Source organism: Planotetraspora thailandica (genome assembly GCF_016863335.1).
Classification (GTDB): Bacteria; Actinomycetota; Actinomycetes; order Streptosporangiales; family Streptosporangiaceae; genus Planotetraspora; species Planotetraspora thailandica.
Genome location: NZ_BOOR01000085.1, coordinates 1 through 40,793 on the forward strand (window position 1 = coordinate 1; position 40,793 = coordinate 40,793).

The 40,793-nt window shown below is 67.1% G+C and carries 43 protein-coding genes and 2 pseudogenes; 16 read left to right on the forward strand and 29 right to left on the reverse strand.

The window, feature by feature from the left end:
- From Pth03_RS38540 to Pth03_RS38550, 3 genes are all read right to left on the reverse strand, one after another.
- Positions 1-228 (reverse strand): hypothetical protein (locus Pth03_RS38540; RefSeq protein WP_203949459.1); only part of this gene is annotated, 228 nt, incomplete at its 3' end.
- Positions 229-405: 177 nt separating this feature from the next.
- Complete coding sequence (locus Pth03_RS38545; RefSeq protein ID WP_203949460.1) at positions 406-633, reverse strand: hypothetical protein; 228 nt, start codon at positions 631-633, stop codon at positions 406-408.
- 59 nt (positions 634-692) lie between these two features.
- Complete coding sequence (locus tag Pth03_RS38550) at positions 693-2,189, reverse strand: pentapeptide repeat-containing protein (RefSeq protein ID WP_203949461.1); 1,497 nt, start codon at positions 2,187-2,189, stop codon at positions 693-695.
- Positions 2,190-3,357: 1,168 nt separating this feature from the next.
- Here Pth03_RS38550 and Pth03_RS38555 point away from each other — a divergent pair.
- The gene (locus Pth03_RS38555; RefSeq protein WP_203949462.1) at positions 3,358-4,212 is read left to right on the forward strand and encodes a hypothetical protein; all 855 of its coding nucleotides are present in this window, start codon (positions 3,358-3,360) and stop codon (positions 4,210-4,212) included.
- An 81-nt stretch (positions 4,213-4,293) separates the two neighbouring features.
- Here Pth03_RS38555 and Pth03_RS38560 read toward each other — a convergent pair whose 3' ends face one another.
- The 4 genes from Pth03_RS38560 to Pth03_RS38575 form a co-directional block, all read right to left on the reverse strand.
- Positions 4,294-5,178, reverse strand: a complete 885-nt coding sequence (locus Pth03_RS38560) for a hypothetical protein (RefSeq protein WP_203949463.1) — start codon at positions 5,176-5,178, stop codon at positions 4,294-4,296.
- Between the two features lie 641 nt (positions 5,179-5,819).
- Positions 5,820-6,476: a hypothetical protein gene (locus Pth03_RS38565; RefSeq protein ID WP_203949464.1), complete on the reverse strand. Its 657-nt coding sequence runs from the start codon at positions 6,474-6,476 to the stop codon at positions 5,820-5,822.
- A 148-nt stretch (positions 6,477-6,624) separates the two neighbouring features.
- Positions 6,625-6,828, reverse strand: a complete 204-nt coding sequence (locus tag Pth03_RS38570) for a hypothetical protein (RefSeq protein ID WP_203949465.1) — start codon at positions 6,826-6,828, stop codon at positions 6,625-6,627.
- 636 nt (positions 6,829-7,464) lie between these two features.
- A complete protein-coding gene (locus Pth03_RS38575; RefSeq protein ID WP_203949466.1) occupies positions 7,465-7,932 on the reverse strand; it encodes a hypothetical protein in 468 nt (155 codons plus the stop codon).
- A gap of 466 nt (positions 7,933-8,398) precedes the next feature.
- Here Pth03_RS38575 and Pth03_RS38580 point away from each other — a divergent pair, with 466 nt between their 5' ends.
- Both Pth03_RS38580 and Pth03_RS38585 read left to right on the forward strand, forming a co-directional pair.
- Positions 8,399-9,325: a ParA family protein gene (locus Pth03_RS38580; RefSeq protein ID WP_203949467.1), complete on the forward strand. Its 927-nt coding sequence runs from the start codon at positions 8,399-8,401 to the stop codon at positions 9,323-9,325.
- Positions 9,322-10,182 carry a hypothetical protein gene (locus tag Pth03_RS38585; protein WP_203949468.1) on the forward strand — a complete coding sequence of 287 codons (861 nt, stop codon included), beginning with the start codon at positions 9,322-9,324 and terminating at the stop codon, positions 10,180-10,182. The genes Pth03_RS38580 and Pth03_RS38585 overlap by 4 nt, the downstream gene beginning before the upstream one ends.
- Before the next feature lie 185 nt (positions 10,183-10,367).
- Here the strand turns inward: Pth03_RS38585 and Pth03_RS38590 are convergent, their stop codons facing one another.
- Positions 10,368-11,261 (reverse strand): NmrA family NAD(P)-binding protein, encoded by an 894-nt coding sequence (locus tag Pth03_RS38590; protein WP_203949469.1) that lies wholly within the window; start codon positions 11,259-11,261, stop codon positions 10,368-10,370.
- Between the two features lie 106 nt (positions 11,262-11,367).
- Positions 11,368-11,919, reverse strand: coding sequence for an OsmC family protein (locus Pth03_RS38595; protein ID WP_203949470.1), 552 nt, complete (start codon positions 11,917-11,919; stop codon positions 11,368-11,370).
- Between the two features lie 153 nt (positions 11,920-12,072).
- On the opposite strand from Pth03_RS38595, the gene Pth03_RS41895 reads away from it, so the two are divergent.
- On the forward strand, positions 12,073-12,708 hold the full coding sequence (locus Pth03_RS41895; RefSeq protein WP_239119705.1) for a TetR/AcrR family transcriptional regulator: 636 nt from the start codon (positions 12,073-12,075) through the stop codon (positions 12,706-12,708).
- Positions 12,709-12,828: 120 nt separating this feature from the next.
- On the opposite strand, the pseudogene Pth03_RS42720 reads toward Pth03_RS41895, so the two are convergent.
- The 4 genes and pseudogenes from Pth03_RS42720 to Pth03_RS38615 form a co-directional block, all read right to left on the reverse strand.
- Positions 12,829-13,065: pseudogene (locus Pth03_RS42720) on the reverse strand (DUF5131 family protein); the annotation flags it as partial.
- Positions 13,066-13,141: 76 nt separating this feature from the next.
- The gene (locus Pth03_RS38605) at positions 13,142-13,294 is read right to left on the reverse strand and encodes a hypothetical protein (protein WP_203949472.1); all 153 of its coding nucleotides are present in this window, start codon (positions 13,292-13,294) and stop codon (positions 13,142-13,144) included.
- 134 nt (positions 13,295-13,428) lie between these two features.
- Positions 13,429-13,581 carry a hypothetical protein gene (locus tag Pth03_RS38610; RefSeq protein ID WP_203949473.1) on the reverse strand — a complete coding sequence of 51 codons (153 nt, stop codon included), beginning with the start codon at positions 13,579-13,581 and terminating at the stop codon, positions 13,429-13,431.
- The gene (locus tag Pth03_RS38615; protein ID WP_203949474.1) at positions 13,578-13,736 is read right to left on the reverse strand and encodes a hypothetical protein; all 159 of its coding nucleotides are present in this window, start codon (positions 13,734-13,736) and stop codon (positions 13,578-13,580) included. Before Pth03_RS38615 ends, Pth03_RS38610 begins: the two co-directional genes overlap by 4 nt.
- A gap of 281 nt (positions 13,737-14,017) precedes the next feature.
- Between Pth03_RS38615 and Pth03_RS38620 the strand changes: the two genes are divergently transcribed.
- From Pth03_RS38620 to Pth03_RS38635, 4 genes are all read left to right on the forward strand, one after another.
- The gene (locus Pth03_RS38620; RefSeq protein WP_203949475.1) at positions 14,018-14,251 is read left to right on the forward strand and encodes a hypothetical protein; all 234 of its coding nucleotides are present in this window, start codon (positions 14,018-14,020) and stop codon (positions 14,249-14,251) included.
- Between the two features lie 81 nt (positions 14,252-14,332).
- Entirely contained in the window at positions 14,333-15,580 is a 1,248-nt protein-coding gene (locus Pth03_RS38625; protein WP_203949476.1) for a DUF2637 domain-containing protein, read from the forward strand.
- Positions 15,577-17,382: a type IV secretory system conjugative DNA transfer family protein gene (locus tag Pth03_RS38630; protein WP_203949477.1), complete on the forward strand. Its 1,806-nt coding sequence runs from the start codon at positions 15,577-15,579 to the stop codon at positions 17,380-17,382. The genes Pth03_RS38625 and Pth03_RS38630 overlap by 4 nt, the downstream gene beginning before the upstream one ends.
- Positions 17,382-17,963 carry a hypothetical protein gene (locus tag Pth03_RS38635; protein WP_203949478.1) on the forward strand — a complete coding sequence of 194 codons (582 nt, stop codon included), beginning with the start codon at positions 17,382-17,384 and terminating at the stop codon, positions 17,961-17,963. The genes Pth03_RS38630 and Pth03_RS38635 overlap by 1 nt, the downstream gene beginning before the upstream one ends.
- 62 nt (positions 17,964-18,025) lie before the next feature.
- Here Pth03_RS38635 and Pth03_RS38640 read toward each other — a convergent pair whose 3' ends face one another.
- The 5 genes from Pth03_RS38640 to Pth03_RS38660 form a co-directional block, all read right to left on the reverse strand.
- Positions 18,026-18,856, reverse strand: coding sequence for a hypothetical protein (locus Pth03_RS38640; RefSeq protein WP_203949479.1), 831 nt, complete (start codon positions 18,854-18,856; stop codon positions 18,026-18,028).
- Positions 18,857-18,957: 101 nt separating this feature from the next.
- The gene (mobF, locus tag Pth03_RS38645) at positions 18,958-23,613 is read right to left on the reverse strand and encodes a MobF family relaxase (protein WP_239119708.1); all 4,656 of its coding nucleotides are present in this window, start codon (positions 23,611-23,613) and stop codon (positions 18,958-18,960) included.
- A gap of 1,613 nt (positions 23,614-25,226) precedes the next feature.
- Positions 25,227-25,958, reverse strand: a complete 732-nt coding sequence (locus Pth03_RS38650) for a TetR/AcrR family transcriptional regulator (RefSeq protein WP_239119706.1) — start codon at positions 25,956-25,958, stop codon at positions 25,227-25,229.
- A complete protein-coding gene (locus Pth03_RS38655; protein ID WP_203949481.1) occupies positions 25,955-26,806 on the reverse strand; it encodes an RNA polymerase sigma factor in 852 nt (283 codons plus the stop codon). Before Pth03_RS38655 ends, Pth03_RS38650 begins: the two co-directional genes overlap by 4 nt.
- 510 nt (positions 26,807-27,316) lie before the next feature.
- Positions 27,317-27,592 (reverse strand): hypothetical protein, encoded by a 276-nt coding sequence (locus tag Pth03_RS38660; protein ID WP_203949482.1) that lies wholly within the window; start codon positions 27,590-27,592, stop codon positions 27,317-27,319.
- A gap of 222 nt (positions 27,593-27,814) precedes the next feature.
- Between Pth03_RS38660 and Pth03_RS38665 the strand changes: the two genes are divergently transcribed.
- Positions 27,815-29,197, forward strand: a complete 1,383-nt coding sequence (locus Pth03_RS38665) for a hypothetical protein (protein ID WP_203949483.1) — start codon at positions 27,815-27,817, stop codon at positions 29,195-29,197.
- Between the two features lie 3 nt (positions 29,198-29,200).
- Positions 29,201-29,386 (forward strand): hypothetical protein, encoded by a 186-nt coding sequence (locus tag Pth03_RS38670; protein WP_203949484.1) that lies wholly within the window; start codon positions 29,201-29,203, stop codon positions 29,384-29,386.
- A gap of 81 nt (positions 29,387-29,467) precedes the next feature.
- Here the strand turns inward: Pth03_RS38670 and Pth03_RS42285 are convergent, their stop codons facing one another.
- The 10 genes and pseudogenes from Pth03_RS42285 to Pth03_RS38710 all read right to left on the reverse strand — a co-directional run bounded on the left by Pth03_RS42285 (position 29,468) and on the right by Pth03_RS38710 (position 35,854).
- Positions 29,468-29,590, reverse strand: coding sequence for a hypothetical protein (locus Pth03_RS42285; protein WP_275413282.1), 123 nt, complete (start codon positions 29,588-29,590; stop codon positions 29,468-29,470).
- A gap of 336 nt (positions 29,591-29,926) precedes the next feature.
- A pseudogene (locus tag Pth03_RS42815) lies at positions 29,927-30,142 on the reverse strand (helix-turn-helix domain-containing protein); the annotation flags it as partial.
- Between the two features lie 41 nt (positions 30,143-30,183).
- The gene (locus Pth03_RS38675) at positions 30,184-30,390 is read right to left on the reverse strand and encodes a hypothetical protein (protein ID WP_203949485.1); all 207 of its coding nucleotides are present in this window, start codon (positions 30,388-30,390) and stop codon (positions 30,184-30,186) included.
- Positions 30,391-31,089: 699 nt separating this feature from the next.
- Complete coding sequence (locus Pth03_RS38680; RefSeq protein WP_203949486.1) at positions 31,090-31,254, reverse strand: hypothetical protein; 165 nt, start codon at positions 31,252-31,254, stop codon at positions 31,090-31,092.
- A gap of 216 nt (positions 31,255-31,470) precedes the next feature.
- Positions 31,471-32,562, reverse strand: coding sequence for a HEAT repeat domain-containing protein (locus Pth03_RS38685; RefSeq protein WP_203949487.1), 1,092 nt, complete (start codon positions 32,560-32,562; stop codon positions 31,471-31,473).
- A 143-nt stretch (positions 32,563-32,705) separates the two neighbouring features.
- Positions 32,706-33,785, reverse strand: a complete 1,080-nt coding sequence (locus tag Pth03_RS38690) for a hypothetical protein (RefSeq protein ID WP_203949488.1) — start codon at positions 33,783-33,785, stop codon at positions 32,706-32,708.
- A gap of 325 nt (positions 33,786-34,110) precedes the next feature.
- Positions 34,111-34,341 carry a hypothetical protein gene (locus Pth03_RS38695; protein WP_203949489.1) on the reverse strand — a complete coding sequence of 77 codons (231 nt, stop codon included), beginning with the start codon at positions 34,339-34,341 and terminating at the stop codon, positions 34,111-34,113.
- A 67-nt stretch (positions 34,342-34,408) separates the two neighbouring features.
- Positions 34,409-34,582, reverse strand: a complete 174-nt coding sequence (locus Pth03_RS38700; protein ID WP_203949490.1) for a hypothetical protein — start codon at positions 34,580-34,582, stop codon at positions 34,409-34,411.
- Positions 34,583-35,286: 704 nt separating this feature from the next.
- Positions 35,287-35,532, reverse strand: coding sequence for a hypothetical protein (locus Pth03_RS38705; RefSeq protein WP_203949491.1), 246 nt, complete (start codon positions 35,530-35,532; stop codon positions 35,287-35,289).
- 7 nt (positions 35,533-35,539) lie between these two features.
- Complete coding sequence (locus tag Pth03_RS38710; protein WP_203949492.1) at positions 35,540-35,854, reverse strand: DUF6247 family protein; 315 nt, start codon at positions 35,852-35,854, stop codon at positions 35,540-35,542.
- A gap of 256 nt (positions 35,855-36,110) precedes the next feature.
- On the opposite strand from Pth03_RS38710, the gene Pth03_RS38715 reads away from it, so the two are divergent.
- From Pth03_RS38715 to Pth03_RS38740, 6 genes are all read left to right on the forward strand, one after another.
- Positions 36,111-36,431: a hypothetical protein gene (locus Pth03_RS38715; RefSeq protein ID WP_203949493.1), complete on the forward strand. Its 321-nt coding sequence runs from the start codon at positions 36,111-36,113 to the stop codon at positions 36,429-36,431.
- Between the two features lie 31 nt (positions 36,432-36,462).
- Positions 36,463-36,807 (forward strand): hypothetical protein, encoded by a 345-nt coding sequence (locus Pth03_RS38720; protein ID WP_203949494.1) that lies wholly within the window; start codon positions 36,463-36,465, stop codon positions 36,805-36,807.
- Between the two features lie 268 nt (positions 36,808-37,075).
- A complete protein-coding gene (locus Pth03_RS38725; RefSeq protein ID WP_203949495.1) occupies positions 37,076-37,567 on the forward strand; it encodes a hypothetical protein in 492 nt (163 codons plus the stop codon).
- 384 nt (positions 37,568-37,951) lie between these two features.
- Positions 37,952-39,367, forward strand: coding sequence for a hypothetical protein (locus tag Pth03_RS38730; RefSeq protein ID WP_203949496.1), 1,416 nt, complete (start codon positions 37,952-37,954; stop codon positions 39,365-39,367).
- 176 nt (positions 39,368-39,543) lie between these two features.
- Entirely contained in the window at positions 39,544-40,236 is a 693-nt protein-coding gene (locus Pth03_RS38735; RefSeq protein WP_239119707.1) for a recombinase family protein, read from the forward strand.
- Between the two features lie 52 nt (positions 40,237-40,288).
- Positions 40,289-40,444 (forward strand): hypothetical protein, encoded by a 156-nt coding sequence (locus Pth03_RS38740; protein ID WP_203949498.1) that lies wholly within the window; start codon positions 40,289-40,291, stop codon positions 40,442-40,444.
- A gap of 30 nt (positions 40,445-40,474) precedes the next feature.
- Here the strand turns inward: Pth03_RS38740 and Pth03_RS38745 are convergent.
- Positions 40,475-40,793: hypothetical protein (locus tag Pth03_RS38745; protein WP_203949499.1), on the reverse strand; the 319-nt coding region annotated here is incomplete at its 5' end.

Below are 40,793 nucleotides of genomic sequence, written 5' to 3' on the forward strand. Positions count from 1 at the left end.
TCCCAGGCCGGCGCACAACGCGAATCCCACGATCAGCGCGGGCCGTAGCAGCTTCTCCCGGGAGACCCCGGCTCGGCGGGCTGGCCATGTTGTGCGGCCGCGCGGCGGTAGGTCGTCGGCGTGGTCGTTTCCGTCGACCTCGACCTGCTCGGGCTCGTAGGGCAGGCCTGGGCGTGCGGCTGGTGGCGGACCGTACGGGAATCGGCGAGAGCCGTCCTGCTCATCCATGCCCGCCCCTCCCGTCGTCTTCAGCGATCCGGCTATCACTTAGTGAGATCGGATCGTAACAATATGAAGTGACGCCGGGAAGCTGGCGGAGATGCGGGGGCTGACACGTAGAGCCCCGAGACTCTCGCCGTCTCGGGGCTCTACGTGGCGGAAAAGGAGGTCTACCCCTGCACCCTCCTACCGGCGATACCTATCTGTGTCGTCGAGCCGTCGAGAGAGCTCCTCCGGGGAGTGTCCCTCCTTCATGAGCTTCACGATCTCGCTGTGGCGCGCGTCGTCGACACGCTTGTGGTCCTCACTGAGCTTGCCGCGCCGGCCCTTGTTCAAGGCGTCGAGCAACTCCCTGTCGAAGTCGTTCTTGATCGCGGTGAGCTCATCCAGCCGCTTGAACTTGTCCTTAGCCATGTGGCCGTCCTTCCGACAACCCATCCACTAACTATCAACAGTATACCCGAAAAATGGTGCTATCCGCTGGGTTCGTCGGGAAGCTGCAGCCCTGGTGCCTGGTCAGGCAATCCTGTTGGAGGGGAGGACCACCACGCCCCGTGGAATGACACCGTGCCGCCGGAGAACGTCGCCCCGTCGAACGACACCGTGCCGTCGGAGAACGTCGTCCCGTCGAACGACACCGTGCCGCCGGAAAACTCCGCGCCGAACGACACCGTGCCATCGGAAAACTCCGCCATCAGGAACGACACCGTGCCGCCGGAAAACTTCGCCCCGCCGAACCATACGATGCCGCCGGAAAACGCCGCCCCGTAGAACGACACCGTGCCACCGGAGAACGTCGCCGCCTGGAACGACACCGCGCTGCCGGAAAACTTCGCCGCCTGGAACGACACCGTGCCGCCGGAGAACGCCGCCGCCTGGAACGACACCGCGCCGCCGGAAAACGCCGCCCTGCCGAACGACACCGCGCTGCCGGAAAACTCCGCCCCGTCGAACGACACCGCGCCGCCGGAAAACTCCGCCCCGTCGAACGACACCGCGCTGCCCGAGAACTTCGCCCCGTCGAACGACACCCTGCCGCCGGAAAACTTCGCCCTGTCAGACCGTCCTGACATGCCGAAAGCCGGCACGACGAACTCATGCACGAAGAACTCCGGCATGCCGAAACCCGGCGCGGCCCACGACGGAAACTCCGGTAGGCCGAATCCCACTCCACCGGACTCTGGCACGTCGAGCCCTGCCGCGCCGAACGACACCGTGCCGCCCGAGAACTTCGCCCCGTCGAACGACACCGTGCTGCCCGAGAACGTCGCCCCGTCGAACGACACCGTGCCGCCGGAAAACTCCGCCCCGTCGAACAACACCGTGCCGCCGGAGAAGACAGCGAAGGAGAAGTTGGCTCCGTCGTCGAAGACGACTCCGGTGAAATCCAGATCGCTGCCGCACCAGGACACGGGAGTGGTTACACGAAGGTGGGCGGCGATGAGGCGAATGACGGTAGCGCGTACTTCTCGCATTGCCTGCCAGGTGGCGTGTTTTGCCCCGTCGCTAGCGTCGGGTTCAGGTTCCGGAGGCATGCGCAGATAGGCGCACAGTACGTCGATGCACATCTGGCGGCCGCCATCCCAGTCATCGGCGAGCGCCGCCAGGGCGTGAACGCCCGCCAGACGAACCGCGGGTGCGTCGTTGCCGAGTTTGTCGGTGGCCTTGTCGAAGCGTTCGGCGTACAGCTTGGCGTCCTCACGGCGGGCCGTTTGCCGGGCGCGGTGGTTTTCCTCCTCAGCGAGACGCTGTTTGCGGTAGGCGACGACTAAGGCGACGGCACCACCGACGCCGGCGGCCACGGACAGAGAGATCTTGACGATCTCCAGCAGGTTGGTGGTATCGAGGGTGAGTGGGCTCTTCGGTAGTCCAAGCCAGACCAGCGCGGCGACCAGCAGTCCGCCGGCGATGAGAATGGCACCGGCCAGGGTGAGAGCCAAGGCGACACCGATGTGCAGCAGCCTGACCACCCCGGTGGTACCGGGACGTGAGACTCGGCGCCGCCAGGGCGGGAGCAGACGCTTCAGGCGGGGGAGGTGCGGCATATCTCCCACGATGCCGGGATGCTGCTGGGCGCGACGGCAGATCGGTAAGCGTGTTCGCGGATCGTGTCCCCGACCGACGCGAACTTCACCCGCGAGGACTTAACCACGAGCAGAAACCCTGGAGAAGGTGTATTCCCACAAGTTGCGTACTAGTGAGTACGGACTAGTAATCGGGGTGCGCACTTGCGCGGCGGCGATTCTCAGGCCCCCAGTATGAGGCGACACAAGCCTGGCCCTCAATCGTGTGACGCAAATCACAAAGTGGGCAGAACTTCGCCATTTTGATACGTGGTGGTACGTCCTGAGATCTGGTGTTGCGGTGTGTTGCGCTACCGACCGATCGCCCCGGGCCATATATCCACGGTTTGGGTGCGCGAAGTCATTCGGGGGCGATTACGCTTGGCATCAGCGTTGACGCATCGGCATTTCCGAGTCGGTCGGTTTCCCGCGGGATCGACCGGGACGGGCTCCACCGGACGGAATCCTCCAACCCGACCGGAGCCCACGGAAGGAAACGAAATGCCGAGACGGCGACGCAGCAGAAAACCACTCTCATCAGAGGAGCGCACACTCATCATCAGAGTGGGCCTCTTCGTGGGGGAGGTGCTGCTGCGGGTTTTCGGGCCCATCTAGGGAAGGCCACCCTAGTGAACCCGTAAACCCTCACATCAGACGGGGCCTCGATCTGGATTTGCGCTCTCGGTCGGGGCCTTCGTCGTGTCCGGCCTTGACTCTCAGGCAAGGTCCGTTGCTTCAGACTAACGCATAGACGTTAAATGAGTGCGCTCTCGTGCACACTCTTAGCGATACACCAGTATCACGAGCGAGCACACTGCCGTCGCTCTGCCAGCGGGCACCAGGACCAGGAAGAACAGACCGCTGGCGCACTCTCAGCGGACACCAGGATCACGAGCAAGCAGACCAACAGCTGGGCCTGGGCGGGGGTGAGGAGACGCCCCGTCGCACTGCCGGCAGTACACCAGGATCACAAGGGAGCAGGCCGCCGCGATCCTGGCGTCGGGCACCGCGCTGACCTCGTGGACCTGGCCGTCGTAGCGCTGAACTGTCGGCAGGGGCCGCTACGGTGCGGCTCGTGGATGACCTCGCCAAGCTCGCCGCATCGGTCACCGAGTTCGCGTCCGCGAGTTCTATGACGTTGGTGCCTGCTGTCCCTGAGGGTGGGTGCGGGGGAGAGGTTTTCCTCGGCCCTGGCAAGGTAGACCTGCCTGGGTTCCTTGCGATGGCGCACAAGCTCGGGGGAAACGCCCTCTATATGGAAGCGGCGCCGTTCGATCCTGCGGACGTTGAGGATCCGTCGGCGGATCTGGCTGAGCGCAAAGGTCAGGTTGGCCAGATCGAAGTCGCGTTTGCTGCCAACGGGATCGTGCATTTCTGGCAGCAGCGGGCTGCCTGGTATGCGGAATGGCAGCAAGGCGCACTCGATCAGACGTTATCCCGAGTCCACCTCGACAAGGAAACCGGTCTCACGGACGAGGACAGGGAGCGACCGGACGACAAGGAAAGGGCTCAGCTGTACGACGAGGAAAGGGAGCTGATCGGCAAGCAAGTCGAGATGCTCCTAGCCAACTCGGACTTTCGCGCTGCCAGAGGAAGCGCCCGGCGGCGGGCCAGTTGGCTTGCTCTGTCTGGGGATTCCAGCGAGAAGCCGTCATGGACGGCCATCGACACTGCCTGCGAGCAGGCCGAGGAAATGGCCAGGGTGCGGTATGCCGAGCTCGCCCGGCGGTTCGACGAGTTAGCCGCAGAACTGTTGGCCGATCCTGAGTATCAGCAGACCCGCGCGGCCTCAGCCCGTAAGCAGGTCGTTGAGCGTTTCCTTATCGCTCGGGCGGACGGCTTCAGCGCGCCGGTTTACGTGCGGGATGAGCTGCATGCGCGAGCTCAGCAGCTCGGCAAGAGCAGCGGAACAAAGGGGGGGCTGTTCTAACTTCGGCTGGCCTCGTTGCTTTCGTCGCGCGGCGGGCGCAGGTAGGCAGGCTTCGTCGCTCGCCAACGAGCTGCTGAGCCCTCAGCTCGAGGTCTTGATTTTCTGGGGTCGCCGGTGGGCCGGCTGATCAAGCTGGCCAGGGTGCAGGGTGTAGACGTTGCGCAGCCGTTCGATGTCGAAGTCGTCGGGGTTAATGGGCTTGCGACTAAAGGTCAACAGGCCGAGGTCGCGCAGGTCGTTGATGCCCTTGGTCCGGGTGTCGGGGCTTAGGTCGTAGCGTGCGGCGAAGGCTTTGGGGCTGATCCATACGTGGTGGAGCGGTTCGGTGAGTTCGGCGGCCCGGTACTGGTCGAGCAGGATCAGGTACATGGCCAGGCCAGCCCCGGTCATGAGCTGTATGTACCCGTTGGTCCAGAGGGTCGCGGAGAGCTGAGCGTACAGGTGGCGTAGGCCTTCGGGGGTGGCACGGTGGGCTTTGGCCGCGGCCCCGGGGGCGATGTAGGCGCTGTCGTCGCCGGTCTCGTTCAAGACGGTGACGACGTTGGCGTGCCCGGGGTTGGCCTTAACGGCGATGAAGTAGTGCCGCTCCAGCCAGGCTTGTGCCTCGTTGATGCGGCGGGCGCCAGTGGTAGCCGGCTGGTCGAGGTCGAGAAGTTGAGCCCAGGACTGTGCGTAATAGGAGAGAGGGGTCCCTCGGTCGCTGGTCTGCATCCAGAGGTAGCTGAGGAACAGCTTGAGCCGAACTTGGCCGCCGCGGCCGCCGCGCAGCATCCGGGCGAGCGGTGGCGCCTCGGCCTCGATGTCGGGGCGGGAAATGAATGACAGGCGGAGTTGGGCGCGTCGGCGGGCGCGATGAGAGGCCTTCTTGGCCCGGTCGAGCGCGGTCGCTGAGACCGTCTCCGGGAGCCGTTCCCCGCCCCCGCTGACAGGTCGTGTCGCTTGCGCCGGACGGGTCTCCGTAGCCATGAGTCATTCCTAAGTATGGAGAAGTATTTACTCGTTACATAGTATCGGCTAAGAAGGTGCTGGTGAAGCCGGTGCAAGCGTAGGGGCTAAGCTTGGTTTAAAGGTATCCAGCACGGCGTAAACGTAGGGGTGCATCCGCTCGATCCACTTCAAGGGCTGGTTGCGGACGGGGCGCGGATAGGTAAAGCTATCGTCAGCTTCCACACCGCGAGCACTAGTTCCCCCGGGGGTGCTCCCCGGGACGACGGCCGGCTCGAGGCAAGGGAGTCAGGGGTTACCTGGCCCGGCCATGGGAGCCATACCGTCGGTCGTCCTCGGGAGAAGAGGCTTCACGAAGGTACGGCGACGGGTTCGGGTTCTTCTACCGGTTGTGCCCCGGTACCCGCCCGCCAGGACGCCCCGGGCTGAAGGCCACCATCAACTTGATGGTGGCCTTCAGCATCTCCACGGTTAGGGAGAAACACCCTGACTGATGTGCGCGGCGAGTGCTCCCGCGTTCCTCCTCGTAGTCCGCGGGTCTCCCGTCTGCTTGGGCCATCTCAGCCGCGGTTCTCAAAGCGGAGGAAGGCTCGCCGTAGGCGACGGACGGATCCAGCTCGGCCTCTGGCACTGGGACAAGGGCGTACGGCCCGCGTTGCGCGTCAGCCCACGCTGCGGGTCCGGGGGAGCGGGGTTACCGACGAAAGCGCTTGGCGCGGCTCAGCGCACGCCTGTGGCATGCGGATCTGCCTCCAGGCGGTGCTCCATCGCTGGACGTCGTCGTCACTTCCGCCGCAGGCCGTGATGAAGGCGACCAGCAGGTCGAGCGGCGGCAGCTTGTCCTCCTTGAGGGTCTTGCTCAGCGTGCTGAGCGCGAAAGCGTTGTTCGCACGGCGGACCAGCTCCCGTAGCGTGAGATCACCAGCCCAGATCCGGTAGTGCCGCATCCGGTCGACTAGCTCGGCCGGCGTCCGCGCGATCAGGGGGTCTGGCTTCAGGCCGTACCCGTCCAGGTCCTCGATCTGCCGAGGGACCGACGCCCGGCGACGTCGCAGGGTCGGGGTCGCACGTGGGGACTCGACCGTCGCGAGAATGCGCTCGTTGTCCGCGGCCGTGCCCTCCTCGGAGGACGTCGGCACGGCCAGCATCCTCACCCTCATGGCCGCACTCCGAAGGTTCGCCATGAGCCGAGCGTCGGCTCCCGGCAGCTCCATGACATCGTCGATGGCGCCGGGCGCTATCGTCCCGCCACGCCGCGCCGTGGTGGCGAGGTACTTCAGGAGTTGGAGCGGTAGACCCTCGGGAGTGGAAAGAGACACATTCATGAGGATCGTGGCGGTCGCAAGCTCGTAGAGGTCCCGCCACGACGGGGGCATGTTTCGCGTGTAGTGCCGGATCTCACGAACTCGGCTAAGGATCAGCGGTCCCTGATGAGCCGCTTCCGGAGAAGAGTTTTCGGCCACCAGGTCACGCTCCCGAAGTGCGGGGCAGGAGCCGGGCAGCGATGGTGGTAGCGGCCGCACATCCCCCGCCGACCAGGAGCAGGACATCGTGCGGCGTGTAGCCGCGCTGGAGGAGCGCGTAGAGGAACACGAAGATGACGACGAGGACGAGGAGCGGGACAACAACACGGTTGTCCAGCGAGGGGGTGTTGATCTTGATGCAGAGCAAGAACGCTCAGCCCTTTCCGAACTTGACACGTGGAACCTGACATGTGGCCCAGACCGTCACCGACCCTCGCGGCAGCGGCAACTACCGGCATTGAGGGTGTGGCGGACGTGATCCACTGAAACCATGATGACCCGCTCCCGTGTCCGGATGGCGCCCTTTGCTCGGGGTCTCTTCGCCCGTCTGTGCGGAGCCGTTCGCAGGTGTTCACAGGTGTTCCGATCCGCACGTTGTCGTCCACGAAGGGACACCCGCGTTCAAATCTGGATCAGCCGTCTCCCGTGTCCGATTTGTTCCGGTCTAATGGAGAAGCGACGCTAAGTACCTGCACATCACGGGTATGTACTGAGGCGTCATGAGCTGGTGAGACTCCGTAACTGACACGTGGAACCGCACCAGAGCAGGCGAGGGGCTTGCCGCGGCAACGGCGGGCCCGAAGGGTTCACGGCCGTCTAGATGGGCGGGCGTGAGCCCTTTTCGCATCTGAGCACTACGTGCGGCCCACAGGGCCGCTAACAGGTTGTCCGTCCGGCGATGCACCGTCGGGCAGTTCGGTCGTTCTCCGCGCCCATGTCGGCGGACTCGTCATGCTCGGATATGGCGGGGAGGGCGGTCAGGTCCTGCGTGCGGGCCGTGCCCCTAGTCGTGCGTGCGGCGGCGGTCGACCTCGGGGGTGAGGGAGACTCCGCGGCCGGCGCGGGTGTTGAGTACCTCGATGACGTCGGCCAGGCGGTAGCGGCGACGCTGGCCATGCTGCTCGCTGGCGGCGGCCTGGTCGATGAGTGACCGGTATTGGGTGACGGTGCGGCCGTCGACTCCGAGACGGCGGGCAATCGCGCCGAGCGTGAGGTACTCGTCAGGGTCGCCCGGCACGGCCAGGCGCTCGGGAGCGGGCTTGTCTCTGGATACTTCCCACTGCGCGCGCCAGGCGTCGAGCTCGGCACGGGCGTAGATGGCGACGCCGGGACCTGGGCTTGCGCTCGGCCGGCGGCCGACAGGTTGCGGGAAGCCTGGCAGGGGTCGCCAATGGTTACGCACGCTGTCCTCGGTACGGCCCACCGTCTCGGCCCACTCTGCCAGGGTCACCGGGCCTCGATCGACACTCACGCGCAACAGTTTACCCGATGTAGCTGTTGCGGTTTCGCCGGTCTGAGCGTGGCCCGGTGCCCTGCGGCGAGTGCTCCGGCGCTCTTCCTCGTAGTCCGGGGCCTTGTGGGTCATCCCGTCTGCCTGGGCCGTCTCGACCACGGGGTTCGTGGAGCGGAGGAGGCTCGCCGTAGGCGACCGCGTAGCGGCTTGGCCTCCGCAGTGGAGCGGTTCCCGTGGTAGGCCCAGAGAAGGCAGGCGGGCTGACCCACAACCCCAGGCGGCACCACCTACGGTCAAGATCGCCTTTCGTGGGTCGGGGCCATCCCGGAGCCTGCCTCGCCGGCGAGGCGCGGGGGTTCGGGGGCGGAGCCCCTGAGGTTTCACCGTCCGAAGCGGATCTGTCGTGTGCGGTGAGCTTGCGCTGGGTGCCTGGGCGCTAGGACGCTGTACTCGCCTGGACAGAGAACGTGGAAAGGGAGTGGCCGTGGGCGCCCTCAGGTTGGCGGAGTACTCGGAGAAGGGGGGCGTCGGAAAGACGAGCGTCACCAACGGGCTCGCGGCGGTCGCGGGCGATCGCGGCATGCGGGTCCTGGTGATCGACCTCGACTCCCGAGCCACGGCGAGCAAAGAGCTCGGGGTGCCGATCCCGGAGATCGGCGACCCGGAGATCTTCACCCTGAATGACCTGCTGTACGTGAACCCGGGGGACGATGACCCGCTCGACCCCACGGACGCGATCGCCGACACGATCCACCCGGCCGGGGAGTCCTGGCCGTCGACCGTTCGTGTACTGCCGGGCGAGCGGAAGCTGGCGAACCGCGAGGCGGACAGCGGGCCGATTGAGATGCGGCTCCGGCAGGGCCTGCGCGCGGTTGCCGGCGAATTCGACGTGATCCTTTTCGATTTGCCTCCGCGGCCGAGTGGCAAGCTCGTGACGGCCGGGCTGGCGGCGGCTGAAGGCGAGGACGGCGGCGGGGGCGTGCTGATCCCGGCGACGCTGACCACGGACGGCCTTGACGGGGTCACGCAGGCGCTGCGCACGGTCAAGCAGATGCGGCAGGGCTACAGTCCGACTCTGTCGGTTGCGGGGATCGTGCGGAGCATCGTCCCCCGCGATCGGGAGCTGCGGGCAATCCACCGAGAGTTCGACCGGCAGCTCTTCGAGCGTGTCGATCCGAAGCTTGGGCCGTGGGGTGAGATGGTGCTCGGCGAGCCCCTCCCGGCGGTGGCCTCCTCCTCTGGGGAGGCTGACGCGGATGTGCGGTACCTGGTGCGGCAGTACGCGATCCGGGAAGAAGCGCGGTTCGCGCAGGTGCCGATCACGTCGGCGCCGGGCCGGGAGGCAAAGCGACTGGTCGCTACATACGGTGAGATCCTTGATCTCCTGTTGAAGCGGAAGGAGAACCGGTGAGCAGCCTCATCAAGCAGGGCCGGGGACGGTCCGGACTGTCCAAGGCACCGGAGGGTGATCCGGCTGCGCCTCCGCCGGAGATCGCGCTGCCAGAGCCGCGCCCGGGCGAGGCGAGCCCAGGGGCCGGCGGCGTCCTGGCCGCGCCCGGCGAGGCGGTCGAACGGCTCCGCGAGGCGGTGCCGCGGCCGTATGAGCCGGTGAGCGACGGCGACCTTCTCGGCGCGCAGGAACGGCGCGACCTGACGACGTGCGAGGCGGCGCTGGAACACCTCCGGCTGGCGTTCTGGGTCGCCGGCCGGGCCTTGCAGGTGATCCGCGACGCGCGGCTCTACCGGGAGGCGCACGCGACGTTTGAGGACTACTGCCTGGACCGGTGGAGCATGTCGCGGCCACAGGCGTACCGGCTCATCTCGGAGTGGTCGCTGGCCGAACGTCTGCTCGCCGTGTCTCCCATGGGAGACAAAGTCAGCGAGCGGCACGTGCGCGAGTTGCTGCCGGTGGCCACCGTGCACGGCGACGACGCGGCCGAACTCGTGTACGCGACGGTCGCGCAGGCGGACGGCGTCCGGGTGACGGCGGAGCTCCTGCGGGATGTCGTGGCCATCGTGCCGACGCAGTGGGACCCGGCGGCGGCCGTCCTCATCATCAGGGAGTTTCTCGACCGGGACGGCCAGGGCGACGGCGGGAGCGTCGGCCGGCGTAGCCCTTTCCAGACGCAGACGACGCGTGTGCGGACTGGCTTGGCCGACCTCGCGACCCGGCTCCGCAAGGGCAAGGGCGGCGATCCTGAGCAGGTGCGGGCGTTCGTCGCGGACGCCCGTCGGCTACTCGACCAGATCGAGCAGAGCATGAGCTGAGCCTGGCCGTAGACAGACCAAAGGGGCCCGCACACATGGCGTGTGCGGGCCCCTGGCGTTACCGGGCCTACAGAATGTCATGCAACACGACGGCGCTCTGGCTGCGGGACAGATGAGTGCCGCACGGACACGGCAGTGGTTGTCCGCCGCCTGGACGAGCATTGCCGAAACGCCATCAGGCTTCGTCAGCCGTTGGTGGTCTCTTGCGGCTGAGCGAAGGCCGCAACGTGGTCGTGCGCGAAGTCGGTGATGGTACGGGGCAGGTTACCGGTCAACTTCTGCACGGTGTCGGTGATGTCGGCGCCGTACGTTTGACGCAGGATGCCGTCGTAGATGGTGGCGATCTGCTCCGCGTATTCAGGGGTCTTGCCATCAGCCATGTAACGGCGCAGGAAGTCCTCCCGGGTGGCGTCAATGTGGCGGAGAGGCCGACCGACAACCTCCCCCACTCGGACAAGGGCCTGGTCGACAGTGAGTGCTTCCGGGCCTGTCAGCACCAGTTCGCGGTTTTCCGTGGAGTCGTTCGCGAGTTCAATCGCTGCGACGTCGGCGATATCACGGGAGTTGATCATCGCCATCACACCGTCGCCTATCGGCAGGGGGAGGCGTCCCGAAGAGTCGATCCAGGGAACGAACTGCAGCAGATTGTCCATGAAGAACGAAGGCCGCAATACCGTATACGAGAGGCCACTGGCCGCGAGTTCCTGCTCTGCCGCATGGTGGGCACGGACCACGGCAAGGGGCGCGTCAGGTGAGGGGCCGCCGACGCTGATCTTGACCAGGCGCCGCGCTCCCGCCGCAGACGCTGCCCGGATCACGAACTGTTCCTGGGCAAGCTGATCAGGCACCATGCCCGTCATTAGGAACACCGCATCGATGCCGTCCATCAACGCGGGAACGGCAGTCTCGTCCGCCAGATTGGCCGCCACCACCTCAACACCTGGCAGCTCCTGGCCGCGCAGGGCTGTGGCATTCTCCTGACGACGCACGACGCCCCTGACGGGCACTCCCTGCTCAGACAGCGTGCGCACCACCACGTTACCTACGGTGTGTGATGCCGCGGTTACGAGTACCTTCATGTTGTTCCTCCTCATAGTTGCTACAGCCAGAGCAGACCATGCTGTTCGCTGTGGCTGCCATGTGAAATGGATTCCTGGCCCTCGAAAGGCCTTCGAAAAATGCGGGTTAGGAGAGTTGCGTGGTAACGGTGACGCCGCGCACAAGCGTGTCGCGGATCGGGGAGCGCTGCTCGACAAGCTTCACCAGCTCTTCGAGCTCCTCCCGAGTCGCGCCCGGCGCCTCAACGTCAACGGTCACCCTGACCTCCTGGACGCCGGGAGAAACGCTTTGGTCGATGCCGAGAAAGCCGCTGAGGTCGAAATCCGCCTCGAGCCCGAGCCGGTACTTCTGGAGTTCGATTCCCTTGGCGGCGGCGTTCGCCACGAGCGTCACGGTGTAGCAGCCAGCGAGCGCCTGCAGCACGTACTCACCGGGGGAGACTGCGGTATCCCCACCGAGCAATGCCTCCGGTTCGTCGCTTTCCATGACGAACTTGCCAGCCCGGCTTTCGTCCTTCACGCCGCCCTGCGTTAGAGCACCGGTCGTCGACCGAACCGCCAGACCACCTTGCCACTCACCCTGTACGGCAAGGGTCACGTGCCCGAGCCGCCGTTCCTCGGTCACGGCATGGACCGTTTCCGCCAACGCAGCAACGTCGAACCCATTGATTGTGGTCATGGGCTGCACTCCTTGTTCATGGTGAGGGGTGATCCCGCGCTTTGGCGACTGGCCTAGACTCTGGCCTCGATCAGCCTTAGCATTACTTACACGCAAGTAAGTGTCAACGGTTTCCGCAGAGCGAGATCTGGCTCACAGAAGCGAGGTGCACAGGTGAAGAACGACAACGGCACGGCCGCACGGCTCGTGGGATTGGCGCGAGAGGTCATGCAGGTGAGTGGGTACGCGGGGCTGCACTACGGCAGCCTCGCCAAGACACTCGGTATCACGCGCGCTGCGGTGCACCACTACTACCCCAACAAAGTCGACTTGGCTCGCCGTGTGATCGCCGAATACTGCGAGTGGACCCGACAACAGCTCGCGGAGATCGATGTCATGGACGCGCCGGTTGACGACAAGATGCGTTCGTACTTCGCCCTCTACCGTTCGATCATCGAGGAAGGTGACGAAAGGCTCTGCCCAGGAGGCATGCTCGCTGCCGAGGTGATGACCCTGCCGCCCGAGCTCAGGGCAGACGTACGGAAGTTCTTCGATCTCCACGTCACATGGGTGGCCAAGGTTCTCCTCGGCGACGGCTCGAGGACCGAGCCAGCAGGTGAAGCCGCCAGAGTGGTCGCCGCCCTTCAGGGCGCCCTACTGGTTTCCCGGCTGTACGGGCGCCCGGACAGCTTCGACGCGATCGTGGACGGACTCATGATCATCGTGCCTACGACAGCGCCAATCCCGACCAAGAGGCCGGCCCGCAAGGCCTCTGTGCCGACCAAGACGAGAAAGAACGAGGGACGTTGAGTTGAACGAATCCTCAACAGCGCGATCGTCTGCTCGATCACCCAGCGATGTGCTCCGAGCCCGGAGCCGTGCGGAGTGCCCTGGCGCGATAACGGGTTTCACTCTCTTGGCCAAGACCATGCGGCCTCGCCGCCACCGGTACGGCTCGGCCAGGGCGGCGGGGTGGGCCGTAACGGCGAAGCCGGGCCCGCTGGTTCGCGTGTCACCGTCGTTGGCGTAGCGGGGCTGGCCCATGGCCTGAAGCCGCTTCGCCAGGCGGAGCGCATAGCAGTTGTCGCAGCCGGGAGAGATGCGGTCGCACCCGGTCACCGGGTTCCACGTCGTCTCCGTCCACTCGATGGTGCTGCTGGTTGACATCGGCGTGTCCTTCGGAGGAGGTAGACGGAGGCCCCGGACGGTGGTCGTCCGGGGCCCTGGTCTGGGATCTGGTGGGCTACTTCTTGCCGTCCTTGCCCTCCGTTTTCCGCTCCGACGTGCCCGTCTGGACTCGGTCGACGTTCGAGCCGTGCCGCCAGTCCTTGCTGGTGTTCTCGCTGCGGACCTTGCCCGGGGTGCCGCTGCCCCACGTGCTCTCTGATCGCGCCATGATGGTGTCTCCCTTTGTGGGAGCCCCGGGGTCCGGTCGTTGGTAGCGGAGGACCTCGGGGCCTTTGTCTGTCGGGGGCTGCTGCCCCGGACACACGCCCGGCCCGGTCGAGCGGCCGGGCGCGATCCGCGGCCTCAGCGCTTCGACTTCCCGGAGTCCCGGCGGGAGTTGATGGCCGTGACCGTGGCGGCCGGCCGAGAGCTGCTCTGTGTGGTGCCCTTGCGGGTCTGCACCTCAGAGGCTGCGATCAGGTTCTGGCTGTAGTCCTGCAGATCGCGGCGAGTCACTTGTCGCCGCCGCTCTTGCCCTGGGCCTTCAGCTGCGCGTCGTAGGCGTCGCGCACCGACTGCGGCTCCTTGCCGGGGCCCCAGTTCGAGTGCGGCTTGACGTGCGTGACGGTCGTGACCGTCTTACGACGCTCGGTCGGCTGACCCTTTGGCATGATGGACCTACCTCTCTCTTGAGGTGGCCTCGGCGCGGATCTGTCCAGGACGCGCGCCGGGGCCTTTTGTGTCTGCTCACCAGGTGGCGTACTCGGTACGAGTGCATCCGGTGTGGTGTGGTCCCAGCGTGGCAAGCTCCTGTTGACAAATCAACTTGCAAACTAAATTTCTTACCTGCGGGTTAGCTCGTAGACTTGTTGACAATAACGCGATAGTGTTGCGTTGACGGCAGCGCTGTACGCTCCGGATATTCGGGTGCGACAGCAAGGAGCGAATGCCGGTGAACGAACCGGATGGTCACAAGAGGTCCGGGCCTGCCGACGACGAAAGGGGGTCCCGGGAAATGTCGACTGCCACGCCGGAAGCGGTGGCCGAGCAGGTTGTTCAGTTCGGCGGCCGAATCCCGGCGTCCCTGCGGCGCCGCGCCAGAATCGCGGCGGCCGCTCAGGACAAAGACGTTGCGGAGGTACTGAAGGAAGCCCTTGAGGAGTACCTGAGCCGACGCAACTACTAACTCCATTACCCGGACGACGGTGCAGATCTTGGCGGAAACACACCGCCGCCCGGGCCCAACACCAGACAGGAGAACTCTCTGATGCGTGGCATCAGCCTAAAGGGCTCGCGGCCGGCCTCCGAGCCCGCGGGCCAGGTAAACGGGCACGTGCCCGAGCACGCGGAGCGGCCTCCGCTCGCGCCGTGGACGAACGAGCCCGGGGTACGCGAGATCCGGCAGTACAAGGTCTCGCCGAAGGGCCAGGGCGGCGGCGACAAGCTGCCCGGGCGGCTGCTTGGCTTCGCCGGCGCGGTCATCTTCGCGGCGCTCGTCGGCTCCGGCTTCGTGGCCTATGAGGCACAGCGTCTGTTCGCGCTCGCCCACAACCACACGGGCGCGGCGATCAACGACGCGGACCAGTGGCGCGCGGCGATCGTCGGTGCGCTCCCGGACGCGGGGTGGATCGCTATGGCGCTCGTCGCGCTCGTCGCGGCGCTGCGCGGCCAGTCGTCGCTCCGGGCCCGCGTTGGCGTGCTGATCTTCTTCGGGCTGTCCCTGGGCGCTCAGGTGCTCTACGCGCCGGGCACGGTGGAGGGCATCCTCGTTGCGGTGATCGCCCCGATCACCATGGCTTGGATGTTGGAGACCTTCATCGTCGAAGTGCGGCGGTGGGCCGGGCAGAGGCGCGGCCTTGAGATGGATGAGTCCCCGATCCTGTCGGGCGTCCTCGTGGCGATCGTCCGCACCCTGCGCGGCCTGATCCGCCTACTGATGTGGGTGATCCGGCTCGTGCTGGCCCCCAAGAGCACCGCGAGCGGGCTCCGGTCCTGGATTCTCGACACGGCCCCGATCGCGCCCGGGCGCTCGCTGGCGAGCATGCGCGCGGCGGAAGCGCTCGCCATCGCGGAGGGCGCGACCACGAGCGCGGAGCAGGTGCGCGAGCAGGCAGCCGACGAAATCCGCGAGATCACAGAGGCCGCTGCGGCGGAACGGACTGCATTGACCGCTCGTCTTACCGAGCGTGAATCCGAAATGACGGCCGAGCTCCGGAAGCTCCGCCGCGAGCTCGATGAGCGGATGCGCGCGGCCGAGCATGACCGAGAGCTCCTGATCGCCGAGCGCGATCTCGTGCTCGCCTCCGCGAGCGCGCGCGATCGCCTCATCGCTCGCTATGAGCGCCTTCGCCTTGTCGGCGATGGGCGTTACGGTGATCGTTCGGCGGTGCCCGCGATCGCTCGTGAGCTGTATGAGGAAGTCGGGCTCCAGCGTGACTCCACGGCACGGAACTACCTGCATGAGCACCTCGACACTCTCGGCGTTCCCCCCAAGGGCCAGGAGGCGGCGGAATGAACGTCTCGGCAGCAACTGCTGATCTCGCACTCCCCGGCATCTCGACCGGCTTCCTCGTGACCCTGGCCGTCGTACTGCTGGGCGGCATCGCCGTCCGAATGGCGTGGGAGTCGGCCCGCAGGGGCCACCAACGGCCCCGCGCGGGCCTGTGGCGGCGCGTCCGCATGCGCCGCCACCCGGGCGCCGGGTTCGCCGGCCGGTGGGAGCTCTGGCGGCGCTACGGCCTCCAGCGGGCCCGCAAGGTTGCCCGGCACGCCCGGCCCAGCCTCGAACGCCGCGACCTGTACGGGTACCGGGCCTGGCCGCAGTACGCGACGTTCCTCGGGTGGTCCCAGGGCTGGGTGCACCGCTGGCGCTGCTACGGCACCCTGCACGACATCCGGCTGACGATCGCGCCGCCGCAGAAGGGCAAGAGCTCGGCGGCGGCCGGTGCCATCATCGACGCGCCCGGCCCTGTCGTCGTGACCTCGATCCGCGGCGACCTCATCAAGAACACGGCTGGCCTGCGTCAGCGGGTCGGCACCCTGCACGTGTTCAACCCTGAGGGCGTCGGCGAGTACGGCTCGACGTTCCGGTGGAACCCCGTAGCCGGGTGCGAAGACCCGGAGACCGCCATTCGCCGCGCGGGCTACATGGTGGAGGCGGTCGAGACGCGCGGCCTGAGCGAGAGCAACTTCTGGTCCAACCAGGCCGTGCGCGTCCTGTCCGCGTACATGCACGCGGCGGGCCTGGTCGCGGGCTCCATGCGCCACGTCTACAAGTGGCTCACGGAGGAGGATTACACGCCGGTCGAGATCCTGAGCCGGCACACGATGGCGGCCCCGTTCGCGGCCGACGTCGTGCGCCGGTTCCTGAACCTGAACGACCGCACGCGGGACTCGATCCAGGCGACGTGCGATCAGGTCATGTCGTTCATGCTCTCGCCGGAGGTCGTCGAGACCCTGACGCCTCGCGGCGAGGGAGACGAGTTCGACATCCGATCGTTCCTGCGGAGCCGCGACACGCTGTATCTGGTCGCGTCGTCGGAGGCGGGAAGCCCGGTGCCGCCGCTGCTGTGCGCGCTCCTGGCGGAGCTCAAGCACGAGGCGGTCATAGCGGGCGCGGCGTCGCCGGCGGGCCGTCTCGATCCGCCGCTGTCGCTGGAGCTCGACGAAGTCGCGAACGTCACGCCCATCCCGGTGCACGTGTGGGCGTCCTACGCGGCAGGCTCGGGTATCCGGCTCGCCATGTACTCGCAGAGCTGGGCGCAGCTCGTGGCACGGTGGGGCGAGAAAGGCGCGGAGACGATCTGGCAGACCGCAGGCGCGAAGGTCATCATGGCGGGCGCGTCGGAGCCTGACCTGCTCACGCGGGTGAGTCAGCTCTGCGGGAAGGTCTACATCAAGGTGCGCGATCACCGGGAACGGGACGGCACGAAAACCCCGGTGCAGGACTACGTCGACGTGATGGCCCCCGGCGACGTGCGGCGCCTGCCTCCCGGGCGGGCGATCCTCATCCTCGACGCGGCGCTGCCGACCATCATCCGTACAGAGCAAGTCTGGAAGCGCGCCGACGTCAAGGCATGGGCCAAGAGCGGCGAGCCGATCCGGCTGCCCCGCGTGGTCGAGCGCGAGATCGCCATCCCGGAGCCAGGCCTGCTGCTCGGCCACCGGCACACCGACGAACTCGCCTCCAGGCGGCGGCCAATCGAGCCGGAGCAGGAGGCGGCCCCGCCTCTGCCGCGTCGGCCCGCGATCGGCGACCCATCCGCACCGCGCGCGCCCCGGCCCTGGGACGCTGTCCCCGACCCTGGTGAGAGCTGATGACGCTGGCAAGGAACGGCGGCGGGGGCCAGAGCGATGCTCTGGCCCTCCTGGCCGTGGAGCTGGGCAAGCTGCGCGAACGAGTCGAGCAGGTCGCCGGCAAGGTGGACGCGGCGGCCCCGGTCCTCAGTGCAGCCGCCGACCTCGGCGAGCAGGTCGCCGCACTCACGGAGACCGTTGCCCAGCTCACGGAGGACGAAGAGAGCGGCATCGGGCCCGTCCGCACCTGGTCATGGGTCCGCATGACGGAAGACGAGCGCGCACAGAGGCTCGGCGAGCTGGAGAGCTGGGTCTACGAGGTGCTGTATCCCACGTACGGCGACTACCTCCGAGACGAACGGATTGCCTCCTGCTGGAAGCAGCACGAGACGGCGATCATGGAGCTCGCGTGGCTGTATCACCTCTGGTACAACGCCTACCTGCCCGACAAGCGCACCCCGCGCGACGCGGGCGACTGGCACGACAGATGGCTCCCGAGCGTCCTCGGCCGCCTTGACGGCGTGTTCAAGACCTGCGGCCACCGTGCCCGCGAGGCCACCGCACCAACCAACACGCAAGTGATCCGCCGCACTCCCCGCTGACACAACGAACAAAGGGCCGGAGACCTGGTCTCCGGCCCTCTCGTCTGTCCGAGATGTGATGTCTACGGCGGCAGGCAATCATCGCCGACCGGCTCCTGCGTCTTGCTGCCCATAAGCCAGCCGATCGTGTGCAGGATGCCGTCCCCGTACCCGGCAGAGTGGCGGCGGCCCGGGCCCGGGTTCTGCCACCCGATGTCCTCGGCAGGCGCGAGCTCGCCCACGAGATCGTTCCTGCTAAAAGGTCGGCCGCCGGTACTGGTTGGCCGGCCGCTCGCGGGCCCGACTGCACGCAGACCCAATGCCCACTCGCAGGTAGCGACAACGCCGGAACACCAGTCGGTCTCCCACTCGATCCGCGCGTGAGCGGGTCCACGTCGAGCCCTTTCCAGCACCGCGCGGATCTGGTCGTCGCTTCGCAGGAGGTGCCCGCGACCTCCGACCAGGTGGCCCCATCCCGCCTCCGGGGTGGACCCAGGCACAGGGATGTCGTCGCTTTTCCCAATCAGCCACTCAAGCGTGCGAGCCGCGTCCTGACGTTCGGCGCTCTCCCCGCGACGGCGCGGGTTGTTCTCGGCATGCTTGATCTCCGCGCGCGCGTCAGCAAGCGTCGGAATAGCGCTGGTCTGACGCCCACTCGACGGCGCCGTGAAGCTCTTGCCGAGAGCCCACAGAAACGCCTGGCTGTAGCCAGAGGGGGCGGAGGCGGGATGGGAAGCTTCCCACTCCCGGATCGCGGCAAACACCGCGGCGACATGCTCCGGCGGCCTCCGTACGGCAGGGCGGCGCAGGTCGGCGGCCTCTTCCTCGCTGATCTGCCGCTCGAAAACCTGTCGGCCGACGTGGGGCGGGCGTGGCGGTTCGGGCTGCCGACCAGGCACGCGCACGCCTGACATGATCGCCTCCTGACTTTGTCTCCCATGGGAGACACCGCGGGCCCGTGCACCACGGGATGATCCGTCGCTGCTGCCACGGTACGTCCCTGGCCCGCTCATGGTCACCTCTCCAGCCCCGGCTCGTCACGGCTGAAGCTCGGTACCCGCTCATCCTCCAGGCGCCGCTGCGGCTCCTGCCGGACGGCGACCTGCTCGCGCGCCCGCTCGGCGTCGCGGCGCTCCAGCTCCTCACGGTCGGCGGCCGAACGCTCGGCCTCCTGCCGCTCCAGAGCCTTCCGTGTGACCTTGGCGGCCTCGGCTGCGGCCACGAGATCCGCGGCGACCTGGCGGCCGTCGACCACACCGATCCCGAGATCGAGCTCGCCCTGGTGCTCGTGCACCTCGGCGGCCCGCTCGTCGTCCTGGCGGACCGGGACGGCGTCCCGCTCGACCTCGACCGGCTCGGCCGTCCTGTCCTCGGCCCGCTCGTCGTCCCGCTCCACGCCGCGGTCGGCGTCCTGCTCGGCCGTGGGCTGGTCGTCCCGCTCCACCGCGATGTCGAGCGCGAGCTGCCCACGCATGGGCTCGTCCCGCTCGACCTCGACCGGCTCGGCCGTCCTGTCGTCGGCCCGCTCGTCGTCCTGGTGGATCGGCGGCAGGTCGGCCTCCGGGTGCCGGCGGCGCAGCTCCTGATCGGCCTGCGCGGCACGCTGCCGGGCCTGCTCGGTCTCCGCGTGCCACGCCTCTCGGGCCTCGTCGATGAACTCCAGCGCACGGCGGCGGTCCTCGAGAACGCCCGCGAGCGACTCATGCGCCCGGGCCCTGCCCTCCAGCAACTCCCGCCGGGCGGGGTCGAGCTCGGCCGCGGCCTCTTGAGCGGTCAGCACCGCATCGGCCCGGGCCCGGTCCGACGCGACCGTGGTGTCCCGCAGGTCGTCGGCCACGTACTGCGGCGCCCACTTCGCGGCCCGCGCATACGCGGCCCGCTCCAGCCACAGCTCCCCATCCGTGCGGCTGGCCACGTCCAGCTCAGCCTCCGGCCGTCCCAGAGCGACGTACGCGGCGTGCCAGCTCGCCCGGGCCTCCGGGCTGTCCGGCGCGTACCCGATCGCGTCATCAAGGCTCAGTCGGTCGTACTGCTCGCGGAACGCCTCGACCACACCGGCCCGCGCCGCCCAGTCCTGCCGGGCGATCGGGTCGGCGGGCACCGGCCCGAGATGCTCGATCGCCCACGCCGGGGCCTCCTGCGCGACCCGCTCGCCGATCTCGGCCGCCCGGGCGTCCATCACGGTGGCCAGCTCACGCGCGTAGTCAACCAGCTCCGCCGGGCCATGCGTCGGCGTCCGATCGGCCACCAACGCCACCGGAAGCGGCGCGGGCTCGTCGGTCCCGAGCGCGGTCCGCACGCGGTGGTGCAGCACCGACGCGATGCTCTCGGCCGGTGAGGCGGGATCGTCGATCTCCCGCGCATGCACCGCGCGCTCGACCAGCGCCGCCGCATCGTGCCCGGCGAGCTCGGCTGACCGGAGCAGCCGGTAGAGCGTGCCGCGCGGACCCCGGTCCTCGGTGCCGGCGAACCTGGCCCACTGGTCAGGCGTGAGCGCGGCCTCCAGCACCTCGGCGTACCGGGCCTCGCTGATGTCTCGCACGACCTCCGTGTGGATCGCGCCCAGGTGCCCCAGGTGGCCCGCACGCAGGTACTCATCACGCAGCGTCTCGGTAGCGGTCAGCTCGGCCTCGTCGGTCGTGATGGCCTCGGCCAGGACGGCGAACCGGTCGAGCCTCGGCGCGTCCGGACCGTCCGGGACGATCCGTCCGGCGGCGGCGCGGGCGGCCTCCGGCGTCGGTACCGGCCCGGCGTCACGCTCGGCCCGGCGGGCGGCCTCGGCGAGCTCGGGCGCGGCGTCCTGCCCGGCCTCCATCTGCGCTGTCCGCTCGTCGATCGACACGTACGCGTAGTTGCCCTCGCGACCACGCGTCATCATCACGTACAGCATGGACCGGCCGGTGCCCTCGCCCACGAGCGAGTGGCAGGTGTCGACCGTGCGGCCCTGAGCGGCGTGCACGGTGCTCGCATACGCCAGCTCGGCGTGCTCCTCCAAGTACCACTTGCCGACCGGATACGCCTCGCTCCACTGCTGCTCACCCGTCGCCGCATCGCGACCCAGCAAGCGCCGCACCTTCACGTCATCCTGGGCGAGTTCCTCGATCCGCAGAACGTCACGGTTGGTAATCCGGCGCCCGTCCTCATCAGTGACCTTGCTGTGGTTCTGACGGGCCATGATGAGATCGCCACGCCCGGCCGTCGCCTCTCGCAGCGTGATCCCGTCGTCCTGGACCAGGCCCAGGGCTCGCAGGTCGGCCTGCGCACGAGCGGCGAGCTCCGTCACCTGATCCTTGGTGGCCGACAGCAGGAGCGAGCTCTTGCCCTCCAGGTGGTCAGCGAGCCAGCGCCGATACGCTTGCTCGCTCATCTCCTCGGCCGTGCCCTCCAGCAGTCGGCCGTGCTTGTCGTACTGCTCCAGCGCGGAGACCTCGCCGCGGCGCATGGCCAGGCTCGCCTCGCGCTCCCACTCGGCGCTCATCCGCTGAACCTGTGTGAGCTGGTAGTAGCCGTGCTCACGGGCCAGCATCGCGAACGCGCCCGCGTCGCCCACGGCGGCGAGCTGCTCGGGGTCGCCCGTCAGTAGTAGTTTCGCGCCGGCCTGCTCGGCGATCCGATTGATCTCGGCGAGCTGGCGCGAGGTGGCCATGCTCGCCTCGTCGACCACGATGAGATCGCGCGGGCCGATCCGTTCCTGACCGGTCCGGACCCTGGTGAGGAACATCGCGATGTTGCGCGTGCGGTCGCAGCCCTCGCCCTGGAGTACCTCGGCCGCGTTCTGCGAGACCGCCAGACCGACAACCTTCCCCTCGACCTGCTCACGCCACAGCGTCGACAGTTCGCCCATTGCCCGCGACTTGCCCGCACCGGCAGGGCCCACAAGGACGTCGATGCGGCGCCCGGACGTTAGCACGCCGTGCACGGCGGCGGCCTGGTCGTCACGCAGACCGCCGACCCACTGCGCCGCGTCCGCGCTGCCCTGCTCGACTCCGGAGCCGTCCTGCTCCACGGCCGCGCCGGACAGACGCGCGGCCAGAGCCGCCACGTCTCCGCCCAGAGCCGCCGCTGCCATCTCCGGATCGAGAGCGGGAGCGCCCAGCTCCGCGCCCGCGCGGATCAGCTTCTCCTCAACGTCGAGCTGCTTGCGGGTCGTGTACAGGCCCCGCTCGTGCGGCTCGAACACGCTCCGGCCGTCGTCCTCCCGCACATACGCGTCAGGCGTGGCCACGAGCTCGGGGGCGTTCAACCGGTGGACGCCCAGGTCAGACGCGGGATCGAGCGCATCGTTTGTGAGGTCTACCAGCACCTTCCGCACGGTGTCGGCGGGCAGGCCGCCCAACTGGTCGGGCAGGGCCCGGTTGATCGCGGCGGTGAGCTGGTAGCGGTTCCACGTCGCCGACGCCTCCTGTACCTCCGCGATCGCGGTCTCCAGCACCCGCTGAATCTCCTGGTCGGCGAGCTCCGCAACGTGCCGGGCCTCGGCCAGATCGACGCGGCCGGCGACCTCCCCGGGGATGTCCGCCAGGGCGCCGAGCTCGGCGGCGCGGGCCTGCGCCTCCCACCCGGCGAGCGAGATCTCGCGCGGAGCCTCCTCCTTGCCCTTCCGCATCCGCGTTTTGCTGTCCAGCGTCACGTACTGGGCCATCTGGAAAAGAGCGCGGCGGCTCGGGCTGTGGCCGTGCTTCGCTTCGTACTCGGTAACCAGCGTGGCAACGTCGCGCTGAATCGTCGCGCGGCGAGACGAGAACAGATCCCGCGTCGCCTCGTCGATCCCGACGATCTCCCGGGCCTTCCCGTCCGGGCGCGTCGCGAACTCAACCCCGAGCGTCCGGGTGAGCTGCTCCCCCATCACGCGCTCGCCGATCGCCGCGGCGGCCGGTCGAGCCTTCCGCATGCCCCGGCTGTCGATCGTCCGCCACTGCCCGTCCGGGCACTCCACGCGGTTCAGGATCGCGTTGTGCACGTGGAGCTGCGGGTCGCCGTTGCGGTTCGTGTGCTGGCTGAATGACGCGACAACCCAGTCGTGCGCCTCGACGAAACGGCCGGTGGCGTGGTCGGCGAGCTGGCGGCCGGTCACCGGGTCACGCGGGATCGCCCCGTGATACCCCGTCCGCGAATACCCGGCCTCATCCTGCAGAAAGTCGAGCGCGGCCTGACTGCCAGCCTCGACCGCATCCCACACCGTGCGGGCCTTGGCTTCCATCGCCTCGGCCGTCACCAGGTCGCCGGCGGCGCGGGCATCCACGGCGGCGGCCTGGAAACCCGCATGCAACAGGCTCACGCTCTTCGCCGGGGAGAACGTCGCGTCATGAAAGAGAACCGCGCTGCGCGCGTTCTTCGACGCTTCCAGCGTCAGAGCCTTGATCCGCTCCGGCGAGGCATCCGGCTCGGCCTTCAACTTGTCCGCGAGAACCTCGTCAGCGCTCCGGTAGGTCCGCGGGGCCTTGCCCAACGTGGCCTTACCCTCCGGGTCTCTCGGGTCGAGCAGGTGCGCGTAGATCGCGGTCATCTCATCCGCGTCGACCTCGCCCACCAACCCAAGATCGGCACACCCTCGGCCGGTCCACCGGCCCGCCGGCTCCCCGCCACCCTGGCCGCCAGTAGCTGACAGATAGTAGTTCTCCGCCCCACCCGCCGTCCGCGCCAGATACCCCGGGTCGTACCCGGTCGTCATGCTCAGCACGGCGGCACCTCCTTCCGGATCGTGGAGCGAAGCGAACAAGATCAAACAACCATCATCATTGTAATGCCTCGGTGTGTTGCTTGTGGATAGATGGGGTGGAGAGACTTGGAGAGGTGTGTGAGCGGGGTTGAGGTGCACGGAGAGAGGCGATGACGGGGGGGAGGGGCGAGAGCTTGGGGGCGAGAGCTTGGGGGCGAGAGCTTGGGGGCGCGGCAAGGGGTTTCAGAGAGCGGCAGTGAAGCGGGGAGCGCGGACACGCGGAGTAGCCAGAGGCGGCGGGCAACATCGGCACCGGAGAAGATCCACAACAGGGAAGCGCGGCGGGCTGGAAGATCACGCAGAGCGTCGGCGAAAACGCCTCAACCTCGACCACGCGGCCGTCACACGGACGCACCGGCCCCCGGCCGGCACCTCGCCACCCGGCCTATCCCCGACACATTGCAATGCCCGCGCTGAGCCGCCAGCGCCCCCCGGCGGGCCACACCGCGCGCGCAGAACTCCGCCGCGGGAGCGTCTTCTCCCAATACGGCGTCTGCTCAGAAGTGTCCTGCTACGCTGCGATTCGCCGCCGAAAAGATCACTGCGCTAGAGGGCTGATGGACTCCTCTGATCTCATAGCACTCTTGGGCTTGATAGTGGCCGTGGTAGCGATCATCGTGGCCACCTGCGCGGCCGTCTACTACGGGCGCGTTGAGAAGGGCCAGCGGCGGCTCCGGGCTTGGAAGGCTGTGCAGGCAGGTGTGTTCGTCGGAGCGGTACTGCTCGTCGTAGTCGGCGGCGGGTGGCTACTCACGCGTGGCAACAGCTCCGGACAAACTGCTTCTGGCACGGGCCCGGCCCCTGCCCCATCGTCTCCTGACGCTGGCCCATCGCGTACCCCATCACCGGCGACTCCCAGCACCAGCCAGACGGGCGCAGCCAGCGCCCCCGGTGGGTGTCGGGGAGCTATCAACCTTAATCACGCTCCGGTCTCGGCGAATCCATGCATCAGCGTGGTCGACGGCCACCTACAGCTCGTCAGTCACGTGACAGCACTGCAGCCGGGAAAGGTCACCGTGTTCGTGTGGCTCACTGACGGCAACACGTACCGGCCCGACGTCCCACCCCACCGATGCAACTTCGATCTCGCGGCCGGGCAGACCGAGACCTGCTCGACTCGAGTCCAACCCGACCGGCCGGGAACGGACTGGGTAGCCGCCACCGAAGCCGAAAAGGGATCCGCTGACTACCCATCAGGGTGGAACAGCTTCCCGCACGTGGCCGGCACCCAAAGCGGTCACCGGGTGACCTGGCCACTGCAGAACTAGCAGAAACACCAGATAGAACCCTCAGCCGCAGTCGTCCTCCTCGCGCTCCTGGTCCTCATTCCGGTCTGCGCCCGCCGGTCCCAACCATCGCCGGCCGACTTGCCGCCAGGGTCCCGGGCCGCGCTCGACTGGATCCGCGTGGCGGCTGGACGATCACGCCCAGCGCTTGCGGGCACGCATTGCAATGCCCGCGCTGAGCCGCCAGATTGCCGGAAGAATCACCGACGCCACCGGAGATCCACCAAGATCGACCCATGCCCGTCCGCCGTACCACCTTGCGCACCGAGACCTACTCCATCAGTTCGTTCGTGAAGCACCAACGCTGGCCAGGAACATGTGCGAGGCAGTGTCGATCATCAGCTCGATCAAGGGCGGCCGAGTGTCTAGCATCCACTCAACGAGCAGCTCCTGAATCACGCCGCTGAGCCCTAGCGCGAACAGGTGGAGGTCTCCTGGGGTTCCTTGCAGTTCGCCAACGGCCTCTTCAATCAGGTGAGCGAACGTCGCGACCGCACGCTGCCGGGGGCCATAAAGGGCGAACCCTGCTCGTGTCACTTCCAGATGCATGATGCGAGCTCGGCGGGCGTCAGCAGTCACAAAACGCACGTACTGCTCGACGGCGGCGACGACCCGGGCCTCGATGGTCGGCGGGGCCTTTTCCATAGCCTGGCTCATTGAAGCGAAGGTGTCAGTGACACAGCGCTCGTAGACCTCTCGAAGCAGGTCTTCCCGGGAGGCAAAGCACTCGTAGAACGCTCTATTCGACATGCGTGCTGCCGCGCATAGCCGCTCGATCGTGGTGGCGTGGAACCCCGGCTCGGCGAACAAGATATACGCGGCGGTTATGAGGCGCTCACGCCGATCCGCAAGTCTCTGCTCCGCACTCATAGCTCTCTGGTCGCGTTGGAGGCGGCGGACTTCGTCGATGCTGGGCTGCGGAGTTCGCTGCCGCAGTTGACGCGCCCCCGCTGTGCCGAGCGATGAGCGCTCGATCATGCCGTCGAACTGCTCGTCAGCGGTGTTGCTCACGATCTGTCGCCCCCCTGCAGATGTCTCTGCTCACTCTTTCTCCATCGGTACAGGGCCCCTTCCACCGCCCGAATAGAGGTTTCATCCAGGAGTTCGACGATCTCCTCCTGGGTATAGCCGTCGATCGTCAACGCAACGATCGCGCGGGTGCGCGCATCCACGCGTCCGAGATCGTCACGGACGCGCATATCCCCCAGCGCTTGCGCCTCCACACTGGTGATGAGCCCGGCCTCTGGGTCCAACGTGACGGCCTCCCCTATGTGCGCACGGGTCCACTTCTTCTGCTGGACTCGGCGCTTTCGAAACTCGTTGGGGAAGATGTACAGGCAGGCCCCCATGAAGTAGGTCGGCAGGCTGGCGCCGCCCTCATATCGCCACCCGCCCTCGACAAGCGCGTGTTGGCGAAACTTAGGAAGGGCAAGGGCGACGGTCATCGTGGCGAGCTCCTCGCGAGCATCAGAGTCACGGTGGAGTTCCTCGAGTTCCGCCTCGCTGGGGGACAGAGCGAACTTACGGCTCGCAGTGAGCTTGAAGATGTAGCCGGTGTACATCCACCCGCGGAGGACCGACATCCCGTAGCGGGCTAGCTCTTCTTCGAACCTCTGATACCTGTCTCCGGTGAAGTTGCATCGGGCCAGCTCATCGCGCAATCGCTGGTCAGACGCCCGGCGCTCCAGGCTTTCCTGAAGCTGCCGAGCTTCGGCCGCCCGCGTGGCCGGCATCCCCCTGAGCATGTCCGCCAACGAAACGGGCGTGAGAGCGGAAGCGTTCGTTTCGGGAGGTTGTACCGGCCCGGTACGCGCGCTGACCGCGAGCAACTTGCCCGCCGCCTGTTCGCTGTCGCTCACCGTCCAGTGCCCTTCCCGTTGGTCTCGTCTATAGCCGCCCCGACATGCACGGGTCGGCTCCGTCAGCGGCCCGGGGGCTTCGCTGCTCCGCAAGCTCTCGTCGAACCCCCCAAACCGCCGACGCAGACGACCCTTGTAAGTGCGCGCCCGGCAGGCACCCCACGGATATTTTCAAGATTTTTTCCTGCGGGCCTTACGAGAGATTTTCGTGGGATGACACCGCGTCTGCGACTTACGAGACGAAGATCCGTCATCACCACAAGGAGACTTACGTGACACCGCCGCCTGGCCCGCTGCTGTCTGTCCGTGCCGCTGTTGTTCTGCTACTAGCGGGCGTCGTAGGTCTGCTCGCAGGCGTGCTCGCCTATCTCGCTGGGCAGCCTCTGCCAGCAGCGCTCTTGGTGAGTGGCGGCGCCGTCGGCGGAAGTGTCCTGCTATTCCACACCCTCATCGGGCGATAGATGAACCCCACCGCCAAACCAGCGGCGGCCACACCCCGCCGGTCCCGGCCTAGTCCTCCACGCCCTCAACGAACCACATGCCGCCGCGCTGCACGAGCTCCACCACGGCCGAACGCTGCCGACCATGAGCCCTCACATGGAAGTGCCGAACCCGGAGCTCCTCGACCGACTTACCGGCGTTCTCGCCCTCCCACCACGGGAGCATCTCCTCCCAGTACGGCTCCGCCTCCTCAACCACCACATACGTCCGGCCCCACGCGCGGAACCGCGCAGGGAAGCCCTGGCCGTCGAGCTCGACCTCGGCCGGCTGGTGGTAGCGACGCACAACGACAGTCTCGAACAGATGAACGCATGATCGCTGTCGGCCCGCCTTGTCCGGCCTTGGCCCGCATCAACTTCGGCGGCGGTGCCCTCTTCGCGCTTCTGGTAGGTCGCGCCGCGTCCGGCGGCCACGCAGTGATGCCGTTGTGCCTTCCGAGTTGCACGCGCTGTAGGCATTGGACTTCTATGCTGTAGATAATTACAGCACCTTCGACTGAATAGGGGCATGATGCCGCTGCACGATTCGTATCCAGTCGCGAACGGCCTTAGAACCGACCACCCAATCCCTGACCTGCCGTTCGTCGACGACTCTCACATCCCTCTCGACGATCCCCGCGCCCTTGAGGCGGTGGGCCGTCACCGCGGTGACGGCATGTGGGGCCGCCACGACGATTCCCGTCACGACGGAGGATGGGCCGCCTTCACCACCGACCCCATCCGACACGACCTGGCATGGTCCGTGCGCTGGCATCCCGACCACGGCCGTTCCGTGGTGCTCTACCGGGACAATGACGCGGCAGGCATGCACCACTGGCTCCAAAGCCCGGCGCTGCTGTTCCGGTCCGGTGGCTACTGGTTCGACGGCACATCCTGGTATCGGCCCCCGCAGGTGTTCGACCTCGCGAGCGAGGAATTCGTCCGGCGGCGAGTCCCTGCGGCGACCACGGTCACCGCTGCGGACCTGCTGACTACGAACAGGAAGCCGACAAGCAGCCACGTTCTTCACGTCGATGAAGTCGACCTCGATGCGCTGCCCTCGCCGGACCGCTGGCTGGACGATCTGGCGTCGTGGGCTGCTCAGCACCAGGGCCCGATCCCGTTGTCGCGATGCGTCGTGAAGATCTCAGCCCCTGAGCTCACGGGTGACCAGTTGGTCGGGGTAGCGGAAATGGCGCAGATCGCCGGCGTCGCCCCCTCGACCTTGCGGGCCTACATCTCCCGCAAAGAAGGAGACGTCCCGCAACCGCAGGCAACCGTCAGCGGGCGCAACGTATGGGCCCGGCCAGTGGCCGAAGAGTGGGCTGAACGGCGCCGCCGGTCTCCCGACAGCGTGGAAGAGACCATATCCATTCAGCACGGCGAGGCTTCAGTTCCTGCTGGCGTCGCGGAGGTCTGGGACAATTTCACCCGGTTCTTCGTCTCGTCTCTGTGGGAGAACCCCGATCGGCGCAAGCGGTGGGCGCTGCGATGGCGTACCCAAAGTGCGGTCGAAGAGGTCGCGAAAAGCCTCGGTTGGCAGGTCGCAGTCAACCTCGGCAACATCGTCCCTACGGAGGCCTTGGCAGCCACGATCCGTCACGCAGTCCTGGATGAATTCGCCACTGGCCAGCAGCTCCGCCAAGAGAACGGCTTTGATCGTCACGATTTCTACGGAATCACGCCGCTGGTGGCGGAGATGCTCGATTGGCTTGTCCGCCACGAGCCCCATCTTGCGGGTGCCACCATCAACGAGATCATCGGCGAGGCCGAGCGTCGGTTGCAGATCTCCCGCGAGGTGAGTACGCGATCAATCGCAACAGCGCTGGACCTGGACGGCAAGCTCGACGACGACACCCTCGACGAGTTCCTCGACAAGGTCGTGATCCCCTCGGAGAGGAAGAGCAGGTAACCCATGGCGGACACCAGTGTCGGCATCGCGCAGGAACAGCTCGCCGCGGCGCGCGTACAGCTCAACGATGGCGCGCCCCTCGAGCTCCGCCTTCAGATCGGCATGCTCGCTGCGCAGATCGCGATCGCTGAACGCCTCGACGGCATCGAGAAGAGCATCGACTTCGGGATTGTTGTGCGGCCCGAATGATCTGGCCCCTAAGTACACGTGAAAGCCCCGGGCGAACCTCATGCCCGGGGCTTTCACCCTGTTCAGCAGTGTGGCTACGTGTCAGCCCGGCAAGGACTCGCTCGGACGCGGGTTGGCCTCGGCGTAGATGGTGACCCTGAGAGAGCGCCAGGCGTTGGTCCACTGCTCGACGTCCGCCCCGCAGCCGCTCACGATGGCTTCCACCGTGCGGAGTCTGGGAAGCCCAGGCTTTGCAGGATTGAGCGCGTCATACAAGGTGGTCCGGGCGATCCCTGCCCAGGTCCCGGCGTCCCCCCGGTAGCGGAAGAGAACCATGTCTGCAGGGGCGTCAGCCCACCTCCACAAGAGCCTGAGCTCGTACCGATACTCCGCCGGTGTGTTCGCACGCCACGGATCAGGGGCAACCACCGATCGCGCCGGCGAAGGCGAGGGCTTCGCTTCCTTCGGCGAGGACTTCCGCCGCGGGCGAGGCCTCCGCGAAGCACGGCTTTTACGAGTCTCGGCACCGGCCAGCTCCCATAACCCCCGCACGGTTGCGGGGTCCCCGCCGCATGCCTCGACGAACTTCTTGGTCACCTCCCACGAAGGGCATGTGTACCCGGCAGCGGCTGCAGCCAGGACGGACTTGGAAACATGAACGGCGTCCGCCAGCTGGTGGTACGGCGGGGAGTCCGCGAGCTCGCGCAGACGGCGAAGCTCGCGGGCCAGGTCAGCGACAGACCCTTCTCCCTCGATGGGGCGCTCAGGTCGAGGCATCAGCAGACCTCGTTGACGAGGAAACGCACGGCTGGTGGGCCTCAGCGGCTCTCGCTGGCCCGTGCGGGCAGAAGATCGCCGAGGGTCACGGCCAGCGCAGCGAGGGACACGCTCAGCGCCAGCGCGGGGTCAGTGCCGAGCTCGACGAGGACAACGACGAAGACCAGAGTGAGGACCCAGATCAGGATCCGCACCTGAACAGACGTCTGGGGGAGGCAGGGCAGCAGAGTACGCGGAACGGGAAGCACGGGGAGAGCTCCAAAAAGTTGTTGGTCCGGATGAGCACGGCGACAACTGCGCGCACGGAATCCCAAGCGGTTAGCCCTCCGCCTGGGACACGAGCAACATCACCAACCGGCATCATCCCGCACTGTGACGTAAACCGCATGCGGGAGATCACACACCGTGCAACTCGCCGGACAACTACGCGAGGACTCCCAGAGCGGGTCGATATATCCGTGATGCCGGGGTTCCCGCTTCTGATGCCAAATCGGAGCGTTGATGCGCTTGGAAGTGAAAACCCGCAGGTCAGCGCGGGTAAATGAGTCAGATGGAACACCCAAAATGCTGGGGGTAATCGTACGGGCTGCGGACGTCAAATTGACGCCGACAGAGTACGAAGCTATGTCGAAATGATCCGCGCCAGTCCGGCAGCCTTATGGATATCCCTTCCGGTTGGCAGACTGGACCCACCGAGAAGCCGGCGGGAGCCCCGCCGAGGGGCATCTGCCCTTGTGACTCGGCCGAGTGCGCCAGTTCGTTGGTCCGGATGAGCGCTTCGAAGATCGGATCACGGCCCTTCTGATTAGCCCCGGAAGGGCCGTTGTCTTACCCCCAAATCTCGGACAACCGAGCCGGACAACTCTCATCACGACAGGCCCGGGAGCATGGCACCGTAGCCTCGGCCGTTCTCATCCACCTTGTCCGGCGCCGATGAGGCACCGACCTCAGCGGCGGTCGTCCTCGTCTTGCTCCTGGTCCTCGTTCCGATCCGCTGCGGACTGCGCCCGCCGGTCCCACTGATCGCCAGCCGACTTGCCGCCAGGGTTCCGGGCCGCGCTCGACTGGATCCGCGCGGCGGCTTCCTTGTCCATACGCCCGTTCTTGGTCATGCCCGTGGCCTACCCACAGGTGCCACCGGAATACGGCAGACACGGGCCGCGCCGGGGTGCGTACCAGACAGAACAGGGGCTCTGTCCGGTCTCCGCAACCGCATCACCGCAGGTCAACGCATCGACGCCGGTTCGCTCGGCATTCCGGCCCCATATATCGGGCGGCGGACCGACGCCGAAACCCTCGCAATCAGCCTTGCCTCCTGACCTGCGGTTTCAGGTGGGCGCGGTACCTTTCTGCCGTATTCCGGCCGCACCCCCTGTTGCCGCGTGCCCCGGGAAGTCGCTCAGGTGAGCGCGGGGGGGCGATCTCCAGGGGTCGTCCCACTGCGGTTCGAGGCTCTCGGGGTGGAGTAGTCCGCGAAGACAGCGTCGGAGTCCCGCGTCGCCGTCGTAGTCGACCGCGCGCATCCACGGCAGCGGTGTCATCAGCCGTGCCGTCTCGTCGGTCGCGCACGCGTCCAGTACCGCGCCCAAAGCGTCCGGGACGGGGGCATCCGTCAGGCACAGCCACCCCAGCGCGGCGCTCACCCGGACCGCGGGCGGCATCGCGGGGTCGGACCACAATTCCTGGGCCCATGCTTCGCACGCAGGGTCGGCGTGTTCGTAGGCCAGTTGCGCGATCGCGAGTACCAGGCCGGCGCGCACGGTGGGGTCGGCCTCGACACGCAGGCGCGTGTGCAAGGCGCCGCGGATGTCGTCGATGTGCCCGGACGCGACCACCCCCGCATAGGCGGCCGCGGCGCGCACCTCGGGGTCGGGGTCGTCGAGCAGGGCCGTGACGAGGTCGGCGTCCGCGGCGATAGCGTCCCGTGCCGCCTCGATCCCCCAGGTCCCGAAGTAGCCGCTCGGTTCGTAGCGCCCCTCACCGTCGGTGACGCGCAGCAGTTCTTCGCGGGTGCACCGGCCGGGCCCCGGCGTCCACTGCACGATTCCCGCCGCCAGCTCCAGCGCGTAGGCGCGGCAATGGCCGCGTGGGTCGGCCGCGACGCGGAGGAGGAACGGCACCGCCAGCGCCGCCACCGACCAGGCGCTGTTCGCCAGTTCCCCGTTCACTCCGCGCACCGCGTGGTACACCACGTCGGCGTCGTGGGAGCGTAGACGCGCCACGTGGTCCCGGGTCTCCGGGCCTCGGGGAAAGCGGCCCCACGGGACGTCGTCGTACGCGAACGCGTCCTTGGCCTCCCGGGAGATCGACGCCACCACGGCACGAACATCAAGCGGACCGCCCGCGTGTTCCTCGGGGTCCCCGTCCACGAACGCTTGCTCGACTGCCTGGTAAACCGGATCGTTCTCCCACCACGCCATCGTGACCCCCTCGACACCAGAACGAGACGCGCGCACCAAGGCGGCCTCACACGAGTACCGCTGCATGGCCCTGCTCGGCGAGGCACCCGGCGAAATGACATAGAACTATGATCGCGGGGTTGTCGCACGGGCAAGAGGCGCGGTCAGCGCGCGGCGACGCGGGCGCGGACGGCGGCCAGCGCCTGCCGTGTGGCCTGGCGGCTGTCGGTCGACTGGTCGAGCAGGGCGGCGGCCTGTGTTCCCCGGGCTTGGAGCATCGCAGCGTAGCCCCGGCCGTCCTCGTCGACCTCGACCCGGACCTGGCGGCGTGCGGCGGCGAGCTGCCGGCCGATCCGGAACCGCACCACGGCGGCCAGGTCCTCGGCGCTGGCAACCTGCTCTGTCAGCAGCTCCACGGCCTCGCTGGGCGGCACGTGCCGCAGCAACAGCGCCGTAAGGTGAGCAACCTCGGCCACCTGCGACGACGGCAGACCGCGCCCCGGGCCTCGCTGCCGCTCCCAAAACGGCCCGCACGTCTTTACGATGTAAAGGGCCTGGCTCTTTTCCTCGTCGCTGACACCCCCAAAGCGGGCCTGGCGAGGGCCTGGGCGGCTGCGCGGGACATGCTCCGGCGGGGAGGGGGGAGAGCCTTCTCGCGTATAAGGAGACGTGTGCAGTCTTCCACAGCCGAATGAGGCGGCGATCTTGGGGCCGGTAGCTGAGCCGTGCCGGATCACCTCGCACTCGCTGAGCGCTGCGTCCATCGTGACCCGGGTCTGCCGGCTGCGCGCCCGATCAACGGCAGGGTCGATCTCCTCGCGTACGGTCGTGGACAGGGTTCGCGGGAGCTCCGGCGGCAGGTCGGCGGGTACGGCCAACGTGTAGCGAGCGGCGCGGCCAGGGCACGGTGCGGCGGTCTGCCGTACGTACCCGAGCTCGCGCAGGCGCCGGAAATCCGACCACGCCGTGCGGATACCCACCTGATGCACCGCGGCGTAGGACGCCATGACGGCGGGAAGCTCGGCCAGGCGGCCCCGCTCGTCGGCCCGGTGGGTCAGGTGGCGGGCCATCCTCCACGCGCAGTCATCGGCGAGATGCCCGCGCCATCGCTGCAGCGCGACCAAGCGGAACCACGTCCGCCTACGCAGGCCCGGGTTGTGGTCGGGTCCCTCGTAGTAGGCCGTACGTGGCCGTGATCGGTTGTCATCTCCTTCGGCATCACCCGTGCCGCTGTGCGGCGACACGCCCGTATTTGGGCGTGCTGGGCTAGCCGGACGTCCATCGAGTATCGTGGGCTCCGGTTTGATGCATGCACGACAAAGGGCCGGCTGGTAACCGGCGCGATGTAGTGCGGATGTTCAGTTGGTTGGACCTGTCAGTTCCTTAGGCGCCTCGCTTTCCTCTCTGTCTCTGCTGGATGCGCGGTAGTGCGGGAACAAAGGTCGGCTCGTTGGTAAGGCGAGCTGACCCGGATGGGATCTCCGTCGTCGGGGGTGGTAAGTCCCCTCGGTGCGGCGGTCCCCTGAGGTCGTAGATACGCCCCGGTCTCGCACCGGGGCCTACGCATTTCTAGGCCGAGATCTGCTCGATAGAGCCCTCCTGCTGTAGCGGCCGTGAATCCCGAGGCGGTGCGAGCGGGTCGAGATCGATCAGCTCCTCCAGGTAGCGAGACAAGCTGATCCCACGAAGGTCGGCCGCCGCGTCGAACCGGCGCTTGACCTCTGCGGGCACGCGGGTCTGGAGCGGCACATTGCCGCCGGTCCCTCCTGGCCGTACGGCACGTCCTCGTATTGATGGCACGGCCGAGATCTTTGCGCATCCTGGGATTCCATGCATGCAAACGCGCCGCGTGTCGGCGAGATCGCTGTCAGAAATTTTGCGCGATCAACGTTTCAAGATCCGCGGCTGCAGCGTGGAGTGCTCGGCATGCGGCCCGGATCTGGTCCCGGGTGACCTCGAGCTCGCGGCCGGCGGCGTGGTGTTGGGCCTGGCCGTAGGTGTCGATGCGCTCGCTGATCTCGTACGCCTGGGCGCGCTGCACGGCGTGGTCACTCCTTCATCGGGGGGCGGAGAGTGACCAGTCCAACCGACACGACCTGGCCGATGGTGCACGTACACGAAACTCGGCGAGTCCGCGATATCCCGGGAGGATTGCATTCAACCCCGCAGGTAACTCCCCCTCCTACGGACTAAGGATTGTCCCTCCAGGACTTATCCAGGCGCAGTCGCCATCCGGCACCGACGCGGAGAGAGCTCTACCGTGATCTGAGACGGCTCGGTTTCGGAAGCGTCCCGTCTCCGTGACGTACCCGTCCGTGGGCGGATCCGCCGGACGGTCCGGCGGAGAAGGGACGCATGGCCATGGGGCCTAGCCGTCGAGGGGAGAACGAGCGAGATGGGGACCGGCTGGTCCGTACTCTCGCGGTGGCCAGACTGATCTTGTGGATCATCTGGGTCGCGATCGATTCTCGCCACACCTCATAGGGAGGTGGTTGGGCCTCCTACCGGCCAGGGCAGTGCAACTCTGGGCAGGTAGGAGGCCCTTCCACGTGTTACAAATCATAGTTTCAAGCCGCGAGCAAACTAGAACAGGTTCTATTTTTTCGCGAGCTGTTGTTCCTCCTGGAAGGACAGACTTGTCCGCCTGAGACGGCCCATTCGTCCGGCCGGTAGATAAGCGCGCTACTGGGTGTGACCTAGCTCACATTTTAAGCTGAGTCGGCGGCCGTAGCCATGTCTCCGCCCTTAGCCCGCCCAGATGATCACGTACACGCGCACGACCTTCGCGGCGTCGTCGATGACGTAAGAGACCAGACCAGCCTCGCCGAACGTCTGCTCACGGAACGCCGGCTGTTCGGGGTCGGGTACGCCGCGGCGATGCGGGTCGGCACCGATAATGAGCAGCTCCTCGACCAGGGACTGGTAAGCGTCCTCCGGGAGTCCGGGGATTTGAGCGCTCGCGGATGCGTGAAAGGTGACCTGATAGTTCACGGGTGGGTCAGGCCGTGCGCCCGTGGGTTGCGACCAGCTCGGCCCATCCGGGGATGACCTGCTCTGCGGGGACCTCGGCGATGCCGGCGGCGGCCTCGGCCCGGGCCTGCTCGTAACCAGGGGCGGAGTAGGCGACCGATCGCAGGTGCCACAGGTGAAGCGTCCGAGTCAGCTCCTGCCACTGCCAGGTGTGGTGCATCGCCGCCTGCATGGCGGCGCGGTAGTCGGCCAGGAACGCCTCGCGGTAGCGCTCGGGCAGGGCTGCGAGGATGGCATCGGGGTCGTGCGCGTCGCCGTGGTGGTCGACCGGCTGGGCAGTCACGCTCTCATCCTCCTCGACAGCCTGGGCGGCAGTCTCGACGTGCATGCAGTGTATGCCCGGACATGCCCGTACGGCTCGGCCTCCATGCTGCGGCGCAGGTCGGGAGGCGGCCGGTATATCAGCTGGTATGAAATCGGGCTCTTCGTCGGGCCCGGGACGTCGACAGGCCCCGGATGGTGGATCGCCCGCGGCTGGCGCCGTGGTGCTGTGCCTGGCCGTAGGTGTCGACGTGCTGGCGTAGCTGGGCGGCCTGCTGATGAATGCGCTCACCGATCTCGACGTACACCTGGGCGCGCTGCACAGCTGGTCTCCTTCTCGGGAGGGTTCGGAGCGTGACCAGTCCAACCGACACGGGGCGCCAACCGTGGCATGCGCGCGAATGTGGCGCGCCAAGGGCATCCGGGGTGAGCGGTTTCAGCCTGCCCAGGTGATCGAGTACACACGCACGATCATCGCGGTCGTCGATGACGCAGGAGAACAGTCCAACCTCGCCGAACACCTGCTCGTGGAGCAGGGACTGTTCGAGGTCGGCACGCCGCGGCTAGACAGATCGGAACACATGCCCGCTTTGCCCTGACGGTACGGCTTGGACCCGTTACGGTCAGCGCATGGGACCGATCGAAGCGGCCGGGTGGGGCCTCGCGGGCGGCGCGGCCGCTGGGCTTGTGTCACTGAGTGTGGCGGTAACCGCGGCATCATTCCGACGTCCCTGGAAAAGCGCCGAAGAACTCATGGGTCGGTTGTTCGTGCTGGCTGTCGGGGCCGTTCTGGGCGCGTTGGTGGCTGCCGCCGCGAGCCAGCAGATGAGCGGTCCCTGGCCAGCGTTCATTATGGGAGTCGGTGCGCCATCCATGGTGCAAAGTCTCTTGGCCCGAGTTGAGGTGACGGAGAGCAAACGTGTCGATGCGGAGACGCTAGGAGGAGGTGACGACAATGGTGCGCGCAAGCAGTGAGAGCCTGCTTGGCAAGCTGGCTCGCGGTACCCGTCGAGAGCCGTGGCTACGAGTAGCGCTCCCATCTCGGTGGGCCCGGTTTCTAGCCGGTGCCGGTGCCCAGCTCAAACCCAATTCGGACAGTATGACGATCGTTTTCGCGGCGTCGGAAGGCTTCCCGTTGGAGGAACATCCTCGGCGCTTCGCAGGGCCCCTGTCCCCGCTCACGATCATCGCAATACGTAGTTGTGCGCATGAGCTTGTTCGCTCGCTAACTCGCCTCTACGTAGTGGAGGAGCTGCGCACCAAGAGACCCGACACCTGGGATCATGTATTCGGTGCCCCATTGGGTCTCCGCGCCCGTCGAGATGCCCTTAACTTGCGAATGCTCATCGAAGGCTTGGCATCCGTATCGAACTCTGAAAACCTTCGCCATCACGACATGGTGGACTTGAACACGATCTCCGAGCTAGCGAATGCAGTCGCGGACCTACTGCCGCATGACCTGCACGATCTCTCTAGCATCGGCAGGATCCGAAGTGCGTTCACCGTGATCATGGACTTTTTTGATGAGTGGCCAGTCGACGTGTCTGGCCTTGATCTATCACGCTTGACGCTCAATCTAGAGGTCCTTCGTGGCGTTGTGTGGACAGCGGAGACGCGCTGGCCAGCCGATATCGCTGAGCAGGTGCAGTCGCACTCTCATGAGGTGCGGCCCGGGGTGTTCGAGGTGATCATCGATGGCAGCGACGATCGAACCCCGACTTTGATAAACGTCTGAGCCACGTTGCTGGGACCTGGACGGTGATCACCCGGGGCCTGCGGTGGTGGTCAGGGGTGTACGCGGTCATGGACAGCTTCCTCTCACTCAAGATCGAGAGAGGGCCGGTGATCTTGGGGTGTCTTCCCCCCATTCCCCCTCCCCGGTGGCAAAAGGGAGTAGGTCGCCGAGCAGCGACGAAGCGGTCAAGGGAGAAGAGACAAGATGCCTGGTCAGACCGCAATAGCGGCCCGGAAGGTTGCCCGGAGGGCAGTCGGGGCGGGGATCTTGGCGGCCCTTGACCGGTGAGGAGTGCCGGCTACCGTACGACGCCACCGGGGAGGGAGAAAACCTGGATCGGCACGTTTCGCGACTATCGTGCTGGCCGTGACAGTCTCTGGATCAATGCCGATCCCCGTTCATGTGGCCCTCTCTAACCCCTCAATGTCGAAACCAACGTGGGGGTCGCGCCGTCCCGAGACTTTTATCGATTCACGGATCGATTGGGCCAAACACGGTTTTGAGCCGCGCTGGCTGGGCGAGGAGAGCAGCGACTGTGCCGCTGCCCTCGACCCGAGTCACCTCCACAACTCGGGAGCCGACGAATGGCGGCGGTTCCTCGAGGGCGCTCACAACCGCGGGGAGACCGCTCTGATCATCCTCACGATGGGCCATAAGGACGACGACTCGACACGATCGAACCTGTTCGCGAATGACGCATCAGTCGACGTGACCCCGGCTGTTGGAACCCGCGTCACGGGTCGCCGATTGCCTATCGGAACCAAACCGGAACTGGCTGACGAGGTGCCCGTTCCAGAGCGGGATCTCGGTCTGCGGCTGTTGACGAGGTCGGCAGATGCTCCATGGTGGGCGATGGAGTTGGCTGGCACCACCCTGTATCCGGGTGGCGGTGGACCTCCGATTACCCATCAACCGACGGGGACGCTGACACCGATCCTGGTCGACGGCCTCGGAATGCCCGTGGTCGCGGTATGGATCTCACCCAACGCCGACCAGCGTGCCTATCTCGTACCCAACGAAACCGACGGCAACATCGTGCTGGACTGGCTCATCAACCAAGCCCTACCGGCATACGCCCCGGGCGCACTGCGGCGCGCGAGGTCGCCGCACTTCGTCGACCCGGCCCTGCAGAGTGCCGCCGAGACGGCCGCGCGCCAGGCTCTCGCGGATCTGGAAGCCACCTACGCGGTCGAGCATGCGCGGCTGGAAAGCGAACTGCGGACGGCGAAGGCCGCGGCCGAACCAATTCGGTATGGCCTGCTGTACGGCACCGGCGACGAGCTTGAAGACACCGTCGATGCGGTGCTGCAGGCGGCGGGCTTTGCCACAGTGAACCTCGATGACGAGCTCGGCGACAGCAAGTCCGCTGATCTGCTGGTGACGTACGGATCCGAGCGACGGATGATCGAAGTTAAGTCGGCCGCTGGCAACGCGCCCGAGAAGCTTGTCGGAGCGCTGGAACGGCACCTGGCGACCTGGCCGAGCCTGCGTCCGAACGAACCCGTCGGCGCGGGCGTACTGGTGGTGAACCATCAGCACCGAAAGGACCCGCACGATCGTTCCGTGCAGGTGTACGAACGACCCGAGTTCGTCAACTCACTCAAGGTCGTGGTGCTCAGCAGCCGGGATTTGTTCGGCTGGTGGGCTGCAGGCGATTGGGCGGCGATCCGGGATGCTGTGCTCGGCACGGTTACCGCGGTACCGCTACCAGCTGCGATCATGCCCGCAACACCGGACCCGGGGGACGGTACGGCGCCAAGGAAGCGGCGCTGGCCCTGGAAGCGCGGACGGCAGGAATGAGTACGCATGTGGCGGCAGGTCCTCGTCGGGCTGGGATTGCTCGTCTTCAACAAACGATCGTTTTCTGACAAGATCACCAGATCCCGGCTCGGGGCCGTAGAAGCCTTCAAAAACCCCTTCAACAACCCTCGGTGTTCAACAATCTTCAACGACCGTTTGTTGAGAGGATGGCGGGCGTGACCGATGGCCTGTTGCTCCCGCCGGATCCGCTCGCCGCTTTCCCCGCCAACCGCACCGAGATCCGCATCGGCTACGCCCGCGTCTCGACTGCGGGGCAGAAGCTCGAGCGCCAGATCGACGCGCTGAACGCCGCCGGATGCCGGCGCATCTTCGCCGACAAGAAGTCCGGCAAGAACGCCGACCGCCCCGAGTTGGCCGCCTGCCACGCCTTCCTGGCCGCCGGCGACACCCTCGTCGTCCCCGAACTGGCCCGTTATGGCCGCTCCCTCCATGACCTGATCACCATGGTGGGCGACCTACGTAAGCGCGAGATCGGCTTCACCAGCTTGCACGAGAGCCTCGACACCACCACCCCCGGCGGCCGGCTGGTCTTTCACGTCTTCGCCGCGCTGGCGGAGTTCATCCGGGAGCTCATCGTCGCCGGCACCCGCGAAGGCCTAGCCGCCGCCCGCGGGCGCGGCCGGGTCGGCGGCCGTCCCACCGTCATCAACGAAGACCTGCTGCGCGCGGCCCGGGATATGCTCCCCAACCCCGAGCACTCGATCACGTCCATCGCCAAATTGCTCGGCGTCAGCCCGGGCACGCTGTACAACCACATCCCCAATCTGCGAGAACTGCGGGCCAGCCGTACCGGCCAACTACCGGGTAGCCAAGGGAAGTGGCCAGCCGTCCGCACGCCCTCGACCTAAGATCAAGGAGGTTGCGGTCCGCTGTCTCGGCGCCCCCAAGAGGAGATGACGCATGACCACCGCTATGCACGGCCCGGGCACTCATGAGGACAGGGCCCTGGAGACCCTGCACGAAAACCCCGCGATGGCGCAGGTGCTCGCCATTCTTGCGCTCGCCTCTGCTGTCAACCGGCTGGCCGCTGCACAGGAGCAGCTCGCCGATCGGTGAGCGCGCCCCCTGGCGGCGGCGTAGGGGCAGTCAGTCCACTCCAAGCATGGCGCGGCAGGTCGGCCGCTGGAACGGCTGGAAGTGCGCGCAGGGGTCGTCCGCGTAGAGCCACGCGGGCCCGGGACGGCCGGCGGGGGCCTTCGGCCTAGCCTTGGTGGTCTGGGCGGGGCGGGCTCGCTTCGGAGGCGCGGAGATCTGGCGCGGTTTCGTCGGTAGGGTGGCCACGCGTTCCTCGACGCGGACAACTCGCGTTCGTACGGCGCGGGCGCGGGCTGGCCGCACCTGCTCGACCGGATCCGCGACTGTTCGCCGTGGTGTTGGCCGCCGGCTCCCGCCCGGCGACGCCTCA

What these genes read in the sequence shown, in the direction of transcription:
- Pth03_RS38625 (WP_203949476.1), top strand. Translation starts at nt 14,333, where the DNA reads ATGCGTGGCATCAGCCTAAAGGGCTCGCGGCCGGCCTCCGAGCCCGCG.
- Pth03_RS38720 (WP_203949494.1), top strand. Translation starts at nt 36,463, where the DNA reads ATGGGACCGATCGAAGCGGCCGGGTGGGGCCTCGCGGGCGGCGCGGCC.
- Pth03_RS38715 (WP_203949493.1), top strand. Translation starts at nt 36,111, where the DNA reads ATGAATGCGCTCACCGATCTCGACGTACACCTGGGCGCGCTGCACAGC.
- Pth03_RS38685 (WP_203949487.1), bottom strand. Translation starts at nt 32,562, where the DNA reads ATGGCGTGGTGGGAGAACGATCCGGTTTACCAGGCAGTCGAGCAAGCG.
- Pth03_RS38560 (WP_203949463.1), bottom strand. Translation starts at nt 5,178, where the DNA reads ATGGCTACGGAGACCCGTCCGGCGCAAGCGACACGACCTGTCAGCGGG.
- mobF (WP_239119708.1), bottom strand. Translation starts at nt 23,613, where the DNA reads ATGACGACCGGGTACGACCCGGGGTATCTGGCGCGGACGGCGGGTGGG.
- Pth03_RS38680 (WP_203949486.1), bottom strand. Translation starts at nt 31,254, where the DNA reads ATGACCAAGAACGGGCGTATGGACAAGGAAGCCGCCGCGCGGATCCAG.
- Pth03_RS38605 (WP_203949472.1), bottom strand. Translation starts at nt 13,294, where the DNA reads ATGGCGCGATCAGAGAGCACGTGGGGCAGCGGCACCCCGGGCAAGGTC.
- Pth03_RS38740 (WP_203949498.1), top strand. Translation starts at nt 40,289, where the DNA reads ATGACCACCGCTATGCACGGCCCGGGCACTCATGAGGACAGGGCCCTG.
- Pth03_RS38665 (WP_203949483.1), top strand. Translation starts at nt 27,815, where the DNA reads ATGATGCCGCTGCACGATTCGTATCCAGTCGCGAACGGCCTTAGAACC.
- Pth03_RS38590 (WP_203949469.1), bottom strand. Translation starts at nt 11,261, where the DNA reads ATGAAGGTACTCGTAACCGCGGCATCACACACCGTAGGTAACGTGGTG.
- Pth03_RS38635 (WP_203949478.1), top strand. Translation starts at nt 17,382, where the DNA reads ATGACGCTGGCAAGGAACGGCGGCGGGGGCCAGAGCGATGCTCTGGCC.
- Pth03_RS38630 (WP_203949477.1), top strand. Translation starts at nt 15,577, where the DNA reads ATGAACGTCTCGGCAGCAACTGCTGATCTCGCACTCCCCGGCATCTCG.
- Pth03_RS38595 (WP_203949470.1), bottom strand. Translation starts at nt 11,919, where the DNA reads ATGACCACAATCAATGGGTTCGACGTTGCTGCGTTGGCGGAAACGGTC.
- Pth03_RS38670 (WP_203949484.1), top strand. Translation starts at nt 29,201, where the DNA reads ATGGCGGACACCAGTGTCGGCATCGCGCAGGAACAGCTCGCCGCGGCG.
- Pth03_RS38640 (WP_203949479.1), bottom strand. Translation starts at nt 18,856, where the DNA reads ATGTCAGGCGTGCGCGTGCCTGGTCGGCAGCCCGAACCGCCACGCCCG.
- Pth03_RS38730 (WP_203949496.1), top strand. Translation starts at nt 37,952, where the DNA reads ATGCCGATCCCCGTTCATGTGGCCCTCTCTAACCCCTCAATGTCGAAA.
- Pth03_RS38615 (WP_203949474.1), bottom strand. Translation starts at nt 13,736, where the DNA reads ATGCCAAAGGGTCAGCCGACCGAGCGTCGTAAGACGGTCACGACCGTC.
- Pth03_RS38545 (WP_203949460.1), bottom strand. Translation starts at nt 633, where the DNA reads ATGGCTAAGGACAAGTTCAAGCGGCTGGATGAGCTCACCGCGATCAAG.